A 57671-nucleotide genomic window follows, 5' to 3' on the forward strand; every position below is an offset into this window, starting at 1 on the left:
ACTTAACTATAATAATAGAGGGATTTTGTATAATGTGTACTATAGATTTTCTTTTTTTATATTTACCTAAATTAGTAAAGGGAAATTTACATTTAAACTATAATTACACATTAGATATATTAGTTAAAACTGCTCTGATTATTTTAGTATCCTGTGTAGTAATAAACTATATAGGGAAAAATAGTTTTACTCTCTCTAAAAAGAAATTTTCTAAATTCTCTAATTTTATATTTGGATGTAGTATAAGTGGATTAATTATTATTTTGATACTCTTATCAAAGATATTAAATAATATAACAATTATATCTATAAATATATTCTACATAATAGCAATAATCATAATTTATTGGGGTTATAAAGGAATAAAAAAATTAAAACCTATAAATATAAAATAGAATAAAATTTATGTTTAAATTTATTAAATTATATAATTAAAATAAAAGAGTGCCATAAAATATTTCTCAATTTTTTATGGCACTCTTAAAATTATAATAACATTACTCAGATAATGCTTTAATTTCTTTATAACTATTAAGATCAGTATAAAGTTCTCCTTTAATAGGATTACGTTTTGTTTTAACTATTTTATAAGCATAGTATATAAATACTGCTATATTTGCTATTAGTGCTATTAAGCTTACAATAAATAATGCAGTTGAATTATGTGATGATCTAACTGCAAACTGTGATTCATCAATAAAGCTCGGACAGGTCATTGCAAACATACACCATAATGCAAGTGTTTGTGCACGATGTTGTAACCAAGCACCTTTTTTTATAAAGAAAGCAGCAAAGGTAGGAGCTAATAATAGTGCTAAACCGCAATACCATGAATGATCAGGTAAACAATTATAAGTATATGCAAAATTCCAAATATCATATGCTACAATCCAAAACCATAGCATATCAGGCCATAACATGTCTTTACTTTTATCTTTACTAATACATATTCCAAACCAGCCTGTAATAGTAATAATATTTAATATTCCAGCAATTCCATTCATAATATTCCAAGGTCCACTTAAAGTCATCATTCCTTCGAATATTTCTTTATTAAGATGTAATCCATAGATTTGAAAATCACGAGCTACTGCTTCACAAATATTAATAGCTAAAATAAGTGGTGGAAAGCATAAAACCCATTTTTTAGTACTTACATCTTTAACATGACGAATAATCCAAAAACCAATACATCCTGCAAGTGCAGAATATACTTTAGCATAATGGAACCAGTCATTTACACTTGTACCTTCAGTAGTTTTTGGCCATATAGCAAAAGTAAGAATTATTGGTAATACAACAAAAAGAAAAATTCCACCATATTTAGATCTACGACCTAATTCATTTAGTCCAATTAACACCAAAAATACTACTAACCACATGAGCCAACTTGTAAAAGGTAATGATTCATAAAAAAACATAAATACACCCCCTAATTATAAATTTTTAGAATCCACTTAATTATTAAGAAAATTATATTGTTCATATAATTAAAGATATGTATTGAAATTTGTAAAAATGCATATATACTGAATAGGCATTATAAATACTTATTTTTAGAAAGAAAGTTTAAATTTAGATATCTTTACTGAGAAATAAAAGTGGTGTATATTAAAATAGTTGATTTACACTTAAATCTATTTTACAAAGGATAAGAAAAGGAGAAGCATGAGATTAGATAAATTTTTAGCAGAATCATCAATTGGAAGTAGAAAAAATGTTCGTATTTATATTAAAGAAGGTTCTGTAAAAGTAAATGGACAAGTTGTAACAGAACCAGCAATAGATATTAATGAAAATGTGGATGTTATTGAGTATTTTGATAAATTAGTTGTTCACCCTGGAAAGGTGTATTACATGTTTCATAAACCAGCAGGATGTATTACTGCAAGAAAAGACGAAGTTAATAAAACAGTCATTGATTATTTTGATGAAGTTGATATGAATGGAGTATTCCATGTTGGAAGATTAGATAAGGATACAGAGGGATTATTGCTTTTTACTAATGATGGTGATTTTGAACATCATTTAATGTGTCCACAAAAACATGTTGAAAAGAAGTACTTTTTTATAGCATTAGGTTCACTAACAGAAGATGATGTTAATAAATTAGAAAAGGGACTTTCTATAGGTAAAGATGAACCATTAACTAAGCCTGCAAAAATAAATATAATTAGAAATGGAACTTATAAAGAATTTGAAAAGGAAATGGACATTAAAAAATTTTATAACATAGATTCAAATCGCTATAATCAACCAGTTGTATCTGGATATCTTATAATTTCTGAAGGGCGTAAACATCAAGTAAAGCGCATGCTAAAAGCAGTTGGATGTTATGTAATCTACCTAAAGAGGGTTTCAATTGGAGGGTTAACTTTAGATGAAACTCTAAAAAAAGGACAATATAGAACTCTTGTAGAAGAAGAAATTCAAATGTTATTAAAAGATTTATAAATTGAAACTATTATGGCTTTGAAAGGGTATGGTTTTATGAATAATGAATTTTTATATGGTTTACAAGAAGATATTCTAGATAAAAAAGGATATTACAAATTATATTTATTTTTTTATATCCCAGTTTTTATAATTACTATTGAAAATATTAAATTGTATATGTATATATTTAGAATTATTTTGTCTGGGTTAGCTTTAGTGTTTTTAACTTTAATTTATTTAAAATATAAGATGTCTAGAAATGAACATGACAATAAAGTAATTATTGGAAATATAATTTTGTTTTTTGCGTTAACCCTTGTATGTATATATCAAGTTGTAAGATACTTACTTTGATTATCTACTCTTTTTATGAAATTGATTATTTTGTAAAATAATGTTATAGTTTTTAAATAGTGCTAAGAAAAATTATTTAATTTAAATGTATTTTATATAATTTTTCATTTATTGTTTATATGGCTGAAAAATAGTGTATATGATTAAATTAGAAATAATGAACAAGTGGTTGTTTGAGAGTGGGTGACAGATTATATGGAATCAAATGCAGTATTAATGACAAACGGATCAATAGGTAAAAAAATTATTAGATTTGCATTGCCAATCTTTTGGGGAAACTTATTTCAGCAGTTATACAATATAGTTGATTCATTAGTAATTGGTAATTTTGTAGGAAGAGATGCATTAGCAGCAGTAAGTTCTACTGGTTCACTTATATTTTTACTAGTTGGGTTATTTGGTGGAATTTTTATGGGTGCAGGTGTTGTTATTTCAAAATATTTTGGTGCAAATGAAAAAGAAAATGTACAAACAGCAATTCATACATCTATTGCCTTTGGAATTATATCAGGAATTATATTAACTTTAGTAGGAACAGTATTTTCACCTCAAATATTAAGGCTTATGGGAACACCGGAGTCAGTATTTCCTAATGCTGTTTTATATGTGAGAATTTATTTTGGTGGAATTTTAACAGTTGTTATGTATAACACTGCAAGTGGTATTTTTCAAGCAGTAGGTGATAGCAAACATCCACTGTACTATCTTATTGTTTCATCAATTGTAAATGTTGTATTAGATTTATTATTTGTTGCAGTTTTTAAAATGGGAATTGGTGGTGCTGCAATAGCAACTGTTATTTCTCAAGCAGTAAGTGTTGTACTAGCATTTTATCATCTTGTTCGTACAAAAGATATTTATAAAGTAACTTTTAGTAAAATACGTTTAAACTTAGATATGCTTAAACAAATTCTTCATATGGGGATACCAGCAGGTATACAAAATTCTGTTATTGCCCTTGCAAATATTGTTGTGCAATCAAATATAAATTTTTTTGGTGCTGTTGCAGTGGCAGGCTGTGGTTCATATTCTAAAATCGAAGGATTTGTATTTATTCCAATTACGAGCTTTGCTTTTTCTATGACAACATTTGTTAGCCAAAACCTTGGTGCAAAAAAATATGAACGTGCTAAAAAAGGAACATATTTTGGAATAATTGTTTCAATTATTCTTGCGGAAGTCATTGGCATAATTTTCTTTTTAACAGCACCAAAACTTGTTGCACTTTTTAATAGTGAACCAGAAGTTATTCAATATGGTACGGCTCAAGCAAGGACAATTTCGTTATTTTTCTTTCTTCTTGCATTTTCTCATTGTGTAGCAGGAATTTTAAGGGGTGCAGGAAAAGCTATTGTTCCAATGATTGTAATGTTGTGTTGCTGGTGCATTATAAGAGTAATTTATGTAACAGTGGCTACACATTTTATACCTGAAATAAGAATGATATTTTGGGCATATCCATTGACCTGGTTTTTAAGTTCTGTAATTTTTTTAATTTACTATCTAAAATTTAATTGGTTACATGGGTTTGAAAAGAAGTGTGAAAAAACAAGTTGTTAATACTACAGGATATTAATCATAGGCGTAAAATTAAGCCTAAAAGTTGGAAATACAGGTCTTCGTCCTTTATGGATGGAGACCTTTTTTATTATAAAAAATTAGACAAATTAAGTAAAGAAATAAGAAAGTTTAGGAGGTGAATTTCTTGAAATAGAGAAATATATAAGGAAATGCTTTAAATTATAATTGATAGAATTGATAAATTAAGTAAATATCAGTTATTTTATAATTTACTAAAATAGCATAATTATCTTCTATAGCTGATAATTATGCAATATTAAAATATGATTAATTTTTATTTGAAATGTTAGGAGGAACTAAATGAAGTTAAATATTCAAAAAATTATTATATTATTAATTAATTGTCTTTTAGGCATTACAATTATATTGGGTCCAAGTATAATTACAGGTCATTTTTATAATGTTACTTACTTATTAGGTGGTTTATTAATTAGTGATTTTATTATGAGAACAGTATCATTTATTATTGGAATATTGGTTATTTATGATTCTATAAAAAGATTTACAACTAAGTAATTAAATATAAAAGTTATATATAGAAGTATTTTTAAAGGGTGTAATAAATAATTTTTATTTTAAAGCAGATTTAAATAATATTAGACTTTAGCTACTTATAATTCAAGAAAGGGGTATGGAAAAGATAGAAATAAGTATCAATCTTTTTCTAAAAAATTATGGTTAATGAAAATCTTTTAAATCAAGTAAAATTAGAAATTGAAAATTATCTATATAAAGAAAATTTTAATGGATCTATATTAGTATCAATAAATGATAAAAAATTAATAAGCAAAGGCTTTGGCATGGCAAATTTTGAATTGGATGTTGAAAATACTAATGTGACAAAGTTTCGAATTGGTTCTATAACTAAACAATTTACAGCTGCAGCAATATTACAACTATATGATAAAGGATTGTTGAATTTAACTGATACTTTAGATAAATATATGAATGATTATCCAAAGGGAAAAAGTATAACCATTCATAATTTATTAACTCATACAGCGGGAGTCTTTAATTATACCGACATTGAAGAGTTCTCTAACATTATGAGAAAAAGTCATAAGACAATAGATTTAATAAATAACTTTAAACATTTACCTTATGATTTTGAACCAGGAACAAACTATAAATATTCTAATTCAGGATATACTTTATTAGGCGACATTATAGAAAAGACCACTAATAAAACTTATGAGGAGTATATTAGAGAAAACTTTTTTGAAAAATTATCAATGAATAATTCAGGATATGATAGCAATACTAAAATAATTAAAAATAGAGCTAGTGGTTATGATTTGAAAATTTATAATAATGATGAGCATATTGTAAATTCAAGCTTTATTGATATGAGCGTACCATTTGCTGCTGGCGGATTGTATTCAACTGTTGAAGATTTGTACATTTGGAACAGGGCTTTAATTAATGGAAATGTTATTGATAAATCTCTATTAAACAAAATGACTGAAAGGCATATTTCAGCAGGCAAAGATGGATATTATGGGTATGGTGTATTTATAAATAACTTAAATTTTAATGACAAAATAGTAAAAAGAATATCTCATAGTGGTCGAATACCTGGATTTTTTTCAGCAAACAATATCTTCCCAGATGAGAATGTACAAATAGTTATGATAACTAATATAACTAGTAAACAATTTAAAATCCAAGTGAAAAATGTAGAATCAATTTTATTTAAAAGTATTTAAGTTTAGATAAGATGTCAAGATAATTGATGAGGCTATAATTATATTCAGAAATAAAACACAATAGATTTAATTTAATATAGATGGGGTATATGAGAATATGGATGTAATTGAATGTATATATAAAAGAAGAAGTATAAGAAAATTTATTGATAAAACAGTAGACGATGAAACATTACTAACTTTGATAAAAGCAGGAATGGCAGCTCCTAGTGCATGTAACACACAACCTTGGGAGTATATTATTATTACAGAGGATAATATAAAAAATGAAGTAAGAAAAAGTTTATATTTTGGACAATATAACGCACCGGCAATGATTGTTGTCTGTGGGAATATGAAATTATCAATGTCAGGACCAGTTAGGGATTATTGGATTCAAGATTGCAGTGCCTCCATTGAAAACATTTTATTAGCAGCAACTAGTATGGGGTTAGGTTCAGTTTGGATTGGATTACATCCTGTTGAAAGTGCTGCAAGACCTTTATATAAAATATTAGATTTGCCAGAGAAAGTTATACCACTAGCAGTTATATATTTAGGATATCCAGATGAAGAAAAAGAGCCAAGAACTCAGTTCGATGAAAAACATGTTTACTGGCAAAAGTACGAACATAGAAAACATAAAGCTAGAAAAAAGAATCTTAAATAATTATAAAAGCGTAAAAACCGGACTTAGCATATTGATATCATTAACACCAAAATGGAGATTTCCCTAAGAAAAGGTAGATTTTAAAAAGAAATTTTGAGATGTCTATTTGGGACTAAAGTTTGTCAGAACAGAGCGAACAAGATAATTAAATACTAGTATAATAATATTAAGTTATATGAGACTAACTTTAGTATAAAGTTTTCTAATAAGATTTATAAATAGAATTTCATAGGGGGAATTGTGATGAAAATAACTGTTTTGGTAGAAAATAATACTATTAATCCTAATTGTGAATCTAAGCATGGGTTAAGTTTATATATACAAACTATAAACCATTGTATTCTTTTTGATTTTGGACCGGATGGTTCTACTTTATTGAAAAATGCTGATGTTTTAGGAGTTGATTTATCTAATGTAGATACTGCTTTCCTTTCACACGGACATATGGATCATGGTGGTGGGATGAATACATTTCTAAAGTTAAATGCTAACTCCAAGATTTATACTCGTCCTGATGCTTTTTCAGCACACACAATAAAGGCCTTTGGAAAAGACTATCCTGTGGGAGTAGAACTAGCTTTGAAAAAATCTCCTCAGATACTGTTAACTAAATCAACTCAAGTTATTGATAAAGAGTTACAGGTATTTAGTAGTCCTTGTGGAAATATTCTTAAGCCTATGTTTAATAATACTCTTTATGCTGAAAAAAATGGTTTGATGGTAGAGGATGATTTCTCTCATGAACAGAGTTTAATTATTACTGAAGGAGAAACAACTGTGCTAGTAGGTGGTTGTGCTCATGGAGGGGTTATAAACTTGTTAAACAAAGCAGAGGAGTTGCTAGGTCGTTCTGTAGACTTTGTAGTATCTGGATTTCATCTATATGATCCACCTACTAAAAATACTGAGCCTGAAAGTAGAATTGATGAACTAGCTGCAGAACTATCTAAACATTCAACAGGTTATTTTACTTGTCATTGCACAGGTGAGACAGCTTTCAATAGACTTCATTCTTTGATGGGAAAGCAAATAAGTACACTTTCAACAGGCAAGGTAATAGAGTTATAATACTATAGCTATTTATCATTAGTAATTATAATAAAATTTTTAAATAGCGTAGCTTAAGGTTTTATTAGTATTTAGATTATTATATAATATTAACATAGCATATCTCGAGGAGGTTTATTGGTACATGAAAAACATATTGACAGAAGAAAATATGAACAAATTAAAAGAAGAATTAGAATATAGAATGACTAAAAAAAGAGCTGAAATAGCAAAGGAAAAATTAGAAGCAGCTGCTCATGGTGATAGGTCAGAAAATGCAGAATACAAAGAAGCTTGTGCAAACTATAGAGAAAATGATAACAGAATTCAATATTTATTAACTATGATTTCAACTGCAACTGTAATAGATGTTCAAAATCAAAATAAATCAGTACTAGGAGTTAATAGTAAATCTAAAGTTAAATTTGTAGAAGATGAATTTGAAACAATTGTATCACTAGTAACTACTATGGATGCAGATCCAGAAAATATGCTTATAAGTGTAGAATCAGATTTAGGAAAAGCATTAATGGGGAAAAAAGCTGGAGATGTAGTGGAAGTTGATGCCCCAGGTGAAAAATATAAAGTAGAAATATTAGAAATACTATAAATTTATTTGATTATATTATAAAGTCTTGGAGAAATCCAAGATTTTTTTATTGCAAATTATTTAAATGTAATTTAAAAAATTGCAATCGCATTAAATTATTTCAAAGAACTAATTTAAATATGTAAATAAGCCCATAAATATGATATGAAATCTATACTATATACTTTCTTTTATAGACTTAACTATTGGATAAGTTACACTTTTAAATCCAAACTTTTTTCTTAAAGTATCAAGTAATACACCAAGTGTAAATGAAGATTCCGTAGATATTTTCAGTGAAAACTCATAATATCCTGTAACACAATGACATTCATCAATATCTTCACATTGATTTACAAAATCAAAAAAACTTTGCTCTATAATTTTATTTTTAGATGAAAGCAAACAAATACAAATTAAATTTTTATTAATAGTTTTAGGATCTATTAATGTTAAATAACCTTTAATACAACCGGTTTCTTCTAATCTTTTCATTCTAACACTAACGGCAGGTTGAGATAGATTTACTTTTTTACTAAGTTCTTTTATAGAGATTCGTGCATTTTTTTCTAAATGTTTCATTATTTCATAGTCAATTTTATCCATTAATATATCTCCTATATGACAAAAAAATATAAAGTTTTTTAATATAATTTGTAATTATATTTTGTTTAAAAGTTAAAAAATAAATTATTATTTGTATTTATTATATAATATTTACCTTAAGCTTACAATCATATAGAATGTAAACAAATAAAAATATTGAGAATATTTTAAATTTTAAATAAAAATTTTATTACTAAATTGGAGGGGTATCTATGGAAAATTCAAATAAAAAAATTTTACTAACTGGCGGAACACAAGGAATTGGAGAAACAACAGTACATTTGCTTGCTAAAATGGGTTATGAAGTTCATATTACCTATAGAAGTTCTTCAGAAAAAGCAAAAAAGTTAACAGAGCAATATTCAGGAAAAGTATTTGCATATAAGTTAGACCAAGGAGACCCAGAAGCTATAAAAAAAGCAGAATTTTTAACTAACCATTCATGGGATGGAATTATCTTTAATGCGGCTTTAGGGTCAGGAACAGTAAAAGATTATGCAAAGGATGATGATAATTTAGGTTTTGAAAGAGATGAGGCAATGTTTAAGGTTAATGCTCTTGGTCCACTTTGGATATATAAAGTTGTGAAAGAAAACTTATTGAAGAAAGAAAGCAAGAGTAAACTAATATTTATTTCATCTGTAGGTGGTGGATTAGCAGCCTTCCCTTATTTTACATTAAGTGATGGAATGAGTAAATCAGCAGTAGCATTTTTAGGAAAACAATTAGCTGCTGAAAATACACATACTTTAATAGATGTTTTTGTAGTTTGTCCTGGTGCAACAGAAACTCCAATGTTTGTGTCTAGCACATTATCTAAAATGTCACATGAAGAAAGAAAGAAATTTGACCTTGCTCAATCAAAACAACGTCTAATTCAACCAGATGAAATTTCTTATTGGATAGAAAAGTTGTTAAGAGAAGAATCTACTGTATTACATGGAGCAGTTATTGATGCTACCATGGGACTTGCATCAAGGCCAGGAATACAAACGGAGGCAGGATTAAGTCACTAAATTTTAAAGTATCATACAGCTATAAAGAGTATTTTATAAAAAAATTTAAAGGGGTGTATATAGAATGTCGTTATCAAAAAGAGGAATGGCCAATGTTAAAGATATGTCTCCACTTATGCATGCTGATTTTAGTACGAGAGACAAACCATACAATCCTGTAACAAGAAAAGATGGATATATAAATTTAGGAACAGCAGAGACACATTTAATTGATGATGAAATTATAAATTTATTATATAAATTACAAAATACAATGAATATAAAGCCAAATCATCTTCACTATGATTTCTTTTATGGAAGTAAGGATTTTAGAACAGCAATAGCTAATCATTGGCAAAAAGTTATTTTTGAAGATGAAAATTATAGAAAAATTACTGCAGACAATATAATTGTAGGCTCAGGATGTTCTTTAGCATTAGAAATGTTAGCAACAATGTTAGGCGATCCAGGGGATGTTTTTTTAGTTCCAGCTCCATATTATTCAGGTTTTGAAGATGATTTCTCAGAAAGAGCAAAAATAGAGTTAGTTCCAGTCCATTGTGGAGAAAATATGGATAAGGATGTATTTGAAAAAGCATATAATGAAGAAATTTTAAAGGGTAAAAAAGTTGTGGGAGTGCTTTATTCATCTCCAAATAATCCAACAGGAACTGTTTATTCAGAAGATGCCATAAAAAATGTAATCGATTTTAGTATTAGTCATAATCTTGATATTGTTTCAGATGAAATCTATGGTCAAACCATTCATGATCCAAATACAAAATGGATTAGTACTTTAAAATTAGTTCCAGATAATTATATTGAACATGTACATGTTACTAGTAGTTTTGCAAAAGATTTCGCTCTTTCAGGGTTTAGAACAGGTTTTGCTATTTCATTTAATAAAGACTTAATAAAAGGCATGCAAAACTTAGCGTATTACTCAGGCGTGTCTACACATACACAAGGATTGTTGACAGAATTATTAAAATCATCAGAGCTTCCTAAATTAATGGAAGATAATAAAAAACAATTACACATAAGTTATCAAAGAATAGAAACTGCTCTAAACAAATTAGATATTAAAACCAAAAAAGCTCAGGGAGGTATATTTATATTTGCTAATTTTGCAAAATATCTAGAAGAACAAACATTTGAAGCTGAAAACAAATTATGGAAAAAAATGTTTTGTGACTTAAAATTAAATATTTCTCCAGGTAGAATATTTGCAACTAATGAACCTGGGTGGTTTCGAATATGTTATGCATTAGAACCTTCAATAATTGAAGAAGTTATAAGAAGACTTAGTACATTAAAATAAAAATTTGGGGTAGTACTCAATTATTACTTCAGTTAATACGCTAACCACTGTTATCTAAAGGATATTTTCACCAGTATATAGATACTAATATAGTGGTTAGCGTATTTATTAAGAAGATATAAAGGTATATTTATTTGCATAATTTAAGGGGGTTAACTCTGTGATAATTAAAAAAAGAAGTAAATGGACTAACTTTTTATTATTGTATTTAGGCGGTGTGGTCATATCTTTAAGTCAATTAAAAATAATTCCTATACAAAATGAAATAGTAGACGTGATGGGGTTCTCACTTTCATCAATTTCATGGTTGATGTCTATATTTACTCTATCTGGAATATTTCTATCAATTCCTGGTGGCCGTTTGGTTACGAAATTTGGACCTAAAAAATTACTTGTTTTTTTAATGTTGTCTGTTATTTTAGGAAATAGCATAGGTTTTATTTCTAATAATTTTATATTAATGCTATTTTCAAGATTAATAGAAGGAATTGCATTTTCAATGATTATAATGGTTGGAATTGTATTTATAAATGAATGGTTTAAAGATGGAAATAGAGGGTTGGCTACTGGAATTTGGGGTACTTTTTCAGCGGCAGGTTCTTTATTAGCTATGAATATATTTTTGCCAATGGTAAAAAAATATGGAATAAAAAGTCCATGGATGTTTATTGTTATTATTTCCATAGTATTGTTTATTATATATTTTTTTAAGATAAAGGATATTCATGAAAATGAAGAAGAAACTATAAGTAAAAATGACGAGAATATGTTTAAAGAGGCAATCACAAATAAATATATATGGATTTTAGCAATTGCACAAGGGTGTATGGCATTAGTACTTTTTACATTCATAAATACTTTTCCGTTAATATATAGTCAAAAATATGGAATTAATAGCTTTGTTGCAAATAGATATGCTAGTTACTTTGGATTATTTGGAATCCCTTTTGGAGCTATAGCTGGGTATTTAATTGATAAAACTAAAAAAGGATCATTAATAACAGTATGTTCTTTTTTTATAATGACAATAGCTGTTATATACTCCAATTATTTAACAGATGCAAAGAGTATAATTCTACAGTTATTATTACTTTCAGCAGGTACTGGACTTTCCTCTGCTTGTGTAATGATTATTGCACCAAACATTATTAAAAATAAAAAACTTATTGGTGTAAGCATATCATTTATCAATTTTATTTATTATATAGGTATATTTGTAGGAACACCTATAATTATAAAAGCAGTGGAAATAACAAAATCATGGACAAGAGGTATATATATTCTTGTAATTATTAGTTTAATTGGTTTTTTGAATGTATTTACTTTTGCAGTGCTTATGAAAAAGAAATCCATAAAAAATGTTAATTTAGGAGGAAATTACAATGAAGATAAAAGCGGCAGTTGTTAATATAAAAGGTGGACCTTTTGTATTTGAAGAGATTGACCTTGCAGAACCAAAAGATGATGAACTACTTGTTAAAGTGGTAGCAAGTGGTATATGTCATACTGATGAATTCGGTAGACAAGGTGGTATAAATCAAAAGTTCCCGGCTGTTTTTGGTCATGAAGGGGCAGGAATTATTGAAAAAGTTGGGTCAGAGGTAAAAAAATTTCAAGTAGGTGACCATGTAGTTTTTTCATACGGATACTGTGGAAATTGTGCAGCTTGTAGAAGTGGTAAGCCTTTTTACTGTGATCATTACAATGAAATAAATTTTGGTGGAACTGCAGCTGATGGAAAAAGTAGATTAAGTAAAAATGGTGAAGATATAGCAATGTTCTTTGCACAATCTTCTTTTGCTACACATTCAGTAATTAATAATAGAAGTGCAATTAAAGTTGATAAAGATGTTAATTTAGAAATAGCTGCACCACTTGGTTGTGGTATACAGACAGGAGCAGGAACAATAACTAATATAATAAAACCTAGTATAAATTCTACAATTGCAGTTTTCGGAATGGGAGCAGTTGGACTTAGTGCAATTATGGGAGCTAATATGGAACACTGCAAAGAAATTATAGCAATTGGTGGTAACAGTAAAAGCTTAGAACTTGCAAAAGAACTTGGTGCTACTCATACAATTAATAGAAAAGAAGTAGATGACATAGTTAAATCAATTCATGAAATAGTTCCAGGCGGTGTAGATTATTGTATAGACACTAGTGGATTTGGACCTATGATAGAAAAAGCTATTAAAGCATCTTCTTTTAATGGTTCGATATTTGTATTAGGTTCTAGTGGAATAATTGATTCCTTTAATATTGGAGAAGATATTTTAATGAATATGAGGACTTTACGTGGAACATGTGAAGGTGAATGTATTGCTCAAGTATATATACCAGAAATAATTAGAATGTATAAAGAAGGAAGATTTCCTATTGATAAAATTATTACTGTTTATGACTTTGAAGATATAGAACAAGCATTTAAAGATTCTCATGATGGAAAAGTAATAAAACCAGTTATTCGTATATCAAAATAAATAGCAAAAATTTAAATATAATACTTATTGTTTAAAAAATATTAGAATACAAAATATATAACTTAACTTAAAACTCTATAGATTAAAGAAACTGTTGCTAAACTAACTAAATGTTAGAAAAGCAATAGTTTTTTTATGTTTAGTTATAGGGCTAAAGATTTAATACACAAGTATTATAAGATAATATTCTTGAAAATAGAGCTATGATTAGAGAAAATGTTATAAGTTTTAGTGGTAATATTAGAGGTATAGTAGTTAGACTTAATAAGGTGTGTGTATAGAATTAGCATATATTTATATGTTATAATACTTTTGTAATTTGATTCATATAGAGAAATGAGATTAAATTTAGATTTATTCAATGCCTTTAAAATGCTTTTATACAAAATGTAATGTTATATTTGCACAAATTACACTGTATAGAAGATAGTAATTTATATGGCATGAACGGAATTTAAATTAATGATAAATAAAATACAACAAATAAAGATGTTGCATTTTTAACGTTTGGGATATAAATAAACATTTCAAAACGGATATGAAACAGAATTAGATAAAAATACAAGAAATAACGAAAGAAGAGCTCTTTCATAATTTAGATCTTAATTTTAGTAAGGAAATTGAACAAAACAAAATTAAAACTAGTAAAAATACTGTTCATTAAGCTGGGAAGAAGATATAAATAATAGTGATACATAATTAGAGGAGGATATAGTATGAAAATTTCAAAAGAAGACGCGTTAAAATGGATTGAATTTTTTTCAATGTTACCAGAAGATGAGGAACTTATGGTAAAACAACAAGAAATTGTTTACGCTACATTTGCACAAATTGAAGAGGCAATTGATCATAGAAATAATATATTAATGTCAGAAATTAAAGGGTTAAAAACTCTAGAGAATAGAACTTTTTTCGTAGGAAATGAAAATAAATTTTCTAAAGGATGTCATTCTTGTCTTAAAGGAACTGGCTTAAGTGCCATTAGAAAAACAAATAAATGTAACATAGAGTGTAAGTTTTGTTACAATTATGGTGATTTAGATAACATTCCACCAATTGGTGAAGGTATGTGGGAAATTGGTGGTACAAAATTTTATGAAAAGGATATTGAGTTACTTCTTTCTATACATAACAAACCTACTGGTATCTCTTATGTTTATTTAGAACCATTTATGGAAATTGAAAAATACTATTCAGTTGTAAAGAAATTTAGTGATGCGCAAATTCATCAACATTTATATACAAATGGGATTTTGGCTACAGAAGAAACATTAAAAGCTTTAGGTGAAGCTGGCCTTGATGAGATACGTTTTAACTTAGGTGCATCCAATTGTTCAGATAAAGTTATTGAAAACATAAAAATAGCAAAAAAATATATTAAAAGTGTTGGTATTGAAACTCCAATGACTCCTGAATTTTTTGAGGTATTCTTTAAGAAAAAGCAAGCAATTTTAGACACAAAACTTGACTTTATAAATTGTGCAGAATTACATTTAAATGAGAATAACATAGATAACTATTTTGGAGAAAACATGTATATTTCTAGACATGGTTATATTTCTCCAATTTGGAGCAGAGAATTAACTTTCAAATTAATGAAAGTGGCTGATGAAGAAAATTGGGATTTAGCAGTTCATGATTGTTCAAACCATACAAAATTTGCTAGAGATTTAAATTTAAGTAGTAAAGAAGGTAAATGGTTTGGAGCAAGTCCATACGCTTGTGAGTTCCCTAGAATACCATATGAAGCATTTTTACCAATATTACGTGATGACAATTTCAAATTCTTATGTGAGGAAGAATTACCTAACGGTTATAAACCAGGAGAGTTACTTTTTTAGATAATTTTAATTTTTATTGTCCAAGGAATATAAAAAATTACAGTTAAGTTGAATAAGGAATTATAAATTAAAACCCAGTTATAATGATTATAACTGGGTTTTTAGTTTGAAAAAATATAATAATCTATCTCTAAAAGCAAGCTCAATATAATTAAGGTTTTAAAAGACCTTTTTTTATTTTTATTATTTTTCAGGATTGTTCAACAATAATAAAAAGAAAGGTAATAGCCTTGAAATTTTTTTAATAGACTATATAGGACTATAATTACAAAACAATTGATTCTGTAAAACATATTTATTATACGGCTTTCATATAAGTAAAAAAGATTTGTAGAATATGTTTAAGGTTAAGAATCTCTAATTACAAAAATTCATTAAAGAAGAATATTTATATATTATTTTAATTTAAAGGAGGTATATTTATGCTATTTAAGACTACGGAACAACATGAAAATCTGAGAATAAAAATTAGAGAATTTGCTGAAGAAGAAATTAAACCTATTGCATTTATATTAGATCAAGAAAATAAATTTCCTTTGGAGCAAATTCATAAGTTGGCTGATATAGGTATGATGGGCATACCATATTCAAAAGAGTATGGAGGAGCAGGTTTAGATGTAATTAGCTATGCTATTGCTGTTGAAGAATTATCAAGAGTAGATGGTGGTACAGGCGTAATTCTTTCAGCTCATACATCTTTAGGTGCATATCCAATTTCTGCTTATGGGACAGAGGAGCAGAAGCAAAAATATTTAGTTCCACTTGCAAAAGGAGAAAAAATTGGAGCCTTCGGTCTTACGGAAGAAAATGCCGGTAGTGATGCTGGAGGTACAGAGACAACAGCTGTTTTAGAAGGGGATTATTATATTTTAAATGGAGAAAAGATTTTTATAACTAATGCAGGTGAGGCTGACATTTATATTATTTTTGCAGTTACTACACCAGATATAGGTACCCGTGGTATTAGTGCTTTTATTGTAGAAAAGGGTTGGGAAGGTTTTAGCTTTGGTAAACATTATGATAAGATGGGTATTCGTTCTTCTGCCACTGGAGAGCTAATTTTCAATGACGTAAAAGTCCCTAAAGAAAATCTATTAGGCAAAGAAGGAGATGGTTTTAAAATTGCTATGTCCACATTGGATGGTGGCCGTATTGGTATTGCAGCTCAGGCTCTTGGCATTGCTCAAGGCGCATACGAACATGCACTTGAGTATTCAAAAGAAAGAATTCAATTTGGTAAACCTATTTGCCAGCAACAGATTGTTGCTTTTAAGTTAGCAGATATGGCTACAAAGCTTAGAGCAGCAAGATTACTTGTTTATAGTGCTGCAGAGCTTAAGGAAAATCATGAACGCTACGGTATGGAAGCTGCTATGGCAAAACAATATGCTTCTGATGTTTGTCTTGAGATTGTAAATGACGCTCTTCAAATATTTGGTGGAAGCGGATATATGAAAGGTATGGAAGTTGAGCGTGCTTACAGAGATGCTAAGATTTGTACAATATATGAAGGAACTAATGAGATTCAACGTGTTGTTATAGCAGCCAATATAATAGGTAAAATGCCAAAAACTAAGAATGCAGATGAAACTTATAAAAATAAATCTGCTACTACAGGTTATCGTAAAAAAGTGATTTTTAAGGAAGGAACTGCTAAGGAAAGAGTAGATGCTCTTGTAAAAGCTCTTAAGGAAGATGGCTATGATTTCACAGTTGGAATTCCTATAGATACTCCTATAAATAAAGCTGAAAGAGTAGTAAGTGCAGGACTCGGCATAGGAGAAAAAGAAAATATGAAGCTTATAGAAGCTTTAGCAGTTCAAGTTGGTTCAGCTATAGGATCTTCCCGTCCAGTAGCAGAAACACTTAAATATGTACCATTGGATAGATACGTTGGTATGTCTGGTCAAAAATTCAAAGGAAATTTGTATATTGCTTGCGGTATTTCAGGTGCAATTCAACATTTGAAAGGTATAAAGGAAGCTTCTACAATTGTTGCTATAAATAATAATCCTAATGCAAAAATTTTCAAAAACTCAGATTACGGAATTGTTGGAGACCTAATGGAAATATTACCATTGCTTACTGATGCCTTTGATAATGGAGAACCAAAAAAAGCAGCGCCACCAATGAAAAAAATGAAAAGAGCTGTTCCAAAAGAGACTCATCCAACTTGGAAACATTATGTATGTAATGGATGCGGTTACGAATATGATCCTAGCTTAGGAGATTCTGAAGGTGATATAAATCCAGGAACAACTTTTGAAAAAATACCTGAGGATTGGACCTGCCCTGCTTGTGGTGAGGGAAAGGATATGTTTATAGAAGTTTGATTTTCTAAAAATAAATATAATAATGTGCTTTTAACGAAAAGGGGGATTAAATACTATGTATTGTGTTAGAAATATAACTGAAGATCTTTATTGGGTTGGTGGTAATGACCATCGACTTGCTCTATTTGAAAATATTCATCCCATTGAGAAAGGGGTTTCATATAACTCTTACTTACTTTTAGATGAGAAGACAGTGTTATTTGATACAGTTGATTGGTCAATTTGCCGTCAATTCCTTGAAAATATTAAAGGGGTTTTAGGAGATAGAAATTTAGACTATATGGTAATTAACCATATGGAACCAGATCATGCAGCTTCTATTGAAGAAATTATTCTTCGCTATCCAAACGTAAAGATTATATGTACTGAAAAAGCTTCCCTGTTTATGCATCAATTTGATTTTAATGTTCAAGACAGGGTAATAACGGTTAAAGAAGGAGATAGTATGTCCTTCGGCAAACATAAGGTTGCATTTATGTTTGCTCCAATGGTACATTGGCCAGAAGTTATGGTAACATTTGATACTACTAATGGTGTGTTATTTGCTGCTGATGCCTTTGGTACTTTTGGCGCATTGGATGGTAAAATGTTTAACGATGAAGTAAACTTTGATAGAGATTGGATTGATGAGGCTAGAAGATATTATACAAATATTGTAGGTAAGTATGGTACTCAAGTTCAAGCTCTTTTAAAGAAAGCAAGTACTCTTGATATTAAAACTATATGCCCATTACATGGACCAGTATGGCGTAGTGATTTAGGATATTTTTTAGATAAATATGATAAGTGGAGTAGATATGAACCTGAAGAAAAAGGCGTAATGATTGTTTATGGAACAATGTATGGAAATACAGAAGATGCTGCTAATAATTTAGCAACAGAGTTAGTTAAAAAAGGAGTAACTAATGTGGTTATGTATGATGTTTCAAAAACTCATGTTTCATATTTGATTTCTGAAACATTTAAATACAGCCATATAGTTCTTGCTTGTGTAACTTACAACTTAAATATTTATCCACCAATGTTAGCATACCTGATGGATATGAAAGCACTAAATGTTCAAAAACGTACTTTTGCTCTTATAGAAAATGGTTCTTGGGCTCCTCAATCAGGAAAATTAATGCGTAAACATTTAAGTGATATGAAAGAAATGACTATTTTAGATAATGATATATCAGTGAACTCCAGCGTAAAAGAACAAGATAAGGATTCAATTGCTGACGTTGTTGATAGTATTATTCAATCAATGAAATAATTTTATAAAAATATAAATTTAGGACCAATTCATGGACGATTTTGATGAGTTGGTTCTTTTTTTGTTTAACAAACGAGAAGTCTCCTTATATCCTTCAATATGATTATAATACTTTTAATTGGTATTTCATAGCGTGATGAAGCTTTTAAAAAAGCTAAAGACTAGAATAAAACTATATTTTAAAGTATTGATTATTCGACTTGACATTGGTGGCAGGTTTACAAAGGATCTATGAATTAAGTCTATGGATATAATTACATAAAAAGAACATTGAAAAATTAAGTTTTTTTTATATGAAAAATATATAGTATACATAGTAGACGTTCTGATAAAAAGAATTTATACACTAGATTTTTTAATAAGAAAATGGTAGAAGATAATGGAGAAGTTCCACAGTATTATGTAAAGGAAAGTCATCCAGAAATTATAGTTAAATAACATGATATTGTAAAAGTAGAGTATGCTACAATAATTAATCATTCTGCAGGAAAGGTTATTTGTGGACACTGAGGCAGTGTTTTTATAAGAAAGGTTTAGAACTCCACAAATGAATTGCGCAGGAGAATTGTTTGGAGATGTAATAGAAGATATATTAAAAAAGGGAATAAAGACTGTAATAATAAACAGATAGATGATAAAATTTTGTACTAAGCTTTTGTAAATACTTCTAATGCAATGATTGAAAATAAGAATTATTTTATGGAGAAGTGTAAGTAATATAAAAAAAGCAATAACTTGCTTCAAAGATATAAGGCAAAGAAGGATATTATAATTATATAAAATACAGAACCAATAAAAAAGAATTTGATGAAGATTTATTTTTTAGGATAGTGGAGAAAATGATAGTGTTTGATTGATAGGAAACCATTGTAAGTTTACTTGATGAGACGGAGATTGAGGTTGTAATTGAATAAAGAATTTTAATGGAGCCAGTTGAGGTGATACGTAGTCACTTTGACTAGATTTTTGCTTTGTTTAATTGAGTACTATGTAAAATAATGTTATAATTTTAAAATAACACTAAAACATAGTACTTAATGCTAATGGTTTTAGAGATTTTTTCTACAGATGGTTATGATATGTTTAATAAAAAATGCCCTGCTTGTGGACAGCAATTTGGTATAGAAAATATATAGGCAAAATCTAGTGTGAGGGGGATTTATGTGGAAAGACAATTATTTGAAAAGTGGGTTAAAGATAACACAGAATTAGCTGAAGGGACTATAATTTCATATGGTTCTGCAATTACAGCTATATCGAAATGGGCAATAAAACAAAAAATTATACATCAAAATATATATGATATTAACCATACTTATGATTTGAACGAAGTCCTTAATTTACTTAATAATTCGGATATATATAATGAAAAAAATACTACTAGTAATAGGAGATGGAGTTCTGCATTAACACTATATAAACAATTTTTTAAAAATAGATTAACGGTTGATGCGAATAGGATTAATGATTCTATGGAGAAGTATGGAATGCAAGATGTATATTTAAAAGATGAATTTGAGTACTGGATGAGTGAACAAGTTCAAAGTAATGGGAAAGCATATTCGCAACATACACGAAAAGGATATATATATGCTCTTATAAAGGCATGCAGTGAAATTGAAAATCTTAATTTAGATAACAGTGATTTATTTACTGTTAGTTCATTAGATCAGTTTAAAGTCATTGAGGAGACTGTAAGAAGTAGTGATGACTTTTCACGAGTTAATGAAAAATTTGGGAAAGGTCGACTTTCAGCAGCTATGATAAAGTATCGTGATTTTTTAGCAACAAGAAGTTCCTCAAGTATAGTAGCATGGTTTGTTGGAGCAGTTATTAATGATGAAGATCAAATGCAGCGTTTCATTAATGAAGAAATATGGGAAAATGGATATGATAACAAATATACAGAGCTTGTTAACTCTATTAAGGTTGGAGACAGGATTGCAATAAAGTCTTCATATACTAAGAAGAACAATTTTCCATTTGATAACCAAGGAAATAGTGTGTCAGTTATGGGAATAAAAGCAATAGGAGTAATAACTAATAACTTTAATGATGGCCATAAGATAGCTGTTAAATGGGAACTCGTTAGCCCTCTAAGAGAATGGTACTTTTTTACTAGTAGAAATACTATTTGGAGAGTAGATGAGAATAATGGATGGATGTATAAAAATCTGATAGACTTTACATTTAATAAAGGTGCTCAAAATATTGATAAATTTCTTAACGATCCTTATTGGAAAGATAAATATGGAAGTGTTGTAGATAATCAATATGAATGGACAGCATTTTATGAGGAAACTGCAAAAGCACTACTCAAATATAAGGACAAGCGTTTAGAATTGATGAATGAAATAAATAAAATATTTGATAGAATCGATATGAAAAATCCACTAATGAAAAAAACATCTGATGGTAAAGGAGAAGTGTTGACAGATGTTTGTCCTTTTACTGTTTTTGGACTTTTCAATAAAGGTATTACAAGTCAAAATAGAATAATAATAATGGATGAGCTTTCTGAGCTACTTGGGGTGCAAGAAGATGTGCCTACTTCATTTGATGGTATTCCTGTATTAAATAACATGAAATCATGGTTCTTTGGAGATGAGGAACATAGAGAAAAGACCGATATAGATAATCTGTGGCAGTTGTTTGAATGTGCAATTGAATTGGCAGAAGATTACACAGAAGAAAACAAAAATGCCTTTATTGAAATATATGATAAGGTTATTAATCAACATGGTATCCAATGGAATATTACATTCGGACTATACTGGATTAACCCATGGAATTATTTAACTTTAGATAATAATACAAGGATAAGCCTAATAGATAATCTAAAGGTAAAAATTCCACGTAACTCACCGAAGAAGATGTGTACAGGTATAGATTATATTGCTCTAGTTGAACTAATGAAAGAGAAATTTGAGGATGAAGATTATCCTGTTCATTCATTCCCAGAATTATCCTATAAAGCTTGGAGTAGAGAAATTAAAAGTAGAACAGGTATAACTGTTTCACCAATTGAAATTCCTACTCAAGCGAAATATGAGTCTTATACAAAGTTAGATTTTTTATCGGATGTTTTTATTAGTGATGATAAGTATGAAACTATAAAATCACTTCTTAAAAGAAAGAAGAATCTCATTTTACAAGGTGCTCCAGGAGTAGGAAAAACTTATGCAGCTAAAAGATTAGCTTATTCTCTAATGGGCAAAAAGGATACATCTAGAATAAAGATGGTTCAATTTCATCAAAGTTATGCATATGAGGATTTCATAATGGGGTATAGGCCTAATGGAATAGGTTTTGAACTGAAGGAAGGTCCATTCTATCAATTCTGTAAAGTAGCATCAGAAAACCCTGATGACGATTATTTTTTCATTATTGATGAGATTAATCGTGGGAATATGAGCAAAGTTTTTGGAGAATTGATGATGCTTATTGAGAATGATAAACGTGGAGAAGAATTAACCCTCACATACTCAGATAGCCCATTTTATGTTCCAAACAATCTGTATATTATAGGAATGATGAATACAGCTGATAGGAGTTTAGCAATAATTGATTATGCATTGAGGAGGAGGTTCTGTTTCTTTGAATTAGAACCCGCATTTGAAACAGAGGCATTTGAAAATCATCTCCTATTACAAGGAGTCAATGAAGATTTAATAAGTAAAATCAAAATGAAAATGGGAGGCATTAATTTAAAGATTACTAAAGATGTTAACTTAGGAAAAGGCTTTAGAATTGGACACAGTTACTTCTGTAATTACTCAAATTCAGATAAATGGTATGAAGAGGTAATTAAGTATGAAATTCAGCCACTCATTAAAGAGTACTGGTTTGATGAAGAAGAGAAAGCCAAGAATTATGTTGAAGAGTTATTAAGGTGATTAAGATGAGGAATGATCCCAAAATACCAATAAGAAATATATATTATATGCTTTGTTATGCTTGGAATGTGCTTGAACAATCAGATGATATTTTTTTAGGTAGTGAGAAGTTTGACAATATTTACAACCTTTTTGCAAGGATTTATATTAATGGGACAAGTAGTTTAATTAAAAGAGGACTTAATAGGTACTATATCCAAGAAGACGAAGCTGTATCAACAATTAAGGGAAAGATTAACATATCGGATTCAATAAAAAAGCAGGCTTTCTTTAATGGAAGGGTGATATGCCAGTATGATAACTTCTCAGAAGATATTAAACTTAATCAAATTGTAAAAACAACAATTAATATACTAATAAATTCCCCTAAGTTAGAGACTGACTTAAGGAATAAGCTACTGAAATTAAGGGTGTACTTTTCAGACATACAAGATATTCGGTTTTCTAAGGCAATATTTTCTACCCTTAGATATAACAGAAACAATAATCATTATCGTATGCTGATAAACATTAGCCAGTTAATTTATCAAGGGTTAATTACAAATGAAGTAGATAATGAAATAATATTTGCTGATTTTGTAAGAGATAAGCAAATGTCAAAGCTTTATGAGAAATTTGTTTTGAATTTTTTTCGTAAGCATTTAGATGAGACAATATATAATGTTCATGCACCTAAATTGAAATGGAATTTAGATGATGAGATTAGTGAAGAAGATTTGTCTTTACTTCCAGAAATGAGAACAGATATAGTAATTGAAAATAAAGTTAGGAATACACAATTGATAATTGATACCAAGTATTATGCACAAACACTTGTTTCAAGCAACTGGACAGATATTGAAAAAATCCGTACAGGTCATTTGTTTCAAATTTTAGCATATGTAAATAATAGTAAATTTGCAGGAGATGTAAAAGGTATGCTACTGTATCCAACAATAGAAAAAGAGGTTAATGTTAACTTTCCAATTGGTGGAAAAAGTATTAGCATAAGGACTTTGAATCTTGATACAGAGTGGAAATATATATGTAATATATTAGCATCTATTGTAGATTAATTGTATAGGTTAAGAAAAAATATTGAAAATTATATTTGATTTTAGATAACTCCTTTTATAACGAATTAATCTTATTTTGTACATTGATATAAAGCTCGGTTTCTATAGGCAAATAAGACCTCCTTTTAAAATAAAAGATTTATGAGTATTTATATTTTTAGCTTGTTTACATACACGTTGAGACTGTAGTGAAGATAGTGCGTAAATAGGCTGATATCAAAGGTTTTGAAGTGTTTTAAGTAAATATGGATGTGTGTTTTATGTTCTCTCAGACTACGGTTTGAGGGAATTTTTGGATTAGTTGGCTGTACAAATATGCAGAATTAGAGGTTTTGCGTTAAGGTTTAGGTTTTGTGTAATGATTATATGTATATAAGAGTTATAAGTATAAAATTTAATAGCTGCTTATTCAATTTATATAATTTATAATTGATTTGACATTATTCGCATTTGCGAATATAATCATATAAAGAACAAGTGTTTGGTGAGGTGTTTTTTATGGAATTTATCTCAGCCAAGGAAGCTTCAGAAAAATGGGGCATATCAAAGCGGAGAGTACAATTATTATGTAATTTAGGCAGAATAGATGGTGTTACACGTGTGGGGAATATGTGGCTTATACCTAAAGAGGCTAAAAAGCCTAAAGACGCTAGGTATTCTACTAATTTGAAAGAAAGCAACAAAGTAACTAACATATAAACTAATTGAGAAAGTGGTGTATTATAAAGATGGAAAACAATATTGTTAATATTAGTTTATTCTTAGGAGAAGGTGGGCTAGATATAACAAGTTTCATGGCTGATATTCCAGTGGTTTCAAGTATAGATATAGAAAAAGATTGTATTGAAACATTAAAGGCGAATGATATGTTAGGTGATTTACAGCAAGTTGATAGTCAGGCGTTTAAAGGCATATTAGAAAAAATAATATTTCTAAATTTATAGAGGTAAAATGATGAACAAAAAAAGAAAAAAATATAAAGTAATATCTTTATTTTCTGGAATAGGTGGTTTTGAGGAGGGATTAAAACATTCTAATTTAGAGGCAGAAGTTGTTTTTTCTTCTGAAATTGATAAGTTTGCACAAAAGTCTTATCTTGCAAATTATCCAAATCATAATTTAAATGGGGATATAACTAGAATAGAAGCAAAAAAAATTCCTAATCATGATATTCTTATGGGTGGATTTCCTTGTCAAGCATTTAGCATAGCAGGAAAAAGAAATGGATTTGATGATATCAGAGGAACACTTTTTTTTGATGTAGCACGTATTATAAAAGAAAAGCAACCGAAAGTGGTATTTTTAGAAAATGTAAAAAATTTAGTAAGCCACGATAATTCTAATACAATAAAAGTAATTTTAAATACATTAAACGAACTTGGTTATACAGTAGATTTCACGGTAATAAATTCTTCTGAGATGGGAGTTCCACAAAGCAGGGATAGAACTTATATAGTAGGAATAAAAGATATCAAATCGCAAAAATTTAAAGAAGATAGCAGAAGCAATAAAATTAATAAATTAAAACAAGAACTTAATGAAGAAGATTTTAGTGGATTTAATTTTTTTGATAGTTTAAAGCCAATAAATAAAAGAATTTTTATAAAAGATATTTTAGAAAATAAAGTTGATGAAAAATATTTTATAGATAATGAGAGCGTTAAAAAATATTTAAAAAATATTAGTATTAACTATATTAGCGAAGAAATGAAAATTATAAAAATTCTTGATTTGCCAAGAGATGTTTATAACGATCAAGAAAGGCAAAGAAGAGTATACTCTATAAATGGTATTTCTCCAACAGTTCTTGCAAGGTCTGATTCAACGAAGATACTAATTAAAGAAAAGGAAGAATTAAAACTTAGAAAATTTACCCCTATAGAAAATTTACGAGTACAAGGATTTGAAGAAGAGTTTATTGAAAGACTTAAAAATTCAGAAGTAAGCGATACTCAGCTTTATAAACAATCAGGAAATGCTGTAAGTCCACCAGTTGTAAGAGAAATTTTTAATCATATAGATAAATTTATTAATTCTAAAAATGAATACAAGCAAATTAAATTTATAGACTTATTTGCTGGTTTAGGTGGTTTTAGAATAGCACTTGAAAATAATGGAGGAAAATGTGTGTTTTCTAGTGAAATAGATAAATACGCAAGAGAAACCTATAGAAATAACTTTGGAGAAGAACCATCAGGAGATATTATTCAAATAAAATCGAAAGAAATTCCTAATCATGATATTCTCTGTGCAGGTTTTCCATGCCAACCGTTTTCTATTGCAGGAAAAAGATTAGGCTTTGAAGATGCTAGAGGAACATTATTTTTTGAAGTTGCTAGAATTCTAAGAGATAAAAGACCAAGGGCTTTTATACTAGAAAATGTAGCAGGGATCGTAAGCCACGATGAGGGACGAACTCTTGAAACTATTATGAATATATTAGAAGAACTCGATTACTCTGTTGTGTGGAAACTTATGAATGCTAAAAATCATGGAGTTCCACAAAATAGAAATCGTTGGTATTGTAGTGGAGTTGATAGGCGTGTCTATGGAGAACTCAAAAAAGAAGATATATTCCCTAAAGAGCGAGAATTAACTACTTTTTTAAATGATATTATACAAACAGAAGTTTCTGATGGACATCAAATGTCAGAGATTGCTATTAGAAATATGGATACTCATATAGGTGCATTTAGAAATAAAAATACATCAGTTGATGGTCAACCGACAATAGCTAATAATATAAGACCATCAAAAGTTTCATTCTCTGCAAATGGTATATGTCCTTGTTTAACTGCTAAAATGGGTACTGGTGGAAACAATGTTCCTGTGATTTATGAGCAAGGTAGAAAGATGACAACAACTGAATGCTTAATGATAATGGGATTTCCTGATACTTATCAAATAAGACCAAATTATAGTCAAAGTTATAAGCAACTCGGAAATAGTGTTGTAGTAAGTGTCTTAGGACAAATTGCTAGAAATTTAATAAATTTTATGAATACAAGGGAGCAAGTATAGTATAAGGCTCCTTTTTGTTATATAATAAATCTAATTGGATAAATTATGTAATTTAAAGGAGCATAGAAAATGTCAGACGAGAGAATTATAGGTTCTAATCCACATGGATTTAAGAATGAAAAGGCACTAGCTTATGAACTAAACGAAAGGAAATATAAAGATTTAAACACAAATCTGAAGAAGTTCATTGAATATATTTGTAAACAAGAAAAAATAGCTTTAACTATGGATATTATGATTAATTCTGAAAAAGTAAAGGGACAAGTAAAAAGAGATATTTACATCAAAATTGATAATAAAGAATTTGGTGTTAGTGTTAAAATGGGAAGTGGTAATAGTGTACATCAAGAAAAAGTAGAAAGTTTTATATCATGGGCTAAAGAAAATACAGATATTACGGAACTTGAAGAAAATGATTTAAGGATTATGATTTGGGCAGATGGAACTACTGATGGTTCGAAAGAAATTAACTTTGATGAAAATGGTAAAGTTATAGGAAGATTTGGGGCAAAAGATTTTAAAAAATTATATCCAGGAAAACTTGAAAGACTAAATAATTTCTTTGATAGAAATAGAAAACCTATTATTCTAAGAGCTTTATTTGATGGAAAAGGACAAGGTGTAGCTACTTATTTATATAAAGGAACAACTCTGAATGGTAGATGGATTTCTAAAGAAGAATACATAAAAAAATTTATTGATGTAGAAGATAAAGTTAAAAGAGATACTCCAAAAGTTGGAAATCTTACATATCAAGCTTATAATTCCAGTTTACAAGCAACAGAAAGCGGTGAAAGAAAACGTGGAGATATTCAATTCAAATATGGTTCTATGGCAGACGACTTATACACATATGAGAATATCATAAATAAAGTCATTAATTATGGTACGTTCGAGGGAGATAAAGAGGAATTCAACTTATCGAAACTTATGAACCAAAATAAAAGCCACAAGTTTTGGAAAGAAGTTGAGAAAAAATGTGTGATAGAGAATAGAGAAAATTACTATGTGGTTAAAGTTGAGGGGCAAAAATACTCTCAAAATGCCAAACGTAAGGCAAATTGTAAATCTGATAACTATATTATAAAAACACTAAATCCATTAAGTAAAGATTTTTTGCTAGAAAAGGAATATCAAATAACTGAAAATATGCTAAGAGATGTTGGGGATTATGAAATAATAGAAAACTCTGGTATCTCAGTAAAGCGTATGGACTCAAAAAATTATACGATAACTAAAATGACAATTAAAACTTTTAAATCGGCATTTGAAAAATACATAAAAGATATAGATTACATTATCGCAGGGCTTGTATTTTATAGTTCTTCAAAGCAATTAAAAATGAATAAAACAATTGCAGAAGATTTAGATATTTATCCATGTGATTTTGTAAAGTATTTTAAAACACATCATTCTCCTACCGGTATAGATTTTGAAGATGCAGAGTTTATGTCATCAGTTACTACAATATCAAAAGAAATAGTAATCAAAGCTATCGAAGAAAATGAAGAACTTAAAAAGGCTCTATTTACAGGACAAGGTTGGTTTGATTCACCTTACTATATAGATTTTGTTTTAACTCATGGAGAATTAAGCAATGATGTTTATATGCCTTATTACATTGATAATGGCTCAGGAAGAAGTAAAAGAAAATACTATATAACTTTAAAGCCATTATAAACAAATGGTAGTAGGGAGTATCATATAGACCTATTTTTACTGAATAGTATTCTAAAAATGTTGCAGCGAAAGAGGAATATGAGGAAAACGTTTATTCAAAAAAAGATGTTATAATAATTAAAGATAATATGTTTTTTTGCATAGGCATAAAAATATAATACGTAAGAAGTAAAATATTGATTTCATATATTTTGCTATTGTAGATACTTTTCAATTATGACATGGGGATAGCAGAAACATCAGGTCTTATATTAAAGAAATGTTAAGAGTGTAAAATTTAAGTACAATGTATTGAATTGACAAGCAATCAGTTCAATATATTGTACTTAAATTTTATAGGTATGTTATACATCCGGGAGCTAGTTCGTTGGAATAAGTACCAAGAATATTGAATTCATAGAATTCTTGGGCTTCATCTTTAGTTCAGGTATTTTTAAAGATTTATGGGAAGAAGTATTACCTTATGAATTAGCAGATATATTTGATGTATCAGTAACTGTAGCTAAAATAAGACTTAAAAATTTAGGATTCATATGTGAGAAACAAGGAAATCATGAATATTTTCTTGTGTAAAATAAAGAAAGAATTTAATTATGTAAACTAGAATGTTTTGCTAGTTAAATGGAAAGTGTAAAGAATGAGCCCAAATAAATTTGTAGAATTTGTATCAGAGAGAAGAAAAGAAAAAAGATTAGTTTAAGGAAAATGGCAGAACTTTTAGATCTTTCTCCAGCATATTGGAGTGATATTGAAAAGGGGAGAAGAAATCCACCTAATATAAATAAACTTCAAGAAATAGCTAATATATTAGGTCTTTCACATGATGAATTGGATAATATGATAGACATAGCTTCAGAGGATAGAGACGAAATTCCGATGGATTTACCTGATTATATAAAAGAAAGCAATTTAGCTAGAACTGCTCTTAGGAAAACACGTAAGATGGATGAAGTTTGAAGGTAATAATGATATTACAGAAAAAACATGGAAGGATTTTATAAAAGCTTTAGATTTAGAAGAGGAATAATAAAGTGGGAGTAGCTGTGAATGATATATTTAAAAAGATGATTGAAAATAATCTTTATCAAGATATATTTAACTTTTTGCAAGAAGAAATTATGGACAACTATAACCAATATGATCTGCCTTTAAGGGCTAATGTTGTGTAAGAAGTGCTAGAAGCATTAGAAATTTTTAATATTAATCAAGATATAGAGAATGTAATTTTTAACATGCTAGTTAGTTGCGATGTTGAGATTAGTGATTATGCTTATGATGAAGATATTTCAGATGAGTTATTTAAAGAAGAAATAACAGATATTAATTTTATAATTGCATCAAGTAATAAAAATGCAAAACAAATTTACAAGGAGATAAAGAAATATAATGTTTCTGCTTTTATCTTAGTTGGTAATAATGCTTAACAACGTTTTTATTTGTGAGTATGAGAATAATGAATTACTAACTGCCTTATTTGAATTATTAGAACTAAGATGGTTTACCCCTTTCTATAGTATGTTATTGAGTAGTGTTAAAGAAAAAATATCCAACGATAAGATTGATTTTTTAACAGAATTAAAAATGTTAAGTAGTGTAGACACTTTTATATCAGTTAGCTTTAATGAACAAATAGAGATTAATACATTTGCTCCATTAATAATAAAGAGTTATCCGGAAAATGCTGAGCTACCTCAATTAAACTTTAAGTTTAGTAAAGAAAAAATAATATCTTGTGATGGTAAAAATATCTTAGCTTTGGCAGTTGGTGAGGCTGATGTTGAAGTATATATTCAAGGTAGCTTAGAACCAATTTCAAAATTTCATATAAATATTATACAAAGAAATAAAATTAAAAAGATTGAACTAGATAAAGAAAACCATGTAATGGGGCTTCAAGATGTACTAAAACTATCTCATAGGTTTTGGCCTAAAAATGCAGATAACCAATCAGCTTTGCAATGGACAAGCACTGATATACTGTAGCAACTGTTTATAAAAATGGAAGTATCGTGGCTCTTAAACCTGGTATGTGTCATATTAAACTATCTACAGAGGATGTTTCTGCGGCATGCTTAATAAGTATTAAGCCCAAGATATCTAATATTAAGTTATCAAAACAAGATATAAACCTTTATATAGGTGAGACTACAGAACTAAATGTTGAGTTTTCGCCAGTAGACGTTATAAATAGCGAAACATTTTGGGAAACAAATGATAAAAATGTAGCTATTTTTGAAAATGGAACAGTAAAAGCAACAGGTATAGGGAAAGCAGTTATCACTTTTTATACACCTGACAGGAGTGTAAGCAGTTCATGTCAGATTTCAGTTAAGAGCACATTTGAAAAGAAAGAATATAGAAATGTTTCATTAAGTGCATCTGTAATTGTTTTTATTCTTTCAATAGCGCTATCAGGAGTAAATATAATAAATATAATTACACCATTAATAGGAGCTCTATTGGGGTTTATGGCTATTAAGCACAACAAAAAAGATAAGGGAACAGCTAGCTTGTTTATTGGACTTAATATAACAATACTTTTTGCAATATATTTGAATTTATTTAAGTTATATTAGATTTGGTAAAATAGGAGGTACAACAGATGGGAATAGAGAGTAATAGAGATGCTGAAAAAAATCAGGAGCAGGCTATTGAGAAGAATGAGACAAAGCCTGAGCAACAGGAACAAGTTGATAAAAAGATAAACAATATAGGAAATGATTTGAAGCCGCCAGCTCTCAGGGAACCTAAAGGAAGTGATGAACCGCAAAAGGAACAGGAAGGTCTAAAAAAAAGTGAGACACAACAAGACGTTGCTAGTGAAGGTGAGAAAAAAGAATCTCAGAAAGGAAATGAAAAAAACTTTGACGAAAAACTAAGTAATTTGCAGAAATCATTGGAGTCAAATAAAAATCTAGATGACCCTAGAAAAGGTGATGGAGGAGGGACTTCACCAGAAAAACTTGATATGATTGAAAAAAGAGATTTTTTAGAACTTAATAATAAAGTTATGGAAGTGGTACAACCTTATTGCAATCAAGCAAGAGAGGTTGCTAAATGTGATGCAGAGGGCAGAGCATACACAGGTCATACTGAAAAACATGTTGTACAGGTTGCCGAGAAATCACAGGAAACTGCTGATGCATTAGAAAGTGTCATAGGTAAGGGAACTTTATCTGACAAGGCAACTTTAGAACGTAATGAGAATGAACCCAACAGGGTGAACTTTGGATTTGGTATAGACAGAAATATTTTGGAGACAGCAGCCCTGAGTCATGACACAGGTATGAGCGGGGGTTATAAGATTACAGAAACTAATGGAGAAGATGGACAGCCGCATTACGATGTTAGTGAATGTAAAAACTTCAATGATATTAGAAGTAATCATTCCTTGAACTCTGCTATAAATGTTTTGGGAAATCGTGAACAATATAATAATATGGGATTTTCAAATGAACAGGTAGATATAATAGCAGCAGAATGTATGGCACATAGTAAATCAAATTCCGGTGTTAAAGATTTGAACAGTAAAGAGGACTGGGGTAAATGCTTTGATAAAATTGATGCTACAGTTCAGGCCTATAATGAAGAATATCCAGGACAGGAGATTTCATTTAATAGGAGTGCCTTTGAACAAAATTACGAAAAACTAGGCCAACTAGCAACGTCAGCTCTTGCACTAAGAATAGGTGATGTCAGCAGAGACTCGCATCCTAACGATGAGGCGCAATCAGGAGAAAAAGTTCATGTAGACAGATCAACAATTAATGATAATGTAAATTCTAGGGAGAACGAGGTTGCTAATGCTGATGTTAAAATAGCCGATGATAATATTGAAAGCCAAAAATCAAGAGAGGTTCATGTTGGGGAGCAAAATATTACTGAGAATCATACAAGCCTAGACGATAACGGTAAGGTCACACATAAAATAACAATAAATGATATGAATTCTGGTAAACTATGTACACAAGCAGCTATTCAAGAGCATATTGGTGAGATGGGTAGTGATGGTACAAAAGGAACTAATGTCGATGCAAGATTTGATGTTAATATTAAATTTGATGGTGAATGCTCAGAAAGTACTATAGATAGTTATGATACTTTTAGAGATAAAATGAGTACAATTTATGAAAATGTTCAAATTAATTATCCCTGGGATAAGGAGGAATAAATATGCAATTAATTAAGCAAGCAGAAAGGAATAGAAAGCTTTATGATGATTATTCATCAGTTTTATTTCAAAATACAAATTTTGGTTTGAAAATTATTGGAGCTGCAAGTAATTGCTCAAGTATAACTGTAAAATCCATTGATATTAACGATGGAATTAGGAACAGTGAAGGTAGTATTTCTACAGTATTTGATAAAATTGATAGCATAAAGGATTTTATAGAAAAGTATCAATATGAAAAACTTGAGTATGCTCTGATGATTGGAATATTCAATAACTCAAAAATTTCAATCGGAGTTTTCTTTAACTCTAAAGTTATTCGAATAGGTTATTCGAAAGGCTCTAATTTTTCTTCAAAGGAATTTGCTGATAAATTAGAAGTATTAACAGAACAATTACCTATTTGATAGGCACATAGAATGGCAGGTATTATAAAACTATGAGAGTGAAAAATATTAAAAATGCATAATGCAGTTAACATTTCATTAAGTTTATAATGAACGTAAGTATCAATTAATTACATTTCCATTGATAAACGGGATATATAATTTGGTGATTCCTGAAAAAGTAAATTATACATTGTACATAAATGTAAAATAATAGGATAAGAAAAATTCAGGAAAGCATATATTTTACGTATTAGTATCATGTTTCCATTACAACACATGTGGAGACTGTAGTGAAATTGAGTAATATAAAAGCCTATTATGTTTAATCACATCCTGAATTCGTGAATGAATCTTTGGATAAAGTTATAGTTGGAAATAGCAAATATGAAAGATGGAATGGTAACATTTGTGAATTAGAAATAACTAAGGTTTATGACAATTTAGCTGAGGATGATATTGACAAAGCATGTGAAATTGAAGCTATTGAGTTAAGAGAAGTTATAGATATATGGATGTATGAATTACAAGAGTTTAAGAAAAGTAACTAAGTGCAGATGTAGTGACTTGAAAATAGGGGTGAACTTAAGTGAAGTTAGAGGATACTAATGTTGAGAAGAACCAAGAACAAAATATTGATAAAAAAAGTGAAAATACTGAAATAGATACTCAAAAACTAAACGATATTGAAGATAACTTAAAGCCTGAAGGAAATGAAGAGCCTAAAATATATAAGGATTTTGAAAAAGAGCAAGAAGATTTTAAAAAAAATGATACTAAAACAGATTATGTTGAAAAAGAGATTGAAAAAAGTAAGGCTAAAGAAGAAAATAAGCAACAGGTTGAAGAAAAATTGAATAGTATAGAAAGTTCACTACAGCCGAAGGTATGTAACGATATTAGTTCAGAAGGTAATATAAAGGAAGAAAAAACAAATGAGCAACTAGAAAATAATAAATCACTTAGTAATAGACTAAATGATATCAAAGATGATGTTTACAATAAGCGTGACAGTGAAGGAAAAGTATCCATAGAAGATAAACAAGAATTTGTAAGCAAGATGAAAGAGGCATATGATTCAACTCCTAAAGAAGAAAGAGGAAATAATTTGGTGCCTGAAAAAACAGAGTATTTAAAAAATCCACCGATATCTGGTAATAGTGAAACAGGACAAAGATATGAAGATCCCAATTATAAATGGCCAAATAATGGTGGCTTTGAAGGGAAACCAACTGAGATTACTCCAAAAGAAGGACAACAATTTGATAGATTAGGCAATGAACAAGGACGATTTGTTGCTCCAATTGATGATGGACAAGTTCAATTAAAAGAAAATAGAGGGTTACCTTACCATTTTGTAGAGAATAATATAACTGATGAGCCCTCATATCATCAATATGAAGTTGTTAGGGATTTCGACCAGTTAAAGGATTCAATTAATGAATTTAATAATCCTGATTTAACACCTGATGAAAATGATGAAATGAGAGATATATTTATGGAAGATTATAATAGGAATACACGACCATCTGACACATATACACATGAACCAGGAAAGACTTATGATGGACAAATTGCAGATGCATTTGAAGAAGATGATGGTGGTGGAAGTCAATGGGAGTTACCGATGTCAGTAGAAAGTTTAAAACAACTTGGAATGATTAAAGAATTGTAAAGGAGTGCTGGATTAATGAATAGAACGGAATTTTACGAATTTGTAAAGCATGAGAATCTTAATAAATATCCAATAGGAGATTCAAAACATATATCAATTGCTCCCTATGTTGTTGGGTGTGTTTATATTGAGGGAAGCTGGTGTGTTTATGAAAATAATGAACGAGGTGAATCAAATATTATTTTCATATACCAAAGTGAGGAAGAAGGACTTGAAAGTCTTTTAGTTATACTAAGAAAGAAAAAAAGAAGAGAAGAATTAATGAATAAGATGCGTGGATAATAAATATTTGTCAGATTATAAATATGAGACTTGGTTAATTTCAGTATTATGACAACTAATTTTAGATCAGACAAAAAAGGAATCATTTTATTAGTGGGTGGTGCAGTGATTTCTATAATAGCCCCTATTATATCCATTGAAAAAAAGCTTAATTCAAATAAGTATAATGTTATCCAATAAGGCCTAATAAAAAGATACAATTGTAAAATATTTTTTACGATTGTAATTCAAAACCAGAAGATTTTAGAAGACCAGGTCACGTTAACTAATGGAATTAACATTAGAAAAAAGAATATCATATGGAGGGCAACCGGTATTAAGTTGTATGATGGATAACATCCTCGTAAAAACAGGTACAGCAGGAAACATAAAACCCGATAAATAAAAAAGCACAGAAAAAATTGATTGAGCTGTAGCTTTAATAATGATACTAGATAGATTGATTAGAAATCAAGGTAATTTAGGAAGTATTTATGATGATATTAGAATTTGAATATTACAAAATTATATATAATATTCAAAATAAGGTAAAAATATGTTATAATTCTTAGTATTGTTATTTATAGGGAGGGTACTATGGCTTTAATAAAATGTCCATAATGTGAGAAAGAGATATCTGATAAAGTAAAGAGTTGTCCTAATTGTGGTTATCCAATAGAGACGGATGATAATGAAACACAAAAAGCTGAGCTCTCATCAGTTAATATTAAATTAGATAAAGATAAGAAAAGTAAAATTGCAAGGGTGATAGCATTAATAACTGTTATATTACTGTTATGTGCAGGGGGGTATTTTTTTATTAAATCACAAAATCAAAAGAGTAAAACTGAAGAATATAAAAATAATGTAATAATTTTAAAAGCAGCTATGATTTCAAGTGGGACAGAAGCTGAGGAGTTACTAAATTTAATATCTAAAGTTTGGGTAAATTCTATTTATGAGGATGAAGATGTAGAAACTAATAAATATACCAAGCCAGATGGATATTTTGTAAGCAACTTTAATACAGCTTTAAAAAACTTATTTGCTGATAATACAACAGTACAAACTGTTGAAAGTATTAAAGATGGACAAGAAAATGTATCAGAAATAATGAAAAAATTAAATAATCCACCTGAAGAATATAAATCAATATATGATACAGTAATGGATATGTATACTGCGTATCAATCAATAACAGATTTAGCTGTAAATCCACAAGGTAACATTCAATCTTTCAATGATAATAAAAGAGAAAGAATAGATAAATTTATGGAGTTATATAAAAAAATAGAAGCTCAATTACCAGAGTAATAATAAAATACAAAGTATTAAAAAGCATCTAATTTATATAGGTGCTTTTTTCATACCCATTTTGAGGAATAATTATAGTTTTTCTTTAGAAGTATTCCAAGTGGTAAAACTATAAATGAAAGACTAGTGCTGTTTGTTCTTATGTTATGATACATGCTGAGATCGTAGTTTCACTGCCACTTCATACTATAAGTACACTAAATAGAGATAAAAGTAGTAGAAAATCAAATATAAAGTATAGATAAAATTTTACTAATATCTAGTGAACTTAATTTAAATTTAAAGAAGTTTTAAAGTATAATTAAATTACTTTTATTTGAACTATTTCTACTAATGGATTAAAATATAGATATAATGAAAAACTAGGAAGGTGAACTGATGAAACCTACGAATTATGAAGATTTAATCATGAAAAGAGCAATGGATATTTTTGCAGAAGAAGGGTTAAAGTTCTTTGGTATAGATAAAAAAGTTAAGGAACTTGGACCAACAGAGTTAGTAGTTTTAGAAACTAAAAATATGTTTATGGACTACACCTTTCTAATGGAAGATGACACTTTTATACATTTTGAATTTCAAACAACGAATAAAGGCAAAATGGATTTAAGAAGGTTCAGAGCCTATGAAGCATTATTAAGTCATCAAACTGGAAAAGATGTATTTACATATGTTGTTTATTCAGGTAATATAAAAAATTCAGAGAGTACTTTAGAAACTGGAATAAATGAATATAAAGTTAAATCCATATCTATGGCGAGTAGAGATGGAGATAAGATATATAATGATATTGTAACTAAAATAAAATTAGGTAAGGATATTACAAAACAAGATATAATATCTTTAACATTCACTCCTATTATGGGAGGAAACATAACAATAGCAGATAAAATAATTAATGCTATACACATAGTAAAAGATATAAACAATGATTATAAGTATGATGTGGAATCAATACTATATGCTTTTGTAAATAAATTTTTAAGTGGAAAAGATTTGGAGAAAGTAAAGGAGGAATTGCGAATGACTGAACTAGGTAAAAGTTTAATAAAAGAAGGAATGGAAAAGGGAATAAAAGAAGGTAGAGAAGAAGGAAAATCTGAACTTTTAATTAAAATGTTAATTAAGAAATTTAAAAAAGTACCTGATGAATATAAGAAAAAAATAAAATCACTTCCAGAAGAAACTTTAGAAGTAATTGCAACGGATATATTTGATTTAAATTCAATAGAAGAGTTAAAACAATATTTTTAGAATAAAGCAATATATAGAGTTTCAAGTTGACTTTTAGAATTATCTATTCTAAAATTTGGATACCTAAAATAGTGAGACATGATCCTAAGCATCTACAATTCATTTAGATTGGATATTGTTTTCCTATATAACTAGCTTATTGTATGTATCAGTAGGCTAGTTTTTCTTTGTTTAATAAACCCGTACTTGACATATTTTTAAATTAGCTCCAGTTGTTTTGGCTGTAATATAAGAAACTATGGTGGAGAAGATGACAGTGATTTATGGGGAGAAGATTATTTTAGATTTGCTTGATGGAACAGATATAGAAGTAGTAAGTAAATATAAAAGTGAAAATAGAAGTCATTTATTGTTTCACAAAAAAATCTTAACTGGATTGTTTTGGTTAATTTGTGTAAAATAAAGAGTAATATATAAGTTTATATACATAGTATTTTTAGGGGGAAACATTATGGAACTAATGAAGTATAAAGAACAATTATGTTCTTTTTTAGATATGCCTAGAGCAAAACTAATTATAGAAAGTGAAGAATTTTACTTTGAGAAAGCTATTGATAAATATATATTATCGAAAAATAGTATACATAATGATTATTAATATAATCTTTAAACAAATATAATTTTGAAAGGAATAAGATTAATGGATTTTACAGAAATTATGAGACAAAATAAAGGATATTTTTCAAATCATAAAGATATGCCATCACAATTACAACAAAAGGCAAAAGAATTATGTTGGAGATATAACCAAACGGGACCATCTGAAGGTGAAAAGAGAAGTAGTATTTTAAAAGAATTACTAGGAACCTGTCATCCACTAACATTTATAGAGCCATCATTTCGTTGTGATTATGGCTTCAATATACATACCCATGGACTTGCTGTAATTAATTATAATTGTGTGATATTAGATACATCTCCAGTTCATATTGGTGCTAATGCATTTATAGCTCCTGGAGTTTGTTTAGCCTGTTCTGGTCATGCTATACTTTCAAGACAAAGAGCAGAAGGAATCGGAACTTCAAAACCTATTACAATACAAGACGATGTGTGGATTGGTGCTAATGCAACTGTATGTGGTGGAGTTACTATTGGAAAAGGTAGCATTATTGGGGCAGGAAGTGTGGTAAATAAAGATATTCCAGAAGGTGTGATTGCAGTAGGTAATCCTTGCAAAGTATTGCGAGAGATTACAGAAGAAGACATAATTAACCTATCATATGAGCAAGAAAATTTCTAAATATGTAGTAAGTAGTATACTGTGCTATTTATAAGAATTCTAAAATAGTGAGATATGCTTCGAACTACTTATAATTCAACATTGTACCTTGTATAAAAATACTTTAAAGTCATTGAATAAATTTAAATTGGAACTTATTTCTCTATATAACTAGCTTATTGTGTATAACAGTAGGCTAGTTTTTTCTTTTTAAAAAACGTTGACCTAAATTAACCTTAAGGTTTTATAGTTATTATATCGGTGAATAATAATCAACACATAAAGGAATATAATTTTTGATTTGGTAGGAGAATAAAAATGAAGGTAATAGTTTATTAAAAGAGGCAAAAATGCTACCTCCTCTTTTGAGACAGCATTTGAATATATAAAAAAATATATATCATGTGATTATTGTGCAAATCATGTTTAATTTGATTTTGAAAACTATGAAAAATATGATGTAGGCCAAGTAAGGATACATACATTGGAAAATGGAAAAAATAAATATTTTTTAAATTAAGGTATTGACATAAAGTTAACTTTACCCCTTATGATTGTTTTGTAGATTATATTAATTATGATTAATTATCACTCAGTGAAGAAAGGAGTGCTATATGAATTATACTATAAGACAAGTTGCAGAGAAAATGGGAGTTACAGTTCCTACTTTGCGTTACTACGATAAAGAAGGACTTCTACCATTTGTAGATAAGAAGCCGAATGGCACTAGAGTTTTTAAAGATGAAGATTTCCAGGGACTGGCTATTATAACATGCATGAAAAATTCTGGAACGCCAATAAAGGATATAAAAAGGTATATGGATTTGTGTGCAGAAGGTGATCGCACATTGCAGAAACGATTGGAAATTTTTCTTGAAAGAAAGGAAGCTGTCCAAAAACAGATGGAAGAATTAAATAAGATTATGGAAACTATTAACCATAAGATTTGGTATTATGAAACAGCAATTGAAGCTGGAACAGAAGAAATTCATAAGCAAAACAAAGAAAATGAAAAAGAAGACGAAAATATAAAAAATGTCTGCAGTAGAATGAATGAATTTTAGGAGGATGAAATATGTATTTAGATAAAATAAATTCACCAGAAGATGTAAAAAAATTATCAGTAAATGAAATGAAAGATTTAAGTGCAGAAATTCGTCAGATATTGCTTAAGAAGTTAAGTGAACATGGCGGACATATTGGTCCTAATCTTGGAATTGTAGAACTGACCGTTGCATTGCATTATGTATTTAACTCACCAAAAGATAAGATTGTTTATGATGTTTCTCATCAGAGCTATACTCATAAGATCCTCACTGGAAGAAAGGAAGCATTTATTAATTCAAAAAAATATGATGAGGTTTCTGGTTATTCTAATCCAGAAGAAAGTAAGCACGACTTTTTCAACATTGGACATACTTCCACATCTATAAGTCTTGCCTGTGGTCTTGCTAAAGCAAGAGACTTAAAAGATGAGAATGAGAATGTTATTGCTATTATTGGGGATGGTTCATTAAGCGGCGGAGAAGCTTATGAAGGACTAAATAATGCATCAGAAGCAGGAACAAACATGATTATTATTGTAAATGATAATGATATGTCTATTGCAGAAAACCATGGTGGTTTATATAAAAATCTTAAAGAACTTAGAGACTCAGAGGGAAAATGTCAATGTAATTTCTTTAAGGCAATGGGATTAGATTACTATTATGTAAAAGACGGGCATGATTTTGAGCAGTTAATCAGAGTATTTAACAAGGTTAAGGATATAAATCATCCAGTCGTTGTTCATATTCATACAATTAAAGGAAAAGGTTTTGAATTTGCTGAAAATAATAAAGAGCATTGGCACTGGGGAATGCCTTTTGTAATAGAGACAGGAGAATCAAAATCTTCTATAAGTGATACAGAAAATTATGGCAATCTTACTGGAAAATATCTGTTAGATACTATAAAAAAAGATCCCAAAGTGGTTGCCATTACATCAGGAACTCCGTCAGTGTTTGGTTTTTGGCAAGAAAGAAGAAAAGAAGCAGGAAGACAATTTGTTGATGTTGGTATTGCAGAAGAACATGCAGTAGCTTTGGCTTCAGGAATTGCAGCAAATGGTGGAAAGCCAGTTTATGGAGTATATAGTACATTTCTTCAAAGAACATATGATCAGCTTTCACAAGATTTGTGCATAAATAATAATTCAGCAGTAATACTTGTATATTTGGCATCTGTTTATGGAATGAATGATATAACACATCTTGGATTATACGATATTGGAATGATGAGTAATATTCCCAATATGGTATATCTTGCTCCAACATGTAAAGAAGAATATTTTAAAATGCTTAAGTGGGGAATGAGCCAAAATGAGCATCCAGTGGCTATTCGTGTTCCGGCAATGGGAGTAATCGAAAGCGGAGTAGAAGATAAGACAGATTACTCTAAATTGAATAAATATAAGGTTTCAAAAATTGGAAAAGATGTTGCTGTTATTGCACTTGGAGATTTCTATCAACTTGGTCAGTCCGTTGTAACAAAGCTTTCAAATGAAAATGGCATTGAGGCTACTCTAATTAATCCAAAATATATTACAGGGATAGATGAAGAAGTTTTAGAAAGCTTGAAAAAAGAACATAAACTTGTAATTACTCTTGAAGATGGAATCTTAGATGGTGGTTTTGGTGAAAAGATTGCAAGATATTATGGACCTTCTGACATGAAAGTATTAAATTATGGTATCAAAAAGGAATTATTAGATCGTTATGTTCCAGAGGAACTTATGAAAAAAAATAGACTTACGGATGTTCAGATTATAGAAGATATTATAAGTATCTTAAAATAAGATATTGGACATGTTATGGATTAAAAAATATATAATAATTTAGAAAATGATTAATTTAATAAAATTGCAATTAATAATCAAAAAATCAAGAGTGTTTGTATTATTTATATAAAATAACACTTAAAGATGTTGTTAAAGTATTTATAAAATATCGTCAATAAAGGAGGATGAATAAAATGAATAAGAACGTACTTGTAATTTCTACTAGTCTTCGAAAGGGTGCTAATAGCGACATCCTTGCAGATGAACTGATTCGTGGAGCGAAAGATGCTGGAAACAATGTTGAAAAAATAAGCTTAGAAGGAAAAACAATAGGATTTTGTAAAGGCTGTCTTGCCTGTCAGAAAACACAAGAATGTGTTATTAAAGACGATGCTTCAAATATAGTAAAAAAAGTTAAGAATGCAGACATAATAGTTTTTGCCACACCAATTTATTATTATGAGATGAGTGGACAAATGAAAACATTACTTGACCGTCTAAATCCCCTGTTCCCATCAGATTATTCTTTTAGAGAAGTGTATTTGATTACTGCCGCAGCTGATGGTAATCCAAAAGCTATGGATGCTGCTGTAGAAGGACTTAATGGATGGATTAAGTGTTATGATAAAGCAAGGTTATCAGGTGTTATCCGAGGTGTGGGGATAACAAATATCGGTGATGTACAACATCATAGAAAGTTAATAAATGAAACCTACGAAATGGGTAAATCACTTTAAAAATTTCAGAAATAATTGTAGTGGATATATTCAATTTAAATTCAAACAATATTTTTAGAATAAAGTAATATATAGGGTTTCAAGCTGACTTTTAGAATTATCTATTCCAAAACTTGGATGCCTAAAATAGTGAAACATGCTTCGAATTACCTAGAGTTCAACTGTATCTTGTATAAAAATATTTTAAAGTTATTGAATAAATCTAAATTTGTTTCTGTATATAACTAGCTTATTGTATTTAACAGTAGGCTAGTTTTTTTATTGTTTAAAACTATTTATTTTTAAATTTCAATACACAAAATAGTAAGACTATTTCATTATGGATTTATACAATTTTACAATAAAAAGGTAAACATATATTTTAGTGCTTCAAGAATATAAGCATATACTTTAGGAGAAAATAAATCTAAAAATATAAATAATTAAGAAGGGATTATAATATGTCTAAAAGAAAGCGTTATTTCATAATAGTTTCACACTGTTTATTGAACCCAGCTACTAGAGTTCATTTATTAGGAAAAAACTTTATTTTTTCTCAAAGAATAATAGATTATTTTTTGGATAAACACATTAGTATTATTCAATTACCTTGTCCAGAGTTTACAGCAATGGGTTACTTAAGAAATCCACAAGGAAGAGAACAATATGACAATATATTTTTTAAAAAACATTGTAAAAAAGAACTTCAATCTTATGTGGATATGGTATGCGAACTTAGAAACAATAATAATACTCCTCTATGCTATATCGGAATACAAGGAAGTCCAACTTGTAGTATATATTGGGGTAAGCATAAAGTAAACAAATATAATACAGAGTCTATGATGCCAGATTTAAATGGTGATCAAGTAGAAGGGACTTACGGAGTAATGACGGCAGTGTTAGATGATATGTTAAAAGAGAATAAAATTAATATACCTTACTTAGAGGTTCCGGTAAAAGAGAATATTGATTCTGAAAAAAGTATTAAATTTTTTAATGATTTATATGAATTATTGGGTGTCCCTGAAAAAAGTAGAAATACTTAAGAAATTCTAGAGGATTAATTACAAAAGCATAATAAATATATTTTTAATATTGAAATTATACATAAGGATAGGTGTTTTAATATGAATACACAATATGTACAAGGTGATTGTATATTTACAAGAATTAATAAAACTATAAACCAATATGAATATTTAACAGAAGATATAGATACAGAAGTAATAATAGTAGGAGGCGGAGTTACTGGGGCAATTTTAGGACACTACTTTAGTAAAAATAATATTAATTGCGTTATTTTAGAAAAATCAAGAATAGGTCATGGTAGTACTAGTATAACAACATCATTGCTTCAATATGAACTTGATGATAATGCTATGGAGCTAAAGTCATATACAAGTATAGAAAATATAATAAAATCATATAATCTTGGAATAAAAGCATTAGATGAAATTGAAGAGTTTATAAATGAACATGGTAATAAATGTGATTTTAAAAGAGTAGACAGTTTTTTATATACAGATAAGAAACTAGAAAATAAGGAAATGAAAGAAGAGTATTATATAAGAAAAGAAGCAGGATTACCTGTAGAATTTATTGATGAAGATAATAATCCATTTTTATTTGATGTAAAAGGTGGTGTAATAGGTAAAAATGGAGGAGCTGTATTGGACCCCTATAAATTTACTCAACATCTAATTGAGGTAAGTTGTAAGCAGGGATTAAGAGTATACGAAAATACAGAAGTTTTAGATATTCACTATTCAGAAAATGATGTTACTGTAGAAACTGTGTATGGTTATAAAGTTAAAGGTAAAATTATTATTGCAGCTACAGGATATAATACAGGAATCTTTACTAAAAGAGCCTTTGGAACTAAAACTACTACATTTAATCTTGCAACTAAACCAATAGATAATATTGAGAATATTTATAAAAATGTTATTATTAGAGATAATAAAGATCCTTATACTTACTTTAGAACAACTAAAGACAACAGGATAATAATTGGTGGTGAGGATATAAACTTTATACCAGATATATATAATAAAGAACTATGTAATAAAAGTTATGAAACGTTAGAACAAAGGTTAAAAAATTTATTTCCAAATTTAAATATAGAAATAGAATATAAATATTGTGGAGCATTTGCATCCACTCAAGATAATTTAGGTTTTATAGGAAAAGATCCGACTAATTCTAAGTTATGGTATTGCTTAGGTTATGGAGCAAATGGTATATTATTTGCTATGTTAGGTGGAATGATGTTAAGTAAATTATATTATGGAGAAGTAGATAAAGATATAAACTTATTTAAAGTAGATAGATTTGATCAATAATATTAGAGTTAAAAAAAGTACAGGATTAATAATTTTTTTGTAAAAAAGATAACATAATTATTGTAGAAAAATGAGCTGTTGCAAAACTAACTTAAGGTTAGAGGAGCAATAGCTTGTTTTGTATGTGTAATTTACTTAATATATGATTAATTACAAGAAAAAATTTAATAATACATATGAAGTGGTTTTACCATTAAATTTAGAGGGTTTAATACCAAAAGATGATTATGTTCTTAGGTTATAATGTCAGAAATAATAATATATGAATGTTAAAATTGCAGTGATTACTCATGTAAACAAAATGTACCTAAATAAATCATAATGGTGAAATGAAGGTATATAAAAATCAAACAAAAAAGGAGCGTCGCTCCTAATTATTTTAATTATTTTGCGACAACCCCTTTTTTAGTATTAATCTTGAAAGTTAGATAATTGTTGACATGCAGAATTAAGTGAATCTATTGCTGATTGAATTTTAGTCTTATTTTCTGCTTTTTCTGCTGAAGTAAGTGCTTTTTCTAATGATGAAACTGTATTTTGCACATTTGTCATACTTTGATCAACATATTGTTTAGCTTTTGCCATGAGTAATACCTCCTAAATATAAAATTTCATTAATAGTATGGTCATAATAATAAAAAATATGTATTCAATAAAATTAATGTTTAATTATTAAAAGAATGTGTATTTACATAAATGATATTAAAAGCAATTCATAAAAGATTAGTGCTGATTTATATTAGAAGTGATTCTTAAACTTTGTAGCTAAGAACTTAACAATTAGCTACTTAGAAGCCTATCAAAATATAGATAGGCTTTTTAATATTTTAAGGATCAAAGGGTATATTATTAGTGTAATAGCAAATAGAAAATGAATTTATAATTATTGGAGATGATATTATGGTAACAAATCAGAAAGTACCTAATAATTTAATAAATGAAAAATCCCCTTATCTTCTTCAACATGCTTATAATCCTGTTAATTGGTATTCATGGTGTGATGAAGCTTTTGAAAAAGCTAAAGATGAGAATAAACCTATATTTTTAAGTATTGGTTATTCTACTTGTCATTGGTGTCATGTTATGGCTCATGAGTGTTTTGAGGATGATGAAGTTGCAAAAATTCTTAATGATAATTTTATATCTATAAAAGTTGATAGAGAAGAGCGACCTGATGTTGATAGTATTTATATGACAGTTTGTCAGGCATTCACTGGAAGTGGTGGTTGGCCTCTTAATCTATTTATTACTCCAGATCAAAAGCCTTTTTACGCTGGTACTTACTTTCCTAAACATGCAAAATATAATGTTCCAGGTTTTATGGATATTCTAAGTAGTATAAGTGACCAATGGAAAAGTGATAAAGAGCTTATTACAGTTGCAAGTGAAGATGTTATGAGGCAGATTCAAAATGCATTTCAGCCAACAACTACAGATGATGAAATAGGAAAAGACATTATTGAAGGTGGCTATTTATGGTGTTTAGAATTTTTTGATGTTGTAAATGGTGGATTTGATAAAGCCCCTAAATTCCCTACACCTCATAAACTCATGTTCTTACTAAAATATTATAAGTTAGAAAATGAACCGAAAGCTTTAGAAATGGTTGAAAAAACTTTAAACCAAATGTATAGAGGTGGTATTTTCGATCATATTGGATATGGTTTTTCTAGATATTCTACTGATGATAAATGGCTTGTTCCACATTTTGAAAAAATGCTTTATGATAATGCATTATTAACTATGGCATATTTAGAAACTTATGATATAACTAAAAAAGAATTTTATAAAAATGTGGCTGTAAAAACTATGGATTATGTTTTAAGAGAACTTACAAGTAATACCGGTGGTTTTTACTGTGCACAGGATGCAGATAGTGAAGGTGATGAAGGTAAATTTTATGTTTTTAATCCTCTTGAAATTTGTGAAGTGTTAGGAGAAGATGATGGAACATATTTTAATAATTACTTTGATATAACTACTTCAGGAAATTTTGAAGGAAAAAGTATTGCAAATCTACTTAAAAATAATTCCTTTGAAAATGATGATACGAAAATAAATGATTTAAGGAAAAAGGTTTTCAATTATAGACTTGAAAGAACTACCTTACATAAGGATGAAAAAATACTTACTTCATGGAATTCTCTTATGATTACAGCCTTCGCTAAAGCTTATTCTATATTAAAAGATGAAAAGTATTTAAAAGTTTGTAAAGGTGCTATAGCTTTCATAGAAAATAATCTAGTAAATAAAGATAATAGGCTTTTAGCTAGATATAAAGATGGTCATGTAGCTTATTTTGCTTATTTAGAAGACTATGCATTTTTAATATGGTCATTTATAGAGCTTTATGAAGGAACTAATGAGAAGGAATATTTAGAAAAAGCAATATCATTAAATAGTGAAATGATTGATAAGTTTTGGGACGAAAACAGTTCTGGATTTTTCTTATATGGTAAAGATAGTGAAAAACTTATTGCAAGACCAAAAGAAATTTATGATGGAGCAATTCCATCTGGTAATTCTGTAGCAGCCTACGTCTTAGTTAAATTAAGTAAAATAACTAAGGATAAAACTTTAAAAGATATTACATATAATCAGCTTAAATATTTCTCAAGTACTGTTAAAAACTCTCCAATATCATATACTATGTATTTAATTGCACTTATGAACTATCTATAATAAAACCTCTACTACTTATTTATAGTGGTAGAGGTTTTTATTTTGAGTTATCATATATCTTTTATGAATAATTTATTAAAAAGTTTTTGTTTTGTTGTAAAATAAAGGATTTATTAAGAAGTCACTAGAATTTAATAAATATGAAAATTTACTAAAGGAGGGTTTAGCTTGGTTAAAACTAACAAAGATAAAGTTGTAATGCAAAGTGTTCAAGGTAAAATTCATCATCCAGCTTTTCCACCATCTCCTTATAGAATAAGTCATGAAGGGGAACCAATGGTTTTACCTGCAACCGGTGGAATTTGTTATAATGTTAAGATTGGTGACAGTGCTTTTGGTTTGTCTGGAGACCATATAGAACCAGGTGTTTCAATAAAAAATCCAGATTCTAGAGAAAATAATGCTCTTACTACCCTTTCGTGTATAGGAAATGTTGCAAAGGTAGTTTCTGGTGATGGAAAAGGCGGAATTGGGTATGTAACAGGAATGCATGGTGGAATAGATCATGTTTTAATACATTTTGAAAATGATATTTTAGATGATTTAGCTGTTGATGATAAAATTTTAATAAAAGCATACGGTCAAGGGCTTAAGCTTTTAAATTATGAAGATATAACAGTTATGAATATAGATCCAAATCTTTTTGAAAAATTGCCTATAAAAGAATATGATGGGAAACTTATAGTTAATGTTGCAGCTATAATAGCACCTTATTTAATGGGGTCAGGTATAGGTGCTTCGACTTCTTTTACTGGTGATTATGATATTATGACAGCAGATATAAATGAAGTAAAAAAACATGGAATAGATAAATTAAAATTTGGTGATTTGGTACTTTTAAAAGATTGTGATAATACTTTTGGAAGGGGATATTTATCAGGAGCAGTTTCTATAGGTGTTGTAATTCATAGCGATTGCATTAAGATGGGTCATGGTCCTGGAATCACTACTATATTAACAAGTAAAAAGCCAATAATAGAAGGTATGATAAGTGAGAATAGTAATATAAAAGATTTTATTTAATGAGCTTTTATAAAGAGTTCCTCGTTAAATATATGAAATGGATTATATATTTTGAACTCTTTATATTTATTGGAATTATATGTAAACATATACATTGCCTTTAGATTAAAATTTCACATGAAGTGTTATTAAACAATATGTTATATAAGTGAATAAGTTAGAGATTCAGTTTGTAACTCTATAGTTAAATTAAGTTTAAGTGTGTTAATATTACTTTAGGTGATGTTATGAGAATAAATAGATTAGTTGAAATAATTATAATCCTTTTAAATAAAAAAGTAGTTACTGCAAAAGAACTAGCAGAAAAGTTAGATGTATCTACTAGAACTATATATAGAGATATAGAAGAGCTTTCATTATCAGGTATTCCTATATATGCAAGCAAAGGCACTGGTGGTGGAATATCTTTAATAGAAGAATATACCATTAATAAAGCTATGTTATCGCAAAAGGATAAAGAAAGTTTAATGTTAGCATTAAGTACATTAAAAGCTACTGAAATTCCAAATATAGATAAAGTTTTAAATAAGCTTGGAGCTATATTTAAGAATATGGATTCAAATGATTGGGTTGCTGTTGATTTTTCTAACTGGGGAAATAAACTAAATTCAGATTATAATTTTGAGGATATAAAAGGTTCTATATTAGAAAAGAAGATAATTGAGTTTAGATATATAAATTCTACTGGAGTTAGTAGCATAAGGAAAGTACATCCATATAAACTTATCTTTAAAAGCAAAGAATGGTATTTATGGGGCTTTTCTATTGAAAAAAACGATTTTAGAATATTTAAACTTAGTAGAATTAAAAATTTTAAGATTAAAGATGATACATTTATACGTAAGGAAGTAGATTTAAATTTATCACGTGAAATGAATTTTGAAGTTATAAATTTAAAATTGCGTTTTAGTAAAGAAGTTTTATATAAAATTTATGATTTTTATGATGAAAATTCTATAATAAAAAATCAAGATGGAACCTATGATGTTACTGTAAATTATCCAGAAGGTGAGTGGGTTTATGATCATATATTATCTTATGGTAATAATGTTACAGTTTTAGAACCTAAATTTGTTAGAGATGAAATTATTAGAAGATTAAAGAAAACTTTAATGAATTATAATTTCTAATATGACAAACAGTTGTCATCTATTCTTTGATAATATCATATTAAAGCAGATAATAAAATTTATAGGCTTGCAAAAATAACTTATTTTATAAATTGAAAGGATGTTTTAATATGAATTTTTGTCAAAGTTGCGGAATGCCACTAGTAAATGAAAATGAGGTTAGTGATAATAAGGAATATTGTGTTTATTGTTATAGTAATGGAAAGTTTAAGGCAGATATTTCATTAGATGAAATGATAGAGGCTTGTGTTCCTCATCTTATGAATGCACATAAAGATTTTAGTGAGGAAGCTGCTAGAGAAAATCTAAAAAGTTTCTTACCTACTTTAAAAAGGTGGAAATAAATTAATTGGAGAAGGATAATGGAATCTATACCCTGTAAGACTATTATTACAAAAAATGCTCATCCAAACTATTGGTTTGGAGCAGATTATACAATGAATATATATAAAGGTTGTTGTCATGGTTGTATTTATTGTGATTCTAGAAGTAGTTGCTATGGAATTGAAGAATTTGATAAAATTAAAATAAAAAAAGATGCACTAAAAATAATAGAGGGTGAATTAAAATCTAAAAGAAATAAAGGTGTTATTTGTACAGGAGCAATGAGCGATCCGTACAATCCTTTTGAAAAAAAATTAAACCTAACTAGACAATCGTTAAAGTTATTAAATAAGTATAACTTTGGTGTAGCAATAGCCACTAAAAGTAACTTAATAACTAGAGATATAGATATATTAAAAAATATTAATGATATTTCCCCTGTATGTGTAAAAATGACTATAACAACTTTTGATGATAATATGTGTAAAAGGATAGAGCCAAATGTTAGTTTATCTTCTCAAAGATTTAAAGCTTTAGAGGAACTAGCAAATAACGGTATATATTGTGGTGTTTTAATGATGCCAATTTTGCCCTTTATAAATGATAATGAAGAAAATATAAAAAGTATAATAAAAAGGGCAGAAAATTGTGGAGCAAAATTTATATATCCTTACTTTGGAGTAACTTTAAGAGATAATCAAAGGGAATATTTTTATAAGAAATTAGATAACAACTTTCCTCATATAAAAAATAAATATGAAACAAATTTTAGGTTAAAATATAATTGTCAATCATTAAATAGAAAAATTTTATATGATATTTTTAGAGAACACTGCGATAAGAGCAATATAATTTATAATATGAATAAAATCATTGATGATTATAAATATGACAGAACATCTCAATTAAGTTTTTTTGACTAATGTTTGATTATTTTTTAGGAATCTAAATCTTTTAATTAAATGTTGATTTTAGATTCCTGTCTTTTAATTTTAACCTAAAAATAAAAGATACAAATTTAGTATCCACATATTAGGAGGATTGATATGTTTAACAAATTCAAAATAAATCTTAAAAATTATATACATCATACATATTTTGATAAATATAGATATGTAAAATTAATCTTTATGTTATTGATTTCATCAATGGTAGGATTGGAAATGGCCTTTTTAGGAACTGGTCTTCCTAAAGTTTTAGATTTTATAGTATTTACTGCCGCTACTTTTTTAGGTTTGATAATTCTTATTGTTATTTTGCAGTTAGTATCTTTAATTATAAAAAAAATACCTATAAAAAATCTTCCTTTTATAATTGGATTGTTTATAATTTCTTATATATTCGTGACAAATTTCTTTATAGATACATCATTCGAGGCTGATGTTTTTATATCTATTACTATTGGAATTATACAATTAATATTTATATATAGTATTTTAAAATTGTTAAGTAAAAACAAGAAAAATGGATTTATATGGTCAATATTTATATTTTCATTATTTATAAATATTTCTATGATATATTTTATTGGATTTAAAGGATATGATGAGAATCTTACTGAAAAGTACTTATCATTAAGGGTTGAAAATAATAACGATTCCTCTATCTTTAGAGAGCTTATTAAAAAAGGGGATTATTCAATAAAGAAGTTAAGCTATGGTTCATCTGATAAATATAATTTAAAAACTTCAAAAGTAAATTTATCACCATATGTTTCTGATGAAGAAGGAATTATAGGTAAGCTTAGAAATATATATTGGGGATTCGATTCTTATTCTGTACCTATAACAGGGGATGTGTTTTTTCCTGAAAAAGGTGAAAAACTGCCATTAATTTTAATTGCTCATGGAAATCATACTATGACTACACCATCCCATGAAGGTTATGAATATTTAGCTAACCATCTTGTAAGCAAAGGATATGTTGTAGCTTCTATAAATGAAAATTTTTTGAATTTTTATATAAATTCAAATTTAGCTGATGAAAATGATGCTAGAGCAATTATGATGTTAAATAATATAAAAGAATTTGAAAAATTTAATAATGATAAAGAAAATCCACTTTATAATAAAATAGATATGAATAATATTGCACTAGTGGGACATTCAAGAGGTGGAGAGGCAGTAGCTATAGCTGCATTATTTAATAAATTAAGTTACTATCCTGATGATGGAGATATAAAACTTAATTTCAACTATAATATAAAATCTATAGCAAGTATAGCACCTACTTATAATCAATATAAACCTTCTGGTAAGTCAGTGGAGTTAGAAAATATTAATTATTTTTCAGTTCATGGTTCCTATGACCAAGATGTAACAGAATTTGATGGAAGAGAACAATATGATAATGTTAAATTCACTGATGGAAAAGATTATTTTAAAAGCTATCTTTATATTTATGGAGCAAACCATGGCCAATTCAATAGCACTTGGGGACGATATGATCTTAACAAGCCAATGGGATGGTTTTTAAATACTAAGCCAATTATTAAAGATGAGGATCAAAAAAATATATTAAAAGGATATTTAACTGGTTTTTTTGATTGTACTCTAAAGGATAAGAATGAATATAAAGACATGTTTATAAACTATAAAAATATTCAAAATGATTTACCTAGAACTGTATATGTAAATGAATATGAAGATAGTAATTTTAAAGTTATAGCTAATTATGAAGAAGATTTAGATTTAAAAACATCGTCTTTAAAAGATAGTTCTATATTTGGAAAGAATTTTACCATATGGCGTGAAGAAAAGGTTAGAAGAAGGGATGGTTCTTCTACTAGAAATACAGCAGTTAGACTTAGGTGGTATAAGGGTTCTGGAAGCTTTTATACTATATCACTTCCAGAGAATGATATTTATTTAGAGAATATAAATAATAACTCAATACTGCAATTTTCAGCATGTAGAATGGATAATTACGATGTTTTAAAAAATGAATTTAATGATGTAGATTTTACAATTCAATTGGAAGATGTTAATGGAAATATCTCATCTCTTTTATTAAAAGATTACTATACGTTATATCCTCCATTAAGGTCTAATTTATATAAAAATAACTTTCTAGTTAAAAACAATACAATAGAACATGAACTTCAAAATTTTACTTTCCCAATAGAAGAATTTGTTAAAAACAATTCTAAATTAAATATTAAGAAATTAAAAACTATAAAGTTTGTTTTTGATAAAGGAGTTAAAGGAGATATTCTGCTAGATAATATTGGAGTATGTATTTAAAGACATTTTTTATTATTTAAATAAAAGTTAGTTATGTTTGAACTTTCTAGGTTGTTTTAAACAATATTATATTAATTATACTTTTTAATTTGAGATATAATAAAACCAGTACTTAATAAAATAGTACTGGTTTTCTATTTAAAATTATAATCCTAAAAAACATTGAACATTTTCTACATGTCCTGCAACTTTTACTTTTCTATATATTTTTTCAATATTACCGCTTTCATCAATTATAAAAGTACTTCTTTCAATTCCAATGGTCTTTTTCCCATAGATATTTTTTTCTTTTAAAACTCCATATAAGTTGCACACTTCTTCTTTTTCGTCAGATAATAATACAAATGGTATATTATATTTTTCGATAAATTTATCATGAGATTTTAAAGAATCTCTACTTACACCTAATATTACTGAATTTTTTTCTTTAAAATCGTTATATACGCTTGTAAAGGCTAGTGCTTCTTTAGAACATCCAGAAGTATTATCTTTTGGATAAAAGTATAAAATTACTTTTTCCCCTAAATAATCACTTAATTTATGTTCATTTTTATCACTTCCCATTAATGTAAAATCTGGTGCCTTTATTCCTTCTGTTAAAATTAAATTCTCCATAAAGAAAACTCCTTTCAATTCTAAACATATTATTAATAATAATTATCTCATAGTAAATGTTATTAGTAAAGCGATAAATAAATTGTACTTTTATTCTATATAGTTTTTTAAAATATGCTATAAATTATAAGTACAATTTAAAAAACTATAAAAAATTTTCAGAAATGTGTTTACAAAGTAATTTTAGTATGATACTATAAGTATAAATTATTAATCTTTTCTGAAAAGGTTATATATTTGAATTTGTGCACAAATAAATGTAAATTAAATATTAAATAGACTATGATAGGAAGAGTATTATAGGTTACAGTTTACAGAGAGGGAATATCACTGGCTGGAAGTATTCCTAAATATGACTATAAGAAAACTACCCTGGAGTTATGGCTTATTAGCTTTTAAAGTGAAATGTCATCGGTTAGATGCCGTTATTAAAACGAGAAGAATTGAATTTTAATTCAATTTGGGTGGAACCACGAATATACAGCATTCGTCCCAACAGGGATGGATGCTTTTTGTTTTACCCAAAATCAGTAATGATTTTAAATTAATAATAAAATAATAAATTAAGCTAAAGTTTTACATAAAATTATTGAAATACAAAAACAAAAGTTCTCTTAATATTAAAATAATTACAAACTATGTGTAATATTAAAATTTATAATTAAAATATAATTTTAAAAGTGTACATAGAATTATAATATTAAGCATTTATTATCAAATGAGAATAGAAACTTTATTATAAAATAATTAAAAATGTTTTATGACGATACTTATAAACGACGTATTATATAGCTTTACAATAAAAAATAATAAACATAAATCTTTTTTAAAAATAAATTTATATTTTCAATTGATAAGGAATTTTTGAAAATTAAGCATTAAAAGTTTGAGAATTTATATAAAAAATATTTTGGAGGGATAACAATGAAAATGATAAATATAAGATTAAAAGATAATTCAATAAAAGAAATAGAGGAAAATATTAGTGTATATGAACTTGCTAAATCAATTAGCAACAAATTAGCAAAAGTAGCTATAGTAGGAAGAGTTAATGATGAATTAGTTGATTTAAGTTATAAATTAAAAGAAAATGATAAAGTTGAAATTTTAACATATGAAGATAAAGAAGCTATAGATGTTTTAAGACATTCAACTACTCATATAATGGCACAAGCTGTTCAAAGACTTTATAAAAATGCTAAATTAGCAATAGGACCTTCAATCGACAATGGATTCTACTACGATTTTGATGTTGAAAAAGCTTTTTCAGAACAAGATTTAGAAAAAATTCAATGTGAAATGGATAAAATAATAGAAGAAAATCTTCAATTTGAAAGAATAGATGTATCAAGAGAAGAAGCAATAAAGTTAATGGAAGATAAATGTGAACCATATAAAATAGAACTTATTAAAGAATTACCAGAAGGAGAAAATATTTCACTATATAGACAAGGTGATTTTGTTGATCTTTGCAGAGGACCACATATTCCATCATCAAAATATATAAAAGCTTTTAAATTATTAAGTGTAGCAGGTGCATATTGGAAAGGTAATGAAAAAAATAAAATGCTTCAAAGAATTTATGGTACAGCTTTCGAAGATAAGAAAGCCCTTGATGCATACTTAAACAACTTAGAAGAAGCTAAAAAAAGAGATCATAGAAAGTTAGGTAAAGAGCTTAAATTATTTACAGTTATGGAAGAAGGACCAGGATTCCCATTCTTTTTACCAAATGGAGTAGTGTTAAAAAATACTTTAATAGATTTTTGGAGACAACTTCATATAGAAGATAACTATATAGAAATAGAAACACCTATAATGTTAAATAAAAAATTATGGGAAACTTCAGGACACTGGTATCACTATAAAGAAAATATGTACACTTCTGTTATAGATGAAGAAGAATTTGCATTAAAACCTATGAACTGTCCTGGTGGAATGCTTGTATATAAATCAGAAGCACATTCATATAGAGATTTTCCAATGAGAGTTGCAGAACTTGGAAGAGTTCATAGACATGAACTTTCAGGAGCGTTACATGGACTTATGAGAGTTAGAGCGTTTACTCAAGATGATGCCCATATATTTATGTTACCAGATCAAATAAAATCAGAAATCAAAGGTGTTATATCACTTATTGATAAAGTTTATTCAAAATTTGGATTTAAATATAGTGTAGAACTTTCAACAAGACCAGAAAATTCTATGGGTAGTGATGAAGAATGGGCAATTGCAGAATCTTCATTAAGTGGAGCTCTAGATGAAATAAATATGGAATACAAAATAAATGAAGGTGATGGAGCTTTCTATGGTCCTAAAATAGATTTCCATCTTGAAGATAGTATAGGAAGAACTTGGCAATGTGGTACTATCCAATTAGACTTCCAACTTCCACAAAGATTTGATCTTAACTATATAGGAGCTGATAGTGAAAAACATAGACCAATAGTTATTCATAGAGTAATTTTAGGTAGTATCGAAAGATTTATTGGTATATTAATAGAACATTTTGCTGGAAAATTCCCAACATGGTTAGCGCCAGTTCAAGTAAAGGTACTTCCTATATCAAATAAATTTAATGACTATGCAATGGAAGTAACTAAAACTCTTAAGGATAATAATATAAGAGTTCAATTAGATGATAGAGATGAAAAAGTAGGATACAAAATTAGAGAAGCTAGCAATGAAAAAGTTCCTTATATAATAGTTATAGGTGAAAGAGAAGTTGCTGACAAAACAATTGCACTTAGAACTAGAAAAAACGGTGATCAAGGAACTGTTGCTTTAGAAGAATTTATTAAAAATATTAAAATTGAAATTGAAAATAAAGACATATAAAATTTAATTTGTAATAACTAAAATGTGCTATTAATGAACTGAAAAGTTTATTAATAGCACATTTTTATTTAGTGAAACTCTAAATCAAATATTATTGATAATCACTTGCAATTAGAATGAGAATGTGTTAATATTACTTTGGAAAACAAATATGTAATATAAGTAAAATATTTCATTGAAATGTAATTTAAAACATATTGTATATATTTAAAAATCTAATTTCATTTATACGTTGTGTTTTTGAAAATCAAAATAAGTTGTACATGCTTAGCTGGTTTATAAAATATATTTATTATTAATATAACATTAAAGAAAGAGGTGATATTATGTTATATAAAGTTTTAAATTTTTTACATAAGGAAGGAAATTTTTCAACTAAAGCTATATCTAAATCACTTAAATTACCGGAACCTATTATTGATGATTTAAAAGAAAAGCTGATTAATATGGGGTATATAAAAAAAGTAATTTGTGATGTATCTATGTGTGAAAAATGCTCCTGCGGATGTAACAGTAAGAAACTAAATGATAAAACTGATTGGGAAATAACTGAAAAGGGAATCAATTTATTAAAAAAAATTAGTTAATATATTTAAAAGTAATATACTAGGGAGGTTATTATGAACACATTAGATCAATTAAGTATTGGCGAGAAAATTAAAGTTAAAAGTATAGAAAAAGATAGTGCTGTAAAAAGAAAACTCTTAGATATGGGTATAACACCAGGTGTAGAACTTAAAGTAACTGGCAAAGCGCCTTTTGGCGATCCACTTGAGATTTTAGTAAGAGGATACAAATTAACCCTTAGAAAAG

At 28.2% G+C, this 57671-nt stretch carries 55 protein-coding genes and 1 other annotated feature (2 of these 56 cut by a window edge); of the genes, 51 read left to right on the forward strand and 4 right to left on the reverse strand.

What is annotated here, in order from left to right:
- A protein-coding gene (locus KQI36_RS10245) for a hypothetical protein (protein WP_216450781.1) crosses the window boundary here: on the forward strand, window positions 1-395 show its 3' portion. The gene continues 268 nt to the left of window position 1, outside the view; only the last 395 of its 663 coding nucleotides appear in the window; its start codon lies beyond the left edge, outside the window; the stop codon is at window positions 393-395.
- Between the two features lie 102 nt (window positions 396-497).
- Here the strand turns inward: KQI36_RS10245 and KQI36_RS10250 are convergent, their stop codons facing one another.
- Window positions 498-1421 carry a DUF5692 family protein gene (locus tag KQI36_RS10250; RefSeq protein ID WP_216450782.1) on the reverse strand — a complete coding sequence of 308 codons (924 nt, stop codon included), beginning with the start codon at window positions 1419-1421 and terminating at the stop codon, window positions 498-500.
- Window positions 1422-1668: 247 nt separating this feature from the next.
- Between KQI36_RS10250 and KQI36_RS10255 the strand changes: the two genes are divergently transcribed.
- The 7 genes from KQI36_RS10255 to KQI36_RS10285 all read left to right on the forward strand — a co-directional run bounded on the left by KQI36_RS10255 (window position 1669) and on the right by KQI36_RS10285 (window position 8383).
- A complete protein-coding gene (locus KQI36_RS10255; RefSeq protein ID WP_216450783.1) occupies window positions 1669-2454 on the forward strand; it encodes a pseudouridine synthase in 786 nt (261 codons plus the stop codon).
- Window positions 2455-2985: 531 nt separating this feature from the next.
- Window positions 2986-4350 (forward strand): MATE family efflux transporter, encoded by a 1365-nt coding sequence (locus KQI36_RS10260; RefSeq protein WP_216450784.1) that lies wholly within the window; start codon window positions 2986-2988, stop codon window positions 4348-4350.
- Between the two features lie 321 nt (window positions 4351-4671).
- Window positions 4672-4887, forward strand: coding sequence for a hypothetical protein (locus KQI36_RS10265; protein ID WP_216450785.1), 216 nt, complete (start codon window positions 4672-4674; stop codon window positions 4885-4887).
- A gap of 158 nt (window positions 4888-5045) precedes the next feature.
- On the forward strand, window positions 5046-6077 hold the full coding sequence (locus KQI36_RS10270) for a serine hydrolase domain-containing protein (protein WP_216450786.1): 1032 nt from the start codon (window positions 5046-5048) through the stop codon (window positions 6075-6077).
- A gap of 97 nt (window positions 6078-6174) precedes the next feature.
- Window positions 6175-6726 carry a nitroreductase family protein gene (locus KQI36_RS10275; protein WP_216450787.1) on the forward strand — a complete coding sequence of 184 codons (552 nt, stop codon included), beginning with the start codon at window positions 6175-6177 and terminating at the stop codon, window positions 6724-6726.
- 243 nt (window positions 6727-6969) lie between these two features.
- Entirely contained in the window at window positions 6970-7794 is an 825-nt protein-coding gene (locus KQI36_RS10280; protein WP_216450788.1) for an MBL fold metallo-hydrolase, read from the forward strand.
- 124 nt (window positions 7795-7918) lie between these two features.
- A complete protein-coding gene (locus KQI36_RS10285; protein WP_216450789.1) occupies window positions 7919-8383 on the forward strand; it encodes a GreA/GreB family elongation factor in 465 nt (154 codons plus the stop codon).
- A gap of 156 nt (window positions 8384-8539) precedes the next feature.
- On the opposite strand, the gene KQI36_RS10290 is transcribed toward KQI36_RS10285, so the two are convergent.
- Window positions 8540-8968 carry an Lrp/AsnC family transcriptional regulator gene (locus KQI36_RS10290; protein ID WP_216450790.1) on the reverse strand — a complete coding sequence of 143 codons (429 nt, stop codon included), beginning with the start codon at window positions 8966-8968 and terminating at the stop codon, window positions 8540-8542.
- Between the two features lie 212 nt (window positions 8969-9180).
- On the opposite strand from KQI36_RS10290, the gene KQI36_RS10295 reads away from it, so the two are divergent.
- The 34 genes from KQI36_RS10295 to KQI36_RS10460 all read left to right on the forward strand — a co-directional run bounded on the left by KQI36_RS10295 (window position 9181) and on the right by KQI36_RS10460 (window position 45004).
- A complete protein-coding gene (locus KQI36_RS10295) occupies window positions 9181-9984 on the forward strand; it encodes an SDR family oxidoreductase (RefSeq protein WP_216450791.1) in 804 nt (267 codons plus the stop codon).
- 64 nt (window positions 9985-10048) lie between these two features.
- On the forward strand, window positions 10049-11284 hold the full coding sequence (locus KQI36_RS10300; RefSeq protein WP_216450792.1) for an aminotransferase class I/II-fold pyridoxal phosphate-dependent enzyme: 1236 nt from the start codon (window positions 10049-10051) through the stop codon (window positions 11282-11284).
- Between the two features lie 160 nt (window positions 11285-11444).
- On the forward strand, window positions 11445-12692 hold the full coding sequence (locus KQI36_RS10305; RefSeq protein ID WP_216450793.1) for an MFS transporter: 1248 nt from the start codon (window positions 11445-11447) through the stop codon (window positions 12690-12692).
- Complete coding sequence (locus KQI36_RS10310; RefSeq protein WP_216450794.1) at window positions 12667-13767, forward strand: NAD(P)-dependent alcohol dehydrogenase; 1101 nt, start codon at window positions 12667-12669, stop codon at window positions 13765-13767. Before KQI36_RS10305 ends, KQI36_RS10310 begins: the two co-directional genes overlap by 26 nt.
- A 716-nt stretch (window positions 13768-14483) precedes the next feature.
- Window positions 14484-15608: a radical SAM protein gene (locus KQI36_RS10315; RefSeq protein WP_216450795.1), complete on the forward strand. Its 1125-nt coding sequence runs from the start codon at window positions 14484-14486 to the stop codon at window positions 15606-15608.
- 422 nt (window positions 15609-16030) lie between these two features.
- A complete protein-coding gene (locus KQI36_RS10320; protein WP_216450796.1) occupies window positions 16031-17941 on the forward strand; it encodes an acyl-CoA dehydrogenase family protein in 1911 nt (636 codons plus the stop codon).
- A 55-nt stretch (window positions 17942-17996) separates the two neighbouring features.
- The gene (locus KQI36_RS10325; protein ID WP_216450797.1) at window positions 17997-19196 is read left to right on the forward strand and encodes an FprA family A-type flavoprotein; all 1200 of its coding nucleotides are present in this window, start codon (window positions 17997-17999) and stop codon (window positions 19194-19196) included.
- A gap of 1163 nt (window positions 19197-20359) precedes the next feature.
- A complete protein-coding gene (locus KQI36_RS10330; protein ID WP_342357388.1) occupies window positions 20360-23092 on the forward strand; it encodes an AAA family ATPase in 2733 nt (910 codons plus the stop codon).
- A gap of 5 nt (window positions 23093-23097) precedes the next feature.
- Window positions 23098-24147 (forward strand): 5-methylcytosine-specific restriction endonuclease system specificity protein McrC, encoded by a 1050-nt coding sequence (gene mcrC / locus KQI36_RS10335; RefSeq protein ID WP_216450798.1) that lies wholly within the window; start codon window positions 23098-23100, stop codon window positions 24145-24147.
- 498 nt (window positions 24148-24645) lie between these two features.
- Window positions 24646-24846, forward strand: a complete 201-nt coding sequence (locus KQI36_RS10340) for a helix-turn-helix domain-containing protein (RefSeq protein WP_216450799.1) — start codon at window positions 24646-24648, stop codon at window positions 24844-24846.
- A gap of 29 nt (window positions 24847-24875) precedes the next feature.
- Window positions 24876-25091 (forward strand): hypothetical protein, encoded by a 216-nt coding sequence (locus KQI36_RS10345; protein WP_216450800.1) that lies wholly within the window; start codon window positions 24876-24878, stop codon window positions 25089-25091.
- Between the two features lie 10 nt (window positions 25092-25101).
- Window positions 25102-27168, forward strand: coding sequence for a DNA cytosine methyltransferase (locus KQI36_RS10350; RefSeq protein WP_216450801.1), 2067 nt, complete (start codon window positions 25102-25104; stop codon window positions 27166-27168).
- Window positions 27169-27237: 69 nt separating this feature from the next.
- Window positions 27238-28848: a hypothetical protein gene (locus tag KQI36_RS10355; protein WP_216450802.1), complete on the forward strand. Its 1611-nt coding sequence runs from the start codon at window positions 27238-27240 to the stop codon at window positions 28846-28848.
- A 405-nt stretch (window positions 28849-29253) separates the two neighbouring features.
- Entirely contained in the window at window positions 29254-29421 is a 168-nt protein-coding gene (locus tag KQI36_RS10360; RefSeq protein ID WP_216450803.1) for a M78 family metallopeptidase domain-containing protein, read from the forward strand.
- A gap of 132 nt (window positions 29422-29553) precedes the next feature.
- Window positions 29554-29805: a helix-turn-helix domain-containing protein gene (locus KQI36_RS10365; protein ID WP_216450804.1), complete on the forward strand. Its 252-nt coding sequence runs from the start codon at window positions 29554-29556 to the stop codon at window positions 29803-29805.
- A gap of 74 nt (window positions 29806-29879) precedes the next feature.
- Window positions 29880-30017 (forward strand): hypothetical protein, encoded by a 138-nt coding sequence (locus KQI36_RS10370; protein ID WP_216450805.1) that lies wholly within the window; start codon window positions 29880-29882, stop codon window positions 30015-30017.
- Window positions 30018-30020: 3 nt separating this feature from the next.
- Window positions 30021-30272, forward strand: a complete 252-nt coding sequence (locus KQI36_RS10375; protein WP_216450806.1) for a hypothetical protein — start codon at window positions 30021-30023, stop codon at window positions 30270-30272.
- Window positions 30265-30831 carry a hypothetical protein gene (locus KQI36_RS10380; protein WP_216450807.1) on the forward strand — a complete coding sequence of 189 codons (567 nt, stop codon included), beginning with the start codon at window positions 30265-30267 and terminating at the stop codon, window positions 30829-30831. Before KQI36_RS10375 ends, KQI36_RS10380 begins: the two co-directional genes overlap by 8 nt.
- Window positions 30832-30857: 26 nt before the next feature.
- Window positions 30858-31424 carry an Ig-like domain-containing protein gene (locus tag KQI36_RS10385; RefSeq protein ID WP_216450808.1) on the forward strand — a complete coding sequence of 189 codons (567 nt, stop codon included), beginning with the start codon at window positions 30858-30860 and terminating at the stop codon, window positions 31422-31424.
- A gap of 308 nt (window positions 31425-31732) precedes the next feature.
- A complete protein-coding gene (locus KQI36_RS10390; RefSeq protein ID WP_216450809.1) occupies window positions 31733-33019 on the forward strand; it encodes a hypothetical protein in 1287 nt (428 codons plus the stop codon).
- A gap of 2 nt (window positions 33020-33021) precedes the next feature.
- On the forward strand, window positions 33022-33426 hold the full coding sequence (locus KQI36_RS10395) for a hypothetical protein (protein WP_216450810.1): 405 nt from the start codon (window positions 33022-33024) through the stop codon (window positions 33424-33426).
- 335 nt (window positions 33427-33761) lie between these two features.
- On the forward strand, window positions 33762-33956 hold the full coding sequence (locus tag KQI36_RS10400; RefSeq protein ID WP_216450811.1) for a hypothetical protein: 195 nt from the start codon (window positions 33762-33764) through the stop codon (window positions 33954-33956).
- A 38-nt stretch (window positions 33957-33994) separates the two neighbouring features.
- Window positions 33995-35080, forward strand: coding sequence for a glycohydrolase toxin TNT-related protein (locus KQI36_RS17920; RefSeq protein ID WP_216450812.1), 1086 nt, complete (start codon window positions 33995-33997; stop codon window positions 35078-35080).
- Window positions 35081-35095: 15 nt separating this feature from the next.
- Window positions 35096-35362 carry a hypothetical protein gene (locus KQI36_RS10410; RefSeq protein ID WP_216450813.1) on the forward strand — a complete coding sequence of 89 codons (267 nt, stop codon included), beginning with the start codon at window positions 35096-35098 and terminating at the stop codon, window positions 35360-35362.
- A gap of 744 nt (window positions 35363-36106) precedes the next feature.
- A complete protein-coding gene (locus KQI36_RS10415) occupies window positions 36107-36655 on the forward strand; it encodes a hypothetical protein (RefSeq protein ID WP_216450814.1) in 549 nt (182 codons plus the stop codon).
- Between the two features lie 378 nt (window positions 36656-37033).
- The gene (locus tag KQI36_RS10420; RefSeq protein ID WP_216450815.1) at window positions 37034-37906 is read left to right on the forward strand and encodes a DUF4351 domain-containing protein; all 873 of its coding nucleotides are present in this window, start codon (window positions 37034-37036) and stop codon (window positions 37904-37906) included.
- Between the two features lie 250 nt (window positions 37907-38156).
- Entirely contained in the window at window positions 38157-38309 is a 153-nt protein-coding gene (locus tag KQI36_RS10425) for a hypothetical protein (RefSeq protein ID WP_216450816.1), read from the forward strand.
- 48 nt (window positions 38310-38357) lie between these two features.
- The gene (locus KQI36_RS10430; protein WP_216450817.1) at window positions 38358-38504 is read left to right on the forward strand and encodes a hypothetical protein; all 147 of its coding nucleotides are present in this window, start codon (window positions 38358-38360) and stop codon (window positions 38502-38504) included.
- Between the two features lie 42 nt (window positions 38505-38546).
- Window positions 38547-39146, forward strand: a complete 600-nt coding sequence (locus tag KQI36_RS10435; RefSeq protein ID WP_061994235.1) for a sugar O-acetyltransferase — start codon at window positions 38547-38549, stop codon at window positions 39144-39146.
- A 593-nt stretch (window positions 39147-39739) separates the two neighbouring features.
- Window positions 39740-40189: a MerR family transcriptional regulator gene (locus KQI36_RS10440; RefSeq protein ID WP_199870807.1), complete on the forward strand. Its 450-nt coding sequence runs from the start codon at window positions 39740-39742 to the stop codon at window positions 40187-40189.
- Between the two features lie 11 nt (window positions 40190-40200).
- Complete coding sequence (locus KQI36_RS10445; protein WP_216450818.1) at window positions 40201-41961, forward strand: 1-deoxy-D-xylulose-5-phosphate synthase; 1761 nt, start codon at window positions 40201-40203, stop codon at window positions 41959-41961.
- A 176-nt stretch (window positions 41962-42137) separates the two neighbouring features.
- Complete coding sequence (locus tag KQI36_RS10450) at window positions 42138-42680, forward strand: flavodoxin family protein (protein WP_216450819.1); 543 nt, start codon at window positions 42138-42140, stop codon at window positions 42678-42680.
- A 440-nt stretch (window positions 42681-43120) separates the two neighbouring features.
- Window positions 43121-43708, forward strand: coding sequence for a hypothetical protein (locus KQI36_RS10455; protein ID WP_216450820.1), 588 nt, complete (start codon window positions 43121-43123; stop codon window positions 43706-43708).
- Between the two features lie 81 nt (window positions 43709-43789).
- Complete coding sequence (locus KQI36_RS10460; protein ID WP_216450821.1) at window positions 43790-45004, forward strand: NAD(P)/FAD-dependent oxidoreductase; 1215 nt, start codon at window positions 43790-43792, stop codon at window positions 45002-45004.
- 411 nt (window positions 45005-45415) lie between these two features.
- On the opposite strand, the gene KQI36_RS10465 is transcribed toward KQI36_RS10460, so the two are convergent.
- Window positions 45416-45589, reverse strand: a complete 174-nt coding sequence (locus KQI36_RS10465; protein ID WP_010297230.1) for a hypothetical protein — start codon at window positions 45587-45589, stop codon at window positions 45416-45418.
- A 315-nt stretch (window positions 45590-45904) separates the two neighbouring features.
- On the opposite strand from KQI36_RS10465, the gene KQI36_RS10470 reads away from it, so the two are divergent.
- The 6 genes from KQI36_RS10470 (at window position 45905) to KQI36_RS10495 (ending at window position 53405) form a co-directional block, all read left to right on the forward strand.
- Window positions 45905-47686, forward strand: a complete 1782-nt coding sequence (locus KQI36_RS10470; RefSeq protein WP_216450822.1) for a thioredoxin domain-containing protein — start codon at window positions 45905-45907, stop codon at window positions 47684-47686.
- Window positions 47687-47854: 168 nt separating this feature from the next.
- Complete coding sequence (locus KQI36_RS10475; RefSeq protein ID WP_216450823.1) at window positions 47855-48709, forward strand: DUF4438 domain-containing protein; 855 nt, start codon at window positions 47855-47857, stop codon at window positions 48707-48709.
- A gap of 227 nt (window positions 48710-48936) precedes the next feature.
- Window positions 48937-49839, forward strand: coding sequence for a helix-turn-helix transcriptional regulator (locus KQI36_RS10480; RefSeq protein ID WP_216450824.1), 903 nt, complete (start codon window positions 48937-48939; stop codon window positions 49837-49839).
- A gap of 110 nt (window positions 49840-49949) precedes the next feature.
- Window positions 49950-50183: a zinc ribbon domain-containing protein gene (locus KQI36_RS10485; protein ID WP_010297217.1), complete on the forward strand. Its 234-nt coding sequence runs from the start codon at window positions 49950-49952 to the stop codon at window positions 50181-50183.
- Between the two features lie 18 nt (window positions 50184-50201).
- Window positions 50202-51086 carry an SPL family radical SAM protein gene (locus KQI36_RS10490; RefSeq protein ID WP_216450825.1) on the forward strand — a complete coding sequence of 295 codons (885 nt, stop codon included), beginning with the start codon at window positions 50202-50204 and terminating at the stop codon, window positions 51084-51086.
- 123 nt (window positions 51087-51209) lie between these two features.
- Entirely contained in the window at window positions 51210-53405 is a 2196-nt protein-coding gene (locus tag KQI36_RS10495; protein ID WP_216450826.1) for an alpha/beta hydrolase family protein, read from the forward strand.
- A gap of 144 nt (window positions 53406-53549) precedes the next feature.
- Here KQI36_RS10495 and KQI36_RS10500 read toward each other — a convergent pair whose 3' ends face one another.
- Window positions 53550-54020 carry a peroxiredoxin gene (locus KQI36_RS10500; RefSeq protein ID WP_216450827.1) on the reverse strand — a complete coding sequence of 157 codons (471 nt, stop codon included), beginning with the start codon at window positions 54018-54020 and terminating at the stop codon, window positions 53550-53552.
- Between the two features lie 273 nt (window positions 54021-54293).
- Window positions 54294-54518, forward strand: a binding site (T-box leader).
- 432 nt (window positions 54519-54950) lie between these two features.
- Here KQI36_RS10500 and thrS point away from each other — a divergent pair.
- The 3 genes from thrS to KQI36_RS10515 form a co-directional block, all read left to right on the forward strand.
- Window positions 54951-56858, forward strand: coding sequence for a threonine--tRNA ligase (gene thrS / locus KQI36_RS10505; RefSeq protein ID WP_216450919.1), 1908 nt, complete (start codon window positions 54951-54953; stop codon window positions 56856-56858).
- A gap of 326 nt (window positions 56859-57184) precedes the next feature.
- Window positions 57185-57445, forward strand: a complete 261-nt coding sequence (locus KQI36_RS10510; protein WP_010297203.1) for a FeoC-like transcriptional regulator — start codon at window positions 57185-57187, stop codon at window positions 57443-57445.
- A 33-nt stretch (window positions 57446-57478) separates the two neighbouring features.
- Window positions 57479-57671, forward strand: the 5' portion of a protein-coding gene (locus KQI36_RS10515) for a FeoA family protein (RefSeq protein ID WP_010297200.1). The gene runs 29 nt beyond the window's last position; only the first 193 of its 222 coding nucleotides appear in the window; its start codon is at window positions 57479-57481; its stop codon lies beyond the right edge, outside the window.

This window comes from Clostridium senegalense (genome assembly GCF_018916625.1).
In the GTDB taxonomy this organism is placed as follows: Bacteria; Bacillota; Clostridia; order Clostridiales; family Clostridiaceae; genus Clostridium_J; species Clostridium_J senegalense.

Coding starts and splice junctions, on each gene's coding strand:
- KQI36_RS10495 (WP_216450826.1), top strand. CDS start 51,210: ATGTTTAACAAATTCAAAATAAATCTTAAAAATTATATACATCATACA.
- KQI36_RS10425 (WP_216450816.1), top strand. CDS start 38,157: ATGACAGTGATTTATGGGGAGAAGATTATTTTAGATTTGCTTGATGGA.
- KQI36_RS10430 (WP_216450817.1), top strand. CDS start 38,358: ATGGAACTAATGAAGTATAAAGAACAATTATGTTCTTTTTTAGATATG.
- KQI36_RS10490 (WP_216450825.1), top strand. CDS start 50,202: ATGGAATCTATACCCTGTAAGACTATTATTACAAAAAATGCTCATCCA.
- KQI36_RS10345 (WP_216450800.1), top strand. CDS start 24,876: ATGGAAAACAATATTGTTAATATTAGTTTATTCTTAGGAGAAGGTGGG.
- KQI36_RS10485 (WP_010297217.1), top strand. CDS start 49,950: ATGAATTTTTGTCAAAGTTGCGGAATGCCACTAGTAAATGAAAATGAG.
- KQI36_RS10320 (WP_216450796.1), top strand. CDS start 16,031: ATGCTATTTAAGACTACGGAACAACATGAAAATCTGAGAATAAAAATT.
- KQI36_RS10270 (WP_216450786.1), top strand. CDS start 5,046: ATGGTTAATGAAAATCTTTTAAATCAAGTAAAATTAGAAATTGAAAAT.
- KQI36_RS10365 (WP_216450804.1), top strand. CDS start 29,554: ATGGCAGAACTTTTAGATCTTTCTCCAGCATATTGGAGTGATATTGAA.
- KQI36_RS10300 (WP_216450792.1), top strand. CDS start 10,049: ATGTCGTTATCAAAAAGAGGAATGGCCAATGTTAAAGATATGTCTCCA.
- KQI36_RS10450 (WP_216450819.1), top strand. CDS start 42,138: ATGAATAAGAACGTACTTGTAATTTCTACTAGTCTTCGAAAGGGTGCT.
- KQI36_RS10465 (WP_010297230.1), bottom strand. CDS start 45,589: ATGGCAAAAGCTAAACAATATGTTGATCAAAGTATGACAAATGTGCAA.
- KQI36_RS10310 (WP_216450794.1), top strand. CDS start 12,667: ATGAAGATAAAAGCGGCAGTTGTTAATATAAAAGGTGGACCTTTTGTA.
- KQI36_RS10470 (WP_216450822.1), top strand. CDS start 45,905: ATGGTAACAAATCAGAAAGTACCTAATAATTTAATAAATGAAAAATCC.
- KQI36_RS10250 (WP_216450782.1), bottom strand. CDS start 1,421: ATGTTTTTTTATGAATCATTACCTTTTACAAGTTGGCTCATGTGGTTA.
- KQI36_RS10355 (WP_216450802.1), top strand. CDS start 27,238: ATGTCAGACGAGAGAATTATAGGTTCTAATCCACATGGATTTAAGAAT.
- KQI36_RS10340 (WP_216450799.1), top strand. CDS start 24,646: ATGGAATTTATCTCAGCCAAGGAAGCTTCAGAAAAATGGGGCATATCA.
- KQI36_RS10255 (WP_216450783.1), top strand. CDS start 1,669: ATGAGATTAGATAAATTTTTAGCAGAATCATCAATTGGAAGTAGAAAA.
- KQI36_RS10295 (WP_216450791.1), top strand. CDS start 9,181: ATGGAAAATTCAAATAAAAAAATTTTACTAACTGGCGGAACACAAGGA.
- KQI36_RS10480 (WP_216450824.1), top strand. CDS start 48,937: ATGAGAATAAATAGATTAGTTGAAATAATTATAATCCTTTTAAATAAA.
- KQI36_RS10380 (WP_216450807.1), top strand. CDS start 30,265: ATGCTTAACAACGTTTTTATTTGTGAGTATGAGAATAATGAATTACTA.
- KQI36_RS10280 (WP_216450788.1), top strand. CDS start 6,970: ATGAAAATAACTGTTTTGGTAGAAAATAATACTATTAATCCTAATTGT.
- KQI36_RS10285 (WP_216450789.1), top strand. CDS start 7,919: ATGAAAAACATATTGACAGAAGAAAATATGAACAAATTAAAAGAAGAA.
- KQI36_RS10510 (WP_010297203.1), top strand. CDS start 57,185: ATGTTATATAAAGTTTTAAATTTTTTACATAAGGAAGGAAATTTTTCA.
- mcrC (WP_216450798.1), top strand. CDS start 23,098: ATGAGGAATGATCCCAAAATACCAATAAGAAATATATATTATATGCTT.
- KQI36_RS10500 (WP_216450827.1), bottom strand. CDS start 54,020: ATGGAGAATTTAATTTTAACAGAAGGAATAAAGGCACCAGATTTTACA.
- KQI36_RS10420 (WP_216450815.1), top strand. CDS start 37,034: ATGAAACCTACGAATTATGAAGATTTAATCATGAAAAGAGCAATGGAT.
- KQI36_RS10445 (WP_216450818.1), top strand. CDS start 40,201: ATGTATTTAGATAAAATAAATTCACCAGAAGATGTAAAAAAATTATCA.
- thrS (WP_216450919.1), top strand. CDS start 54,951: ATGATAAATATAAGATTAAAAGATAATTCAATAAAAGAAATAGAGGAA.
- KQI36_RS10455 (WP_216450820.1), top strand. CDS start 43,121: ATGTCTAAAAGAAAGCGTTATTTCATAATAGTTTCACACTGTTTATTG.
- KQI36_RS10350 (WP_216450801.1), top strand. CDS start 25,102: ATGAACAAAAAAAGAAAAAAATATAAAGTAATATCTTTATTTTCTGGA.
- KQI36_RS10275 (WP_216450787.1), top strand. CDS start 6,175: ATGGATGTAATTGAATGTATATATAAAAGAAGAAGTATAAGAAAATTT.
- KQI36_RS10325 (WP_216450797.1), top strand. CDS start 17,997: ATGTATTGTGTTAGAAATATAACTGAAGATCTTTATTGGGTTGGTGGT.
- KQI36_RS10440 (WP_199870807.1), top strand. CDS start 39,740: ATGAATTATACTATAAGACAAGTTGCAGAGAAAATGGGAGTTACAGTT.
- KQI36_RS10265 (WP_216450785.1), top strand. CDS start 4,672: ATGAAGTTAAATATTCAAAAAATTATTATATTATTAATTAATTGTCTT.
- KQI36_RS10395 (WP_216450810.1), top strand. CDS start 33,022: ATGCAATTAATTAAGCAAGCAGAAAGGAATAGAAAGCTTTATGATGAT.
- KQI36_RS10460 (WP_216450821.1), top strand. CDS start 43,790: ATGAATACACAATATGTACAAGGTGATTGTATATTTACAAGAATTAAT.
- KQI36_RS10435 (WP_061994235.1), top strand. CDS start 38,547: ATGGATTTTACAGAAATTATGAGACAAAATAAAGGATATTTTTCAAAT.
- KQI36_RS10410 (WP_216450813.1), top strand. CDS start 35,096: ATGAATAGAACGGAATTTTACGAATTTGTAAAGCATGAGAATCTTAAT.
- KQI36_RS10260 (WP_216450784.1), top strand. CDS start 2,986: ATGGAATCAAATGCAGTATTAATGACAAACGGATCAATAGGTAAAAAA.
- KQI36_RS10290 (WP_216450790.1), bottom strand. CDS start 8,968: ATGGATAAAATTGACTATGAAATAATGAAACATTTAGAAAAAAATGCA.
- KQI36_RS10315 (WP_216450795.1), top strand. CDS start 14,484: ATGAAAATTTCAAAAGAAGACGCGTTAAAATGGATTGAATTTTTTTCA.